The sequence below is a fragment of the Williamsoniiplasma somnilux genome, from assembly GCF_002804005.1.
Taxonomy (GTDB): Bacteria; Bacillota_I; Bacilli_A; order Mycoplasmatales; family Mycoplasmataceae; genus Williamsoniiplasma; species Williamsoniiplasma somnilux.
In genome coordinates this window covers 115,344-173,014 of the sequence record NZ_CP024965.1, presented here as the reverse complement: position 1 = coordinate 173,014, position 57,671 = coordinate 115,344, and the positions used below count along the sequence as shown (strand labels likewise).

General features: G+C 28.9%; 59 protein-coding genes (2 of these 59 cut by a window edge). 3 read left to right on the top strand and 56 right to left on the bottom strand.

Features of this window, described 5'->3' with window-relative positions; translation table 4 throughout:
* The 31 genes from ESOMN_RS00775 to ESOMN_RS00625 all read right to left on the bottom strand — a co-directional run.
* Positions 1–823, bottom strand: the 5' portion of a protein-coding gene (locus ESOMN_RS00775) for a glycoside hydrolase family 1 protein (RefSeq protein WP_024863773.1). 584 nt of this gene lie to the left of the window's left edge; only the first 823 of its 1,407 coding nucleotides appear in the window; it begins with the start codon at positions 821–823; the stop codon falls past the left edge of the window.
* Between the two features lie 16 nt (positions 824–839).
* Complete coding sequence (locus ESOMN_RS00770) at positions 840–3,491, bottom strand: PTS sugar transporter subunit IIABC (RefSeq protein WP_024863774.1); 2,652 nt, start codon at positions 3,489–3,491, stop codon at positions 840–842.
* 307 nt (positions 3,492–3,798) lie between these two features.
* Positions 3,799–4,545 carry a type I methionyl aminopeptidase gene (gene map / locus ESOMN_RS00765; RefSeq protein WP_024863775.1) on the bottom strand — a complete coding sequence of 249 codons (747 nt, stop codon included), beginning with the start codon at positions 4,543–4,545 and terminating at the stop codon, positions 3,799–3,801.
* Positions 4,545–5,186, bottom strand: a complete 642-nt coding sequence (locus ESOMN_RS00760; protein WP_024863776.1) for an adenylate kinase — start codon at positions 5,184–5,186, stop codon at positions 4,545–4,547. The genes map and ESOMN_RS00760 overlap by 1 nt, the downstream gene beginning before the upstream one ends.
* 137 nt (positions 5,187–5,323) lie before the next feature.
* A complete protein-coding gene (locus tag ESOMN_RS00755) occupies positions 5,324–7,444 on the bottom strand; it encodes a PTS fructose transporter subunit IIABC (RefSeq protein ID WP_024863777.1) in 2,121 nt (706 codons plus the stop codon).
* A 9-nt stretch (positions 7,445–7,453) separates the two neighbouring features.
* Positions 7,454–8,386, bottom strand: coding sequence for a 1-phosphofructokinase (gene pfkB, locus ESOMN_RS00750; protein ID WP_024863778.1), 933 nt, complete (start codon positions 8,384–8,386; stop codon positions 7,454–7,456).
* A gap of 8 nt (positions 8,387–8,394) precedes the next feature.
* A complete protein-coding gene (locus tag ESOMN_RS00745; RefSeq protein ID WP_024863779.1) occupies positions 8,395–9,090 on the bottom strand; it encodes a DeoR/GlpR family DNA-binding transcription regulator in 696 nt (231 codons plus the stop codon).
* A 98-nt stretch (positions 9,091–9,188) separates the two neighbouring features.
* On the bottom strand, positions 9,189–10,634 hold the full coding sequence (secY, locus tag ESOMN_RS00740) for a preprotein translocase subunit SecY (RefSeq protein ID WP_024863780.1): 1,446 nt from the start codon (positions 10,632–10,634) through the stop codon (positions 9,189–9,191).
* 3 nt (positions 10,635–10,637) lie between these two features.
* Entirely contained in the window at positions 10,638–11,075 is a 438-nt protein-coding gene (rplO, locus tag ESOMN_RS00735; protein WP_024863781.1) for a 50S ribosomal protein L15, read from the bottom strand.
* Positions 11,076–11,092: 17 nt separating this feature from the next.
* Entirely contained in the window at positions 11,093–11,722 is a 630-nt protein-coding gene (gene rpsE, locus ESOMN_RS00730; RefSeq protein WP_024863782.1) for a 30S ribosomal protein S5, read from the bottom strand.
* Positions 11,723–11,741: 19 nt separating this feature from the next.
* Positions 11,742–12,092, bottom strand: a complete 351-nt coding sequence (gene rplR / locus ESOMN_RS00725; RefSeq protein WP_024863783.1) for a 50S ribosomal protein L18 — start codon at positions 12,090–12,092, stop codon at positions 11,742–11,744.
* Between the two features lie 25 nt (positions 12,093–12,117).
* Positions 12,118–12,660, bottom strand: a complete 543-nt coding sequence (gene rplF, locus ESOMN_RS00720; protein WP_024863784.1) for a 50S ribosomal protein L6 — start codon at positions 12,658–12,660, stop codon at positions 12,118–12,120.
* A gap of 20 nt (positions 12,661–12,680) precedes the next feature.
* Positions 12,681–13,070 (bottom strand): 30S ribosomal protein S8, encoded by a 390-nt coding sequence (gene rpsH, locus ESOMN_RS00715; RefSeq protein ID WP_024863785.1) that lies wholly within the window; start codon positions 13,068–13,070, stop codon positions 12,681–12,683.
* A gap of 23 nt (positions 13,071–13,093) precedes the next feature.
* Entirely contained in the window at positions 13,094–13,279 is a 186-nt protein-coding gene (locus ESOMN_RS00710) for a type Z 30S ribosomal protein S14 (protein WP_024863786.1), read from the bottom strand.
* Positions 13,280–13,299: 20 nt separating this feature from the next.
* Positions 13,300–13,842: a 50S ribosomal protein L5 gene (gene rplE / locus ESOMN_RS00705; protein ID WP_024863787.1), complete on the bottom strand. Its 543-nt coding sequence runs from the start codon at positions 13,840–13,842 to the stop codon at positions 13,300–13,302.
* Between the two features lie 18 nt (positions 13,843–13,860).
* Entirely contained in the window at positions 13,861–14,178 is a 318-nt protein-coding gene (rplX, locus tag ESOMN_RS00700) for a 50S ribosomal protein L24 (protein WP_024863788.1), read from the bottom strand.
* A 15-nt stretch (positions 14,179–14,193) separates the two neighbouring features.
* A complete protein-coding gene (rplN, locus tag ESOMN_RS00695; RefSeq protein WP_024863789.1) occupies positions 14,194–14,562 on the bottom strand; it encodes a 50S ribosomal protein L14 in 369 nt (122 codons plus the stop codon).
* Between the two features lie 25 nt (positions 14,563–14,587).
* Entirely contained in the window at positions 14,588–14,848 is a 261-nt protein-coding gene (rpsQ, locus tag ESOMN_RS00690) for a 30S ribosomal protein S17 (RefSeq protein ID WP_024863790.1), read from the bottom strand.
* On the bottom strand, positions 14,845–15,246 hold the full coding sequence (gene rpmC / locus ESOMN_RS00685) for a 50S ribosomal protein L29 (RefSeq protein ID WP_024863791.1): 402 nt from the start codon (positions 15,244–15,246) through the stop codon (positions 14,845–14,847). Before rpmC ends, rpsQ begins: the two co-directional genes overlap by 4 nt.
* Positions 15,246–15,659 carry a 50S ribosomal protein L16 gene (rplP, locus tag ESOMN_RS00680; RefSeq protein WP_024863792.1) on the bottom strand — a complete coding sequence of 138 codons (414 nt, stop codon included), beginning with the start codon at positions 15,657–15,659 and terminating at the stop codon, positions 15,246–15,248. The genes rpmC and rplP overlap by 1 nt, the downstream gene beginning before the upstream one ends.
* Position 15,660: 1 nt before the next feature.
* On the bottom strand, positions 15,661–16,359 hold the full coding sequence (rpsC, locus tag ESOMN_RS00675) for a 30S ribosomal protein S3 (protein ID WP_024863793.1): 699 nt from the start codon (positions 16,357–16,359) through the stop codon (positions 15,661–15,663).
* 14 nt (positions 16,360–16,373) lie between these two features.
* The gene (rplV, locus tag ESOMN_RS00670) at positions 16,374–16,712 is read right to left on the bottom strand and encodes a 50S ribosomal protein L22 (protein WP_024863794.1); all 339 of its coding nucleotides are present in this window, start codon (positions 16,710–16,712) and stop codon (positions 16,374–16,376) included.
* A 19-nt stretch (positions 16,713–16,731) separates the two neighbouring features.
* The gene (gene rpsS / locus ESOMN_RS00665) at positions 16,732–16,998 is read right to left on the bottom strand and encodes a 30S ribosomal protein S19 (protein ID WP_024863795.1); all 267 of its coding nucleotides are present in this window, start codon (positions 16,996–16,998) and stop codon (positions 16,732–16,734) included.
* 15 nt (positions 16,999–17,013) lie between these two features.
* Complete coding sequence (gene rplB, locus ESOMN_RS00660) at positions 17,014–17,853, bottom strand: 50S ribosomal protein L2 (protein ID WP_024863796.1); 840 nt, start codon at positions 17,851–17,853, stop codon at positions 17,014–17,016.
* A 68-nt stretch (positions 17,854–17,921) separates the two neighbouring features.
* On the bottom strand, positions 17,922–18,206 hold the full coding sequence (gene rplW, locus ESOMN_RS00655) for a 50S ribosomal protein L23 (RefSeq protein ID WP_024863797.1): 285 nt from the start codon (positions 18,204–18,206) through the stop codon (positions 17,922–17,924).
* Complete coding sequence (rplD, locus tag ESOMN_RS00650) at positions 18,206–18,832, bottom strand: 50S ribosomal protein L4 (RefSeq protein WP_024863798.1); 627 nt, start codon at positions 18,830–18,832, stop codon at positions 18,206–18,208. Before rplD ends, rplW begins: the two co-directional genes overlap by 1 nt.
* A gap of 13 nt (positions 18,833–18,845) precedes the next feature.
* The gene (gene rplC, locus ESOMN_RS00645; protein WP_024863799.1) at positions 18,846–19,628 is read right to left on the bottom strand and encodes a 50S ribosomal protein L3; all 783 of its coding nucleotides are present in this window, start codon (positions 19,626–19,628) and stop codon (positions 18,846–18,848) included.
* A gap of 65 nt (positions 19,629–19,693) precedes the next feature.
* Positions 19,694–20,002: a 30S ribosomal protein S10 gene (gene rpsJ, locus ESOMN_RS00640; RefSeq protein WP_024863800.1), complete on the bottom strand. Its 309-nt coding sequence runs from the start codon at positions 20,000–20,002 to the stop codon at positions 19,694–19,696.
* Between the two features lie 177 nt (positions 20,003–20,179).
* Positions 20,180–21,190 (bottom strand): hypothetical protein, encoded by a 1,011-nt coding sequence (locus ESOMN_RS00635; RefSeq protein ID WP_024863801.1) that lies wholly within the window; start codon positions 21,188–21,190, stop codon positions 20,180–20,182.
* An 81-nt stretch (positions 21,191–21,271) separates the two neighbouring features.
* Positions 21,272–22,234 (bottom strand): ABC transporter permease subunit, encoded by a 963-nt coding sequence (locus tag ESOMN_RS00630; RefSeq protein ID WP_024863802.1) that lies wholly within the window; start codon positions 22,232–22,234, stop codon positions 21,272–21,274.
* A gap of 1 nt (position 22,235) precedes the next feature.
* On the bottom strand, positions 22,236–22,949 hold the full coding sequence (locus ESOMN_RS00625) for an ABC transporter ATP-binding protein (protein ID WP_034942668.1): 714 nt from the start codon (positions 22,947–22,949) through the stop codon (positions 22,236–22,238).
* A 172-nt stretch (positions 22,950–23,121) separates the two neighbouring features.
* Here ESOMN_RS00625 and ESOMN_RS00620 point away from each other — a divergent pair, with 172 nt between their 5' ends.
* A complete protein-coding gene (locus ESOMN_RS00620; protein ID WP_024863804.1) occupies positions 23,122–23,757 on the top strand; it encodes a hypothetical protein in 636 nt (211 codons plus the stop codon).
* Between the two features lie 505 nt (positions 23,758–24,262).
* On the opposite strand, the gene alaS is transcribed toward ESOMN_RS00620, so the two are convergent.
* Positions 24,263–26,956, bottom strand: a complete 2,694-nt coding sequence (gene alaS, locus ESOMN_RS00615) for an alanine--tRNA ligase (RefSeq protein WP_024863805.1) — start codon at positions 26,954–26,956, stop codon at positions 24,263–24,265.
* Between the two features lie 92 nt (positions 26,957–27,048).
* Between alaS and ESOMN_RS00610 the strand changes: the two genes are divergently transcribed.
* The gene (locus tag ESOMN_RS00610) at positions 27,049–27,930 is read left to right on the top strand and encodes an HAD-IIB family hydrolase (protein ID WP_024863806.1); all 882 of its coding nucleotides are present in this window, start codon (positions 27,049–27,051) and stop codon (positions 27,928–27,930) included.
* A gap of 14 nt (positions 27,931–27,944) precedes the next feature.
* Positions 27,945–29,783: an ABC transporter ATP-binding protein gene (locus ESOMN_RS00605; protein ID WP_051445529.1), complete on the top strand. Its 1,839-nt coding sequence runs from the start codon at positions 27,945–27,947 to the stop codon at positions 29,781–29,783.
* Between the two features lie 26 nt (positions 29,784–29,809).
* Here the strand turns inward: ESOMN_RS00605 and ESOMN_RS00600 are convergent, their stop codons facing one another.
* The 24 genes from ESOMN_RS00600 to ESOMN_RS00480 all read right to left on the bottom strand — a co-directional run.
* Positions 29,810–31,417, bottom strand: a complete 1,608-nt coding sequence (locus ESOMN_RS00600) for an ABC transporter permease (RefSeq protein WP_024863808.1) — start codon at positions 31,415–31,417, stop codon at positions 29,810–29,812.
* Complete coding sequence (locus ESOMN_RS00595) at positions 31,410–32,129, bottom strand: ATP-binding cassette domain-containing protein (protein ID WP_024863809.1); 720 nt, start codon at positions 32,127–32,129, stop codon at positions 31,410–31,412. Before ESOMN_RS00595 ends, ESOMN_RS00600 begins: the two co-directional genes overlap by 8 nt.
* Before the next feature lie 339 nt (positions 32,130–32,468).
* Positions 32,469–34,262 carry an oligoendopeptidase F gene (gene pepF, locus ESOMN_RS00585; RefSeq protein WP_024863811.1) on the bottom strand — a complete coding sequence of 598 codons (1,794 nt, stop codon included), beginning with the start codon at positions 34,260–34,262 and terminating at the stop codon, positions 32,469–32,471.
* A 4-nt stretch (positions 34,263–34,266) separates the two neighbouring features.
* A complete protein-coding gene (locus tag ESOMN_RS00580; protein ID WP_024863812.1) occupies positions 34,267–34,968 on the bottom strand; it encodes a hypothetical protein in 702 nt (233 codons plus the stop codon).
* A gap of 68 nt (positions 34,969–35,036) precedes the next feature.
* Complete coding sequence (locus tag ESOMN_RS00575; protein ID WP_024863813.1) at positions 35,037–36,389, bottom strand: M17 family metallopeptidase; 1,353 nt, start codon at positions 36,387–36,389, stop codon at positions 35,037–35,039.
* Between the two features lie 79 nt (positions 36,390–36,468).
* Complete coding sequence (locus ESOMN_RS00570; RefSeq protein WP_024863814.1) at positions 36,469–39,783, bottom strand: ABC transporter permease; 3,315 nt, start codon at positions 39,781–39,783, stop codon at positions 36,469–36,471.
* A 105-nt stretch (positions 39,784–39,888) separates the two neighbouring features.
* The gene (gene tuf / locus ESOMN_RS00565) at positions 39,889–41,076 is read right to left on the bottom strand and encodes an elongation factor Tu (protein ID WP_024863815.1); all 1,188 of its coding nucleotides are present in this window, start codon (positions 41,074–41,076) and stop codon (positions 39,889–39,891) included.
* 136 nt (positions 41,077–41,212) lie between these two features.
* The gene (gene fusA, locus ESOMN_RS00560; protein ID WP_024863816.1) at positions 41,213–43,282 is read right to left on the bottom strand and encodes an elongation factor G; all 2,070 of its coding nucleotides are present in this window, start codon (positions 43,280–43,282) and stop codon (positions 41,213–41,215) included.
* 35 nt (positions 43,283–43,317) lie between these two features.
* A complete protein-coding gene (rpsG, locus tag ESOMN_RS00555; protein ID WP_024863817.1) occupies positions 43,318–43,785 on the bottom strand; it encodes a 30S ribosomal protein S7 in 468 nt (155 codons plus the stop codon).
* A gap of 86 nt (positions 43,786–43,871) precedes the next feature.
* Positions 43,872–44,285, bottom strand: a complete 414-nt coding sequence (gene rpsL, locus ESOMN_RS00550) for a 30S ribosomal protein S12 (RefSeq protein ID WP_024863818.1) — start codon at positions 44,283–44,285, stop codon at positions 43,872–43,874.
* A gap of 149 nt (positions 44,286–44,434) precedes the next feature.
* Entirely contained in the window at positions 44,435–45,355 is a 921-nt protein-coding gene (locus tag ESOMN_RS00545) for a hypothetical protein (protein ID WP_024863819.1), read from the bottom strand.
* A 17-nt stretch (positions 45,356–45,372) separates the two neighbouring features.
* Positions 45,373–46,077, bottom strand: a complete 705-nt coding sequence (locus tag ESOMN_RS00540; RefSeq protein ID WP_024863820.1) for a hypothetical protein — start codon at positions 46,075–46,077, stop codon at positions 45,373–45,375.
* A 62-nt stretch (positions 46,078–46,139) separates the two neighbouring features.
* Positions 46,140–47,126 carry a hypothetical protein gene (locus ESOMN_RS00535; protein ID WP_024863821.1) on the bottom strand — a complete coding sequence of 329 codons (987 nt, stop codon included), beginning with the start codon at positions 47,124–47,126 and terminating at the stop codon, positions 46,140–46,142.
* A 16-nt stretch (positions 47,127–47,142) separates the two neighbouring features.
* Positions 47,143–48,684, bottom strand: a complete 1,542-nt coding sequence (cls, locus tag ESOMN_RS00530) for a cardiolipin synthase (protein WP_024863822.1) — start codon at positions 48,682–48,684, stop codon at positions 47,143–47,145.
* Positions 48,684–49,406 (bottom strand): hypothetical protein, encoded by a 723-nt coding sequence (locus ESOMN_RS00525; protein ID WP_024863823.1) that lies wholly within the window; start codon positions 49,404–49,406, stop codon positions 48,684–48,686. The genes cls and ESOMN_RS00525 overlap by 1 nt, the downstream gene beginning before the upstream one ends.
* A 55-nt stretch (positions 49,407–49,461) precedes the next feature.
* The gene (locus ESOMN_RS00520; RefSeq protein ID WP_024863824.1) at positions 49,462–50,367 is read right to left on the bottom strand and encodes a hypothetical protein; all 906 of its coding nucleotides are present in this window, start codon (positions 50,365–50,367) and stop codon (positions 49,462–49,464) included.
* A 69-nt stretch (positions 50,368–50,436) separates the two neighbouring features.
* Complete coding sequence (locus ESOMN_RS00515; protein ID WP_024863825.1) at positions 50,437–51,147, bottom strand: hypothetical protein; 711 nt, start codon at positions 51,145–51,147, stop codon at positions 50,437–50,439.
* A 2-nt stretch (positions 51,148–51,149) separates the two neighbouring features.
* Positions 51,150–51,653, bottom strand: coding sequence for an L-threonylcarbamoyladenylate synthase (locus ESOMN_RS00510; RefSeq protein WP_024863826.1), 504 nt, complete (start codon positions 51,651–51,653; stop codon positions 51,150–51,152).
* Positions 51,654–51,674: 21 nt separating this feature from the next.
* Positions 51,675–53,102, bottom strand: a complete 1,428-nt coding sequence (locus ESOMN_RS00505) for a hypothetical protein (protein WP_024863827.1) — start codon at positions 53,100–53,102, stop codon at positions 51,675–51,677.
* A 13-nt stretch (positions 53,103–53,115) separates the two neighbouring features.
* The gene (gene prmC, locus ESOMN_RS00500; RefSeq protein WP_024863828.1) at positions 53,116–53,946 is read right to left on the bottom strand and encodes a peptide chain release factor N(5)-glutamine methyltransferase; all 831 of its coding nucleotides are present in this window, start codon (positions 53,944–53,946) and stop codon (positions 53,116–53,118) included.
* Between the two features lies 1 nt (position 53,947).
* Positions 53,948–55,039, bottom strand: a complete 1,092-nt coding sequence (gene prfA, locus ESOMN_RS00495) for a peptide chain release factor 1 (RefSeq protein WP_024863829.1) — start codon at positions 55,037–55,039, stop codon at positions 53,948–53,950.
* Positions 55,040–55,075: 36 nt separating this feature from the next.
* Entirely contained in the window at positions 55,076–55,690 is a 615-nt protein-coding gene (locus ESOMN_RS00490; RefSeq protein WP_024863830.1) for a thymidine kinase, read from the bottom strand.
* Between the two features lie 16 nt (positions 55,691–55,706).
* Complete coding sequence (locus ESOMN_RS00485) at positions 55,707–56,645, bottom strand: DHH family phosphoesterase (protein ID WP_034942675.1); 939 nt, start codon at positions 56,643–56,645, stop codon at positions 55,707–55,709.
* A gap of 8 nt (positions 56,646–56,653) precedes the next feature.
* Positions 56,654–57,671 carry the 3' portion of a hypothetical protein gene (locus ESOMN_RS00480; RefSeq protein WP_024863831.1) on the bottom strand. Its footprint extends 860 nt past the window's final position, so only the last 1,018 of its 1,878 coding nucleotides appear in the window; the start codon falls outside the window, past its right edge; its stop codon occupies positions 56,654–56,656.

The following is a 57,671-nucleotide window of genomic DNA, read 5'->3' as shown; positions in this document are numbered from 1 at the left end:
TCATATCTTCTGGTTTAACATCAAACATTGAATCATTTTTATTTAGCATATCAAGTGCAAAAACATTATATTTGCCAAATACCGCAATATCTAAATAAAATCAATTACGAATATTTGAAAATGTTAAAGCTGCTAAATTGTCTTCTGGAGCACTACTATTAGGATATATTGATGATATGTTTGGCGCAGGTCCTACTTTTGCGGATGTTAATTCATGAATTAATTTAATAACTTTTGCTTGTGCTAAAAACATATTATGATTTTGCTGATAAATTTCTTTTAATGTATAATCTCTTAAACCCGATATTGCACCAGAAGCTAATGTCATCATATTTTGTTCATTAATAGTTAATCAATATTTAACTTTTTTTCCAAAATTATCAATTAATAACTTTGCATAATTAACAAATTCCTCGATTGTCTCTCTTGAATTTCAACCACCCTTTTTTTCTAAAAAATCGGGCAAATCAAAATGATACATAGTTACTATAGGTTCGATTCTATGTTTTAATAATTCATTAATTAAATCCCTATAAAATTTAATTCCTTTTTCGTTTGCTTTATTATTTTTATAACTTCATACTCTAGTCCAAGAAATTGAAAATCTATAACTTTTAAATCCCATTTCTGCCATCATTGCAACACCTTCTCTTCAATGATGATAATGATCTGATGCAAATTTGAAATCTGTTGTATTTTTTGGAATATTAGTTTTAGTATCTTGAACAGACATTTCTTTACCATCTTCATTTCAGCCACCTTCAATTTGATAAGCGCTTGTGCTTCCTCCTCAAAGGAAATTGCTATTTATAGTTTTTTTCATTTTGTCCCCTTAAATTTTAAATATTTTTTAAAATGTTTTTGTCCTGTTTAGAAAATTTATCTTTCTTTTTATCTTCGTAGCCAAAATTAATAAACACCGAATTAAGTGAATTTCAGTATTTGTTAAAAATTTTATTAGCCACTTTTACGCTTATTATTTTTTTTAAAACATTTGTAATGTTTTGTGCTTTTATAATATTGTTATTGGTAAAAATTTTAATTTCTTTTTCAATTTGTGAATTATTTACTTTTTGTTTTTCTAAATCAAGTTCATATTTTTTTATTTTGATTTCAAATTTTGAATTATTAAGCTTTTCTATAATATTTTGCATTTTCTTTTCAAGTTTAGATTTATGTTTTGATAATTCTAAACTATTTTTATATTTATTGAATTTATTTGCTAAATTGTTTTTGTTTACTTCATCTTTGTCGTGCAAAAAATTTATTCTGCTAACAATATTTTGAATTTTGGATTCATTTTTTTCAAATGTTTTAATTTTTGAAATAATTTCTTTTGTATAAAAAGAATTTAAATCTTTTGTGCTTGATAAAAGAATTTTATTTGAAATATTTTTTGATTTTACAATTTTATTAACAATTTTATTTGTTAGGTTAATACCTCTAGTTTCGCTTAAACGATCTTTTGCAAGAAATGCAACCAGCAAAGCAGGTAGTGATAAAGATATGGCAAATCCAATAATAGTAGCTATTAAAGATTTAGTGTCTCCATTAGGTCCGTTTGCATTTAATATCGAGAACAACCCACCCATACCTGTGGCAATTCCGGCATAATAAGTGGCCCCCATTGCTCCAGCTACAAATCCTGCTATTCCAGAACCTAGACATCCATATAAGAATGGTTTAAATTTAGGAAGATTTGCACCAAAAATAATTGGTTCTGTAATTCCAAATAAACCAGCTGGTATACCACCATATAAAATTTGTGAAATACTTTTATTTTTTGTAATAAATGCAAGACCAATACCAGCACCTACTTGCCCCAATGTTCCAAATGTTATTCCCGCTAAAATTTGAATTGTTTTAATTCCTAAAATGTATGGTTCAGGATCATTCATCATAGGCATTTGTAAAATTGTTATTAAGGCTCCATGAGCACCAGTTAAAACAAGTGGTTGTCATAAAAGAGCAAACAAGCCAATTGATAAGCCGAATGGGATTTTATCCATATAAGAAAATATAAATCCTATTATTGCTTCAAATGATGAAACTATTGGAGAAACAATAAAAAACGCTAAGAAAGAAGCTATAAAAATACTAAATGTTGGCGTTGATATTGATTGGCTTCAATTAGGAAAATTGTTTTTCGCAAATTTTTCTGCTTTTACAAAAATATAAGCAACAATGATTGCTGTTATTATAGAACCTGGAGATGGTCCTATTTTCATTCAAACATAATCTAAGCCATTTAATTTTGAAGTTATTAATGGCAAACTTCACGGAGTTGCCGAAATCACCCCATTACCACTAATTACAAGATTGCCTTTAAATAAAATTGGGGCCGTTAATATTAAACCCATTCCGAGTCCTAAAATTGGGTTCCCTCCAAAATATTTCACAGCATTATATGTGAAAAAAATTCCCATAAACAACAAAGCTCCACCACCAATTAAATATATTAATTGTGTTGCTATTGTATAAGACTCAAAGGGTGCTGAAGGAGCAACATTTTCAATTAAACCAGCTTGTTGAAAAATTGCAGCAAGAGCATTTAATATTCCAACTCCTATCATAAATGGTAAACCGGGCATAATTACACCTTTTATTAAAGCTAAAAATGTTTTACCTAAACTTTTGTTTTCAATTTTTTTGTTATTTAGTTCAAAATTTTGAGATTTTAAAAAATTATCCAAATATTGATCTAACCCTTCTTTCAGTTTTTCTACTTCTCCTCCAATAATTATTTGAATTTCAGAACCACTTCAAACAATTCCTTTGACTATTTTGTTTTTCTTAATTTCTTGTTCATTAACTAAAGACTTATCTTTAATAATAAACCTCAAACGTGTCACGCAATTATAATATTTCTCGTAGTTATTTTTTTCTCCTACAGCATGATAAATATTTGAAGCTATTTCTTCATACCTATTTTTAAAAGATATACCATTTTTAATTGCATCTTTAAAAGAAAACAATGGTTTTTTTTGATTGCTTATTACTTGTGATTTTGGTTTTGTATAAATTAAATAACCGATTTTATCTCCGTGTTTCACTTCTTTTGCTTTTGTTTTTCAAACAAATTTTCAACCTGGGTTTTCATTATTATCTAAAACTATTGGAGTAGCTAAACTTAATTTTTTTTCCTTAATTAATTTAAAATTTACTTTTGTAAATATTGTTTTTAAATTTAATAGGTCTCCAGTTTTCACCAAGACATTATAAGGTTTGCCTTCCAAAACAACAGTATCAAGACCAATATGAATTAAAAGATTAACTCCACTCTGATCTTCGATAAAAAAAGCATGTTTTGTATTAAAAATTTGTAACATTTTTCCGTTTTCAAAAGGTGAATAAAAATCTGAAGATTTTGGTAATATATAAAATCCTTCTCCAAGTAGACCTTCTGAAAAAAATCCATCATTTAATTCTTTTAGCTTTTTAATTTCACCATCGCACGGAGAATATACGATAACCTTTTGGGGCATATTCATAATTATGTCTCCCTTCTTTATTAAAATTAATTTACATACATTAATTATTTAAATACTTCAAGAGATTTAATAAAAGACAAAAGGCGGCTTTTTTAATTACTTAAAAAATATTTATTTAGTTATTAAAAATTTAATTAAATAAAAACAACCCAAAAATATTTTTCGGGTTGTTTTGTCATGTTTTGTAATAACGATACATTTTTTATTAATTTTTTTTTGAGTACTCAAAACCTTCAAAATAACTTTAGAATCGGAATTAATTCAAGTTGTTTTTATTTAACTAAAAACATAAATTTATCTAATTTTGTTATTTGGTTAATACTTCACATGAATCTTGAGTGATTAAAATAGTGTGTTCGAAATGAGCGGCCATGCTGCCGTCTTTTGAATAAACTGTTCACTTATCAGAAGCTACTTTTGTTGAGAAATGTCCAACTTGAACCATCGGTTCAATACAAATGATCATTCCTTCAGTTAAACGCATTCCAGTTCCGGCAGCTCCATAATTAGGAATAAACGGATCTTCATGCATTGCTGTGCCAATTCCGTGACCTGTGTATTCTCTAGGAACACTAAAACCAAATGATTCAACATAACTTTGAATTGTATGACCAATATCACCAATTCGAACACCTGATTTTAGCATTTTGATTGCTAAATTAAGTGATTCTTCAGTTACATTTAATAATTGCACTGCTTGATCATTTTTTGGATTTCCAACAATTTTAGTAAAAGCAGCATCAGCATGATAGCCTTCAAAAACACAGCCTGTATCAATAGACACAATATCCCCATCTTCAAGTACTCTATTTTGTGGAATTCCGTGGACTAATTGATCATTAATCGAAATGCAAATAGTTTTTGGAAAACCTCCGTAACCCTTAAAGTTTGAAGTGCAACCTTTTTTAGTAATAAACTCTTCAAAAGCTTTATCTAAATCTAAACAGTTAACTCCAATTTGAGTTTTCTCTTTTAACATTGCAATTGCTTCACCTAAAACTTTACCAGCAATTTTCATTTTGCTGATTTGTTCATAATTTTTAACAGTTACCATTATTCACTAATTGCCTTTTGGATAATTTTATAAACAGATTCTCCATCCATTTCTTGTGCATCGACATGGATTAAAGTTTCAATATTTTTATAATAATCAATCAATGGTGCTGTTTGAGATTCATATGCATCTAATCTCACTTGTACTTTGCTTGGTTCATCATCAGGGCGACGTTCTAGTTTGACTTGATCATAATCGCAAATGCCTGTGGTTTTTGGTGGACGAGAAGTTATGTGGTAAGAACGTTTACATTTTGGGCAAACCACTCTACCAGCAATTCTGTTTAATAAAATCTGTTTGTCAACATCAATATAAATAACATGGTCAATTGTTGAACCTAATTTAACCAACATAATTCCTAGTGCATCAGCTTGTTCAATAGTTCTTGGATATCCATCAAAAATAAATCCGTCGTGTTTTGCTTGTAAAGCATTTTCAACCATTGCATTAGTAATTGCATCAGGTACCAATTTACCTTCATTCATATATTTAGCAGCTTCAACTCCTAAAGGGGTATTTTCACTAATGTTACGACGAAAAATATCTCCTGTTGAAAATTGCGTTAAATGCATTCTTTCAACTAATTTTTCTGCTTGAGTTCCTTTTCCTGAACCCGGAGCCCCTAATAAAATAATATTCATTTATTTCACACTTTCTCTTTATATATAAGTATATTTTACCTAATTTAAAATAAATAATAAATTAATTTTTTGGGTCTGTTGTAATAAAAATTATAGGAATAAAAAAAGATAAGTTTAAACTTATCTTTTTTTATTAATTAAGCTCTAATAGCTTTTTTAGCAACTCTAACTTTTTCTTTTTTAACAATTTCTGATTCAACTAATAATTTTCCTTTTTTAATATCAGCTGTTTTTCAGAATCCTAATATTAAAGCCATAATTGCTACTCCGACAATAATTGCTAAAATGTAGAAAACAATTCCCATTGCTACACCAAGTTGTCCTTCAAATAAGAAAGATCTTAAGAGTGGGAAAACTACAACTCCCCCATGAGGTGAACCAAGTCCAATTTCTAATGCTCCAACTAAAAGCCCAGTAATTGTTCCACCAACTAATGCAGAAACTGAAATTCTTTTTGGATCACTAACCATAAATGGAATTGCTCCTTCAGTAATGAAAAACGCACCCATTAATCAGTTAGCTTTGGCGGCATCACGTTCTTTAGCGGCTCATGTCTTTTTAAAGACAACTGTACATAAGGCAATTCCCAATGGTGGAATCATTCCAGCAGCCATCGATGCTCCCATAAAGATTGAAGCATAGTTATAAGTTGTTCCATTTTGAATAAATTCGATATAGATACCTTTATTAGCAGCTGCTCCAACTGTTAAAGTTCCGATTACATATGCAATTTTATTGATTGGTCCTCCCATATCAACACACATCATTAATCCTAAAATTCCTGCTACTAAAACAATTAAGTTTTGGTATGCTAATCATTTTAATCCTTCTTGCATTCCGAACATTGCATAACCAAGTGGAATACTTAATGCAAGCATTGAAACTCCCACTCCAATTAATGATAATAAAGGAATAAAGACAATATCTCTAACTCCAGCAAATGATTTTGGCATTTTACTCATTCCTTTAGTTAAACCAAAGACAATAAAGGCTGCTACATAAGCTCCGACCATTGCTCCGATAAATCCTGAAGTGGTTGGAATGTTATTTGGTAAAATTCTTGATCATAATGCCGCTCACATGTTGTCATTACTAAATTTTCCTCACAAGAAACCACCTGATCCATCAGCAATCATCCCAGCAATAATTCCTGGCATTAATCCTTGCGGACCTACGATTGAGTAAGCAATATATCCACCAAGGATTGGAACCATCATGAACATTGCAGTTTTACCTAATCCTGATAAAATTCCTGCAAATTCGTTTGTTACTCCCAGATTACCTCCAGTTGTTCCTGTTAATGAATCGATTAAGAATCCTAATCCTAAAATGATTCCCCCAGCAACAACGAAGGGCAACATTCTTGATACCCCCCCCAGCAGGTTACCTTTAATATCTTTAAATTTCTTTAATGAGAAATCACTATTATCATCATCTTTAGATTTAGCTGCTTTAATAACAACTTTTTTAGGATTGTCTTTAAAGTTTTCAATTAATTTTTTACCATTGTAAATAGCATCTTTAGAAGTTGTGTCAATAACTTCTTTACCGTTAAAACGGTCTAAACCTGCAATTGCTTTATCGTGGGCTAAAATAATTACTTTAGCATTATCAATATCTTCTTTAGTTAATCTGTCTTCTGTTCCGCGGCGACCTTGTGTTTCGATTTTGGCAGTCAAACCTAACTCATGAGCTGATTCTAAGAGTTTTTCTTGAGCCATGTAAGTATGAGCGATTCCAGTCGGACAAGCTGTAATTCCAATAACATCAAAATGTTTATTTGTTGCAACTAGTTTTACTTCAGTTTTCTTCTCTTCAGCAAAAATTGCTTTAAACTCTGTAAATGTTTTAGTTTTACGTAATTGTGCTTGTTTTTCTGACTTCATTAAATGAGTTGATAATTGTGACAACGCTACTAAATGTTCTTCACCATCTGTTCCGTTTGTAGCAATCATAAAAATTAAGTCCACTGGTTTATTATCTAAACTACCTCATTCAATTGGTTTTTTTAAACTAACAAAAGCAACAGTAGCGTCTAAAACAGTTTTGTTTAAAGCGTGGGGAATAGCAATTCCATCACCAATTCCTGTAGAATCTTGTTTTTCACGAGCTAAAATTGCTTTAGTAAATTCAGCTTTTGACTTAATTATTTTTTGATTTAATAAATTATCTGCTAAAAAATCAATCACTTCTTTTTTTGACTTTAAGTCTTTGTTAAAGAATGATGATTTACTTTTAAATAAATCAATTAATTTCATATATCCTCCTTAAATTTTTTTAACTATAATTTTATTTACTAGATTTTCGATCTCAGCTTTTGTACCAAGCCACTGCGTAAATGCAGTGGCGCCTCCAGCAGCTGATCCATATTGTAAAGTTTTTATAATATCCATTTTTTTATATACACCATAGGCAAATCCTGCGATCATAGAATCTCCAGAACCTACAGAATTAACAAGCTTACCTTCAGCAATTCCAACTTGATATATATCTCCATTTTTATCAAAGTACAAACTTCCTTTTGAACCCATTGATAATAAGATATTTTGAGCACCTAAATTTTTTAATTCTTGAATCATTATCTTAATTTCAGGTAAATCGTATTTTTTAAATGGTTTGTCCAAAATTTCACAAATTTCTTCAATGTTAGGTTTAATTAAATAGGGATGTGATTTAAGACCTTCAAGCATTTGTTTTTTAGAAGTATCTAAAATAAAAATCGCTTTTTTTTGGTTCGCAAGTTGACCAATTTTAAAATAAATATCTGTGCTTACTGATTTAGGTATTGAACCCGCCGCAATTACTATGTCATCTTGTTCAATATTTTGATCTAAATACGTAAGTAAATTGTTAACAATGTCTTCAGGGATTTCTTCACCTAGACCATTAAGTTCGGTTTCTTCTCCTGCTGCCAAATTTTTAATTTTAAAATTGGTTCTCGTTTTGCCATTAAATGTAAAAAAATTATTTTTAACATTTAACTCAGTGAATTTTTTAACAAATTCATTTTTGTTATGTTCACCCATAACCCCAGTTGATAAAACATTAGCTTTTAAATTATTTAAAACAACTGAAACATTAATCCCTTTACCACCAATAACAACATAATCATTGTTATAGTAATTAGTTTCATTGATGTTAAATCCAGTGGTCTCGATAATGTGATCAAGGGCCGGGTTTAAAGTAATTGTATAAAGCATATTTCCTCCTAACTTATAATTTCAAGATCTTTTATAGTTGTAAATTTGTAAAATGATTTTGAATGTAATTTGCTGCTGTCTGCTAATCCAAATGCTTTAGATGAATGTTTAATTATTTCAATTTTAATTTGCGCATGATCTGAACTAGTTGTATAAACATTACCTTGATCATCAACAGCATTAACTCCAACAAAACTTAAATCAAAGGCATAATTTTTAAGTGCTTCAATTGCTTCATAACCAAGAATTGCTCCTGTAACATCTGTAAATTTACCTCCTAAAAGATAAATTTTTTGATGACCATTTTTAACTAGTTCTTGAACATTAATAATTGAGTTAGTTACGATTGTTAAGTTAAGTGATGGATCAATAATTTTAGCCAAAAAATAAGGATTAGACCCAGCGTCTAAAAAAAGAGTAGTATTTGCTTTGATTTTTCTATTAGCAATTTGTGCTAATTGTTTTTTTTCTTCAACATTAGTTTGCAATTTATTTTCTAAAAAATCTTCAGAAATAAGTTTTTCCTTAACTAATTTAGCTCCACCATGCAACTTTACGATTTTATTTTCAATTTCTAATTCTGATAAATCTCTACGTAAAGTTGTTAAAGAAATTTTTAGATCTTTAGACATTTTTTCAATTTCAGCAATATCATTATTTTTTAAATAATTTAAAATATTTTCAAATCTTATTTCCTTAAGCATAAAGTTTCCCCATTTTGATTATATGGTATTTTTTCCAAAAAAACCAAAAAAAACCAAAAAAAACCAACAAGAAAAGAAAAAAAATACCCGTAGGTATTTTATCAAATGTGTGAAGAACGTTCTTCGTTGTTAATGTCTGTAAATTTTTCTTTCTTCTTATCAATTAAATTTTGTTGTGTAATACGTCCTTTTAATTGTTGAGTAGTTTGAATAGCTACAGAAATAATAATGATTAATCCGGTTCCCCCGATTGCTAAATTAGAAGGTAGATCCGTTAATTTAGAAATAATGTACGGTAACACCGCAATTAAAGCTAAGAAAACAGAACCTAAAACAGATAATCTTGTAATCGTTCCTTGCAAGAAACGTTTCGTATCATTTCCTGGTTTAACTCCAGGAATAAACGTTCCTGATTTTTGAAAGTTTTCAGCAACCTTTTCTGGGTTAATTTGAACTTGAGCATACAAGAATGTAAACAGAATAGTTAAGACCGCATAAACCCCAATTCCTCACCAAGTTCCAAAGGACAGATACACATTTGTAAACGCAACAAATCCTGAGCTAGGGTTTGTTACTGCCACAATTTGGGAAATTGTAACTGGTGTTGAAATAATTGCAGAAGCAAAGATAACCGGAATAACTCCTGCATTGTTTATTTTCAATGGTAAATATGGAGTATGATCTTTTGAATCAACCAATCCTGATCCCGTTTGTTGAATCGGAATTTTTCGTTCTGCTTCGTTCATTAACACAACAAAGAAAATTATTAACAAGAACACCACTACATAGATGATGAATTTAATAACTCCATCAAAGAAAATGTTTGCTTGTTCATTGTTTGATACTCAAAATTGGAATGTTGCTTTAAAGTTATTAGGCATTGTTGTAATAATCCCTAAGAAAATAATTATTGAAACTCCGTTTCCAACTCCCTTAATAGTGATTTGATCAGAGATTCATAACATTAAATAACTTCCAGCTAACATGATCACTGGCACTAAAATGTAATAGAATGCAGCAGGTCCAATTCCAGGAGTGTCTAAACTCCATTTTGGTGTAATTAAACCTTGAGAAATTAACGTAAAGACAGTTGCTTCTCCTTGCATAATCGCAAAAGGAATCATTAAAACTTTCGTTAATTTATCAATTTTTTTACGTCCTCGTTCACCAGATTTAGATCATCTAGTTAGGACTGGAATAACATCGGTTGAAAGTAATTGCACAATTATCGAAGCGGTAATATAAGGCGATACACCCAATGCTAAGATTGAGAACTTACCTATACTCCCTCCTCCAAGCGTTGCCAATAATTGAAAAAATTGGATATCACTAACTTTTTGTGAATAATCATCAGAGATTGAAATACCAGGAACGGTTAAATACATTCCTGCTCTTATTATTACCAAGATTAATAAAGTAAAAACGATTCTAAAAACCAAATCTTTATTCTTAACAAAGAAATTGGACTTCTCAAAATCGTTTTTATTTTTAGAAGTCTTAACGAAATTGGTCTTACGTTTAATGGTAAGTTTTTTCGCTTTCATCTCCTATATTACCTCAACACTTCCTCCTGCTGCTTCAATAGCTTTTTTAGCTGCAACAGATATTTTATTAATTTTAACATTAATTTTCTTTGAGATTGACCCATTTGCTAAAATTTTAACTAATTGGTCTTCGCGTTTAATAACTTTGGCTTCAATTAAAGTTTTGTGATCAACAGTAGTTAATCCTAAAGCTTCAAGTTGAGTTAAGTTTAATAAAGTGAATTCTTTTTGGTTTCTTGAAGTAAATCCAACTTTTGGAAGTCTTCTGAATAAAGGTGTTTGACCCCCTTCAAAACCAGGACGAACCCCTCCACCAGAACGTGAATTTTGTCCTTTATGACCTCTTGTAGAAGTTTTACCTTTTCCAGAAGCCATTCCTCTACCAACACGAGTAGCTTCTTTTTTGCTACCTTCAGTATATTTTAATTCATGTAATTTCATAAACCCAGGCTCCTTTCTTAAGCTTTAACAGCTTCTTTATCAGCTGTTTTATTTTCTACAACTTTACCAAATCTTAATTCTTGGACTCTTTTTGCAGTTTGCATTTTTTGCAAACCGTCTAAAGTTGCTCTAATCATATTGATTGGTGTATTACGTCCTAATGATTTAGTGTAAATATCAGATATTCCTGCTAATTCCATAACAGCACGTGAAGGTCCTCCGGCAATAACTCCAGTTCCTGGTTTTGCTGGTTTAATTAATACTTGTCCAGCTCCAAATTGTCCTAGAATTTCGTGAGGAACAGTTGTTCCTTTTAATTTAACAGATACTAAGTTTTTACGAGCTTCTTTGATTGCTTTTTTAATTGCATCAGGCACTTCGTTTGCTTTTCCTGTTCCTAGACCAACTTGACCTTTTTTATTTCCTACAACAACAACTGCTGCAAATCTAAAGTGACGTCCACCTTTAGTAACTTTAGTAACACGTCTAATTGTTACAACTCTTTCTTCAAAATCGTCTTTTGGTTTTTCAAAACGTCTTGGTCCGTTTGATCTTTTTTCGAATTTTCTTTCACCGTTTCTAGCAGGAGCTTTTTGTTCAGCTTTTGCTTCTACGACTACTTCTACGTTTGTGTTTTCGTTTGCCATATTTTTCTTCCTGCCTTTCTTAGAATTTCAATCCGTTTTCTCTTGCAGCTTCTGCAAAAGCTTTTACTTTACCGTGGTATTGGTATCCACCACGATCGAATACTACTTCAGTAATTTTAGCTGCTTTCGCTTTTTGGGCAATTTCTTGGCCACAAGCAATTGCTGCTTCGATATTTGATTTTGATTTAAAATCAGTTTTTAATGTTGAAGCTGATACTAAAGTTGTTCCTGTAGTATCATCGATAATTTGAGCATAAAAGTTAGTGTTTGATTTGTATACGTTTAATCTTGGGCGTTCTGTTGTTCCAGTAATTTTCGAACGGACACGGAAATGTCTACGTTTTCTTGCTTCATGTTTAGTAAATTTCATTTTAATTACCTCTATTTAGCGTTGGCTATTTACCAGCAGCTTTCCCTTCTTTTCTAATAATAAACTCATCAACATATTTAACTCCTTTACCTTTGTAAGGTTCAGGTTTTCTGTATGCTCTAATATTTGCTGCAACTTCTCCAACTAATTGTTTGTTAATTCCACTAATAATTACTTGAGTAGGTTTTGGTACTTCAACAACAATTCCTTCAGGAATGATGTATTCAATTGGGTGTGAATAACCTAAAGCTAAGTTTAGTTTATTTCCAGCCAAAGCAGCTTTATACCCAACCCCGATAATAGTTAGTTCTTTTTTAAATCCTTCACTTGCTCCCACTAACATTCCTTGTAATAGTGAGTTAGTAGTTCCGTGTAATTGTTTTGTGTGTTTAATTTCGTTAGCACGAACAGTTGAAAGCACACCTTCTTTTACTTCAATTTTAATTACTGAAGCAAATTTTTGTACTAAAGTTCCTTTTGGTCCTTTAACAGTAACTGTGTTGTCATCAGCAATGCTTACTTCAACTCCAGCTGGGATCGTTAATAATCTATTCCCAATACGTGACATATCTTATTTCCTCTCCCTTTCTATCAGATGAAAGCAAGTACTTCTCCACCAACTTTATTGGCACGAGCTTGCTTATCTGTCATGATTCCTTGTGATGTTGATACAACTGCGATTCCTAAACCATTCAATACTTGTGGAATTTCGTTTGCTGGTGCATATACTCTTAATCCTGGTTTTGAGATTTTTTTAAGCCCTTGAATTACTCTTGTTTTACCTTTGTATTTTAATTCAATAGTAATGTTCTTTTTAAAGTTTTCAGCAACTGTGAAGTTCGCAATGAATCCTTCGTCTTTTAAGATTTTTGCAATTTCTAGTTTCGTTTTGCTGCCAGGGATTTCTACAGTTTTTAGATATCTTTGGTTAGCATTACGAATTCTAGTAAGCATATCTGCAATTACGTCTGTTGTCATATTCTATTTCCTTTCAATACTTTCTATCAAGATGCTTTTCTAACACCAGGGATTTGCCCTTCGTATGCAAATTTTCTAAAGCATAGACGGCAAATTCCGAATTTTTTTAGCACAGCGTGCGGTCTTCCACAGTGATTACAACGTGTGTAAGCTCTAACAGCGAATTTTTGTTGTTTTTGTTGTTTTACTTTTAATGATTTCTTTGCCATATTTTTCTTACCCTCCGTTATTATTTACTGAATGGCATTCCCATTTTTTCTAATAATGTGAACGCTTCTTTGTTTGATTTTGCAGTTGTTACAATTGTGATATCCATTCCACGAACTCTTTGAACTTTATCATAATCAATTTCTGGGAAAATGATTTGTTCTTTGATCCCTAGTGTATAGTTACCAAAACCATCAAATGCTGTTTTTGATACCCCTCTAAAGTCACGAACACGTGGTAATGCTACGTTTAATAATTTGTCAAGGAAATCGTACATTTTTTTACCTCTTAAAGTAACTTTTGTTCCGATTGGCATTCCTTCACGTAATTTAAATACTGCCAATGATTTTTTTGCTTTAGTAACTAATGGTTTTTGACCAGTAATTAATTGTAATTCAGCAACAGCATTGTCTAATTTCTTAGGATCTGTTGTTGCATCTCCAATTCCCATGTTAATTACAATTTTTGTAATTTTAGGAACTTGCATGATTGATTTGTACCCTTGTTCTTTGAATATAGCTGGAGCAACTTGTTCAGTATATTTAATTTCTAATCTAGATTTCATATTTCTTCGTTCTCCCTACTACTTAACTTGAGAGTTAGATTTTTTAGCAATTCTAACTTTCTTACCATTTTCAATTGAGTAACCAACACGAGTTGTTGATTCTTTTTGTTTTGGGTCTAACAATCCTACGTTTGATGCATTTAATTTAGCTGGAACTTTTTTAATTCCACCCTCTGTATCAGTTTGTGAAGGTTTTACATGTTTAATAACATCAATTCCTTGAACTGTTACAAATTTTTTGTCTTTTGATAATGAAGTAATTGGTCCTGATTCACCTTTACGAGAACCAGAAATAACTTTAACAATATCACCTTTTAATAATTTTGATTTAGCCATTATTTTGGTTCCCTCCTATAATACTTCTGGTGCAAGAGATGCAATTTTTACAAATCCTGCGTCTTTTACTTCACGTGCGATTGGCCCGAAGATACGAGTCCCACGTGGGTTTTTGTCATCTTTTACTAAGACAACAGCGTTTTCAGAAAATTTGATGTAAGTTCCATCTTCTCTTCTTAATTCTCTTTTTGTTCTAACAATAACAGCTTTAACTACTGTTCCTTTTTTAACAGTTCCACCTGGAGCTGCTGAGATAACTGAGCAAACAATAATATCACCAATACCAGTGAATTTTCTAACCGAACCACCTAAATTACGAATAACACGAACTTCTTTAGCACCTGAGTTGTCAGCTACTTTTAATACCGATAAGTTTTGGATCATCTTTTTTTACCTATACTTTCTTATATTAAAGAACTGATTTTTCTACAACTCTAACTAATCTAAAGTTTTTAGTTGCTGATAAAGGACGTGTTTCCATAATTTCAACTTTGTCACCAATTTTAGCAACTTGTTGTTCATCGTGTGCTTTGTATTTTTTTGAATACTTAACACGTTTTTTGTAAATAGGGTGGTTTTTGTATGTTTCAACTAGTACAGTAATAGTTTTGTCCATTTTGTCAGACACAACTTTACCAACTAATACTTTACGAGTATTTCTTTCCATTATTTGTTTTCTCCTTCGATTGCGTTATCTCCGTTTGCCATAGCAGCTGCCATAGCATCAGCATCAACTCCACCGAATTGTTCAGCTTGCATTTCTTCGATCATTTTTCTATGCTTTTCACGAACTGCTTTTCCTGATTGTTCAGCGTTAGCTACTGCTTCATTGTAGTTTGCCTTAATTGTTTTGTTAGTGTTTTCTCCAGCTCTACGTTTTTCACCTAGAACTAGTTCAATTCTTGCAATTTCTTTTCTAATTGTAGGGATATGGTGAGTTTTTTCTAAGCTTCCTACAGCCGCTTGGAATTTAAGAGCGAATAATTCAGCTCTTTTAGTTTCACCTAATTGAATTAATTCATCAACTGATTTAGCTTTTAAATCAGTGATTGGATTTTTTTTAGGCATTATTCTTCACCTCTCTTAACAAATTTGCAACGAATTGGTAATTTATGCATAGCCAATCTTAAAGCTTCTCTTGCGATTTCTTCAGATACGCCAGCAATTTCGAACATTACTGTCCCTTGTTTTACAACTGCTACTCAAAACTCAGGGTTACCTTTTCCAGATCCCATACGTACTTCAGCAGGTTTTTTTGTCATTGACATGTGAGGGAAAATTCTTACTCAAACTTTTCCATCACGTTTCATGTAACGTGTTAAAGCAACACGGGCTGCTTCGATTTGATGATCATTAATTCATGCACCATCTAATGCCATTAATCCGAATTCACCAAAGTCAACTTTTTTAGCTCCTTTAGCTTTTCCTTCATAACTAACACGGTGAGGTTTACGATATTTTGTTCTCTTTGGGATTAACATATTATCTTTGACCTCCTTTTGGTTTAGTTTCCATTACTTTTCCATCTTTTTTGTTTTTAGCTTGGAAAACTTCACCGTGGTTAATTCAAACTTTAACCCCGATTTGACCATAAGTAGTTTTTGCTTCATATAATGCATAATCAATATCTGATCTTAAAGTTGTCAATGGTACTGAACCTTCTAAGTAACCTTCAGTACGAGCCATTTCAACCCCTCCTAAACGTCCACTTACAGATGTTTTAATACCTTTAACTCCTGGTGATTTTAATGCTTTTCTAATTGCTAATTTTTGAACTGTTCTAAATGAAGCACGGTTTGAAATTTGTTCTCCAATTCAACGAGCAACTAAAGTAGCATCTGCATCTGGATTAGAAATTTCAACAACTTTAATTTGTACATCTAAATTTTTATTTTTAACAGTTTTTCTTACAGCTAAAGTGATATCTTCAAAACGTTTGTTGTTATCACCTTTAACAATAGCTGGACGAGCAGTTTTGATAACTAAAGTTAAATCTCTTGAAGTTCTTTCGATATCAATTTTAGAAACTGCTGCATCTTTTAATAATTTTTTCAATACATCACGAATTTTAATATCTTGAGCTAATCAAGTTACATATTGACCTTTTTCAGCATATCATCTGTTTTCTCAGTCTCTAACTATTCCTAAACGTAATGCATTTGGTGATACTTTTTGTCCCATATTACTGCCCCTTCCTATTTAACTTCATCACTTACAATGATTGTAATATGACTTGTTCTTTTTAAAATTTCGTATGCTCTTCCGTGAGCTCTTGGTCTGAAACGTTTTAATGTTGGACCTTCGTTCACAAAAACAGTTTTAACAAATAATTTATCAGCTTCCATTCCGTTATTATTAACAGCATTTGCAATAGCTGAATTTAATAATTTTAAAATTGGTTCAGTTGATACTTTATCTAAGTTATTTAAAGTAGCGATTGCGTGAGCTACAGGTTTATTTCTAATTGCATCCACAACCAATCTTACTTTTCTAGGTGAGATACGAATCATATTTAATTTTGCGATAGCTTCCATATATATTCTTCTCTCCTACCTATTTCTTCCCTTTGTCGTCACCATGACCACCGAATTTACGAGTTGGAGCAAATTCACCTAATTTGTGTCCAACCATATCTTCAGTCACGTAAACTGGGATAAATTCTTTTCCATTATAAACACCGAATGTATGCCCGATGAATTCAGGGAAAATTGTTGATCTGCGTGATCAAGTTTTAATTACTTCTTTTTTCTCACCCAATGCTTCTACTTTTTTAAATAAGTATTCATCAATGAATGGTCCTTTTTTTAATGATCTAGACATCTTAATTCTCCCTTCCTATTTATTTCTTCTTCTTACGATCAATTTTTGAGATGCTTTTTTCTTATTACGAGTTTGCACTCCTAAAGCAGCTTTCCCCCATGGAGTAACAGGTTTCTTACGACCAATTGGTGTACGTCCTTCTCCCCCTCCGTGTGGGTGATCGTTAGGGTTCATAACTGAACCACGAACTGTTGGACGAATTCCTTTTCAACGGTTACGTCCGGCTTTTCCTCAGTTAACTAAGTTGTATTCTTCGTTTCCTACTTCGCCGATTGTTGCGAAACATTCAGCCAATACTTTTCTTACTTCTCCTGAAGCTAAACGAAGAGTTACATATTTACCATCTTCGTCTTTTCCTAAAATTTGAACAGATGCACCAGCTGATCTAGCCATTTGTCCACCTTTTCCAGGACGTAATTCAACGTTGTGAACCAATGTCCCTTCTGGAATATTTTTTAAAGGTGCAGCATTTCCGATTTTAATATCAGCATGCTCTGATGCCACAACTTTCATTCCTACTTCCATCCCTTTTGCAAATAAGATATAACGTTTTTCTCCGTCAATATAATTTACTAAACAAATGAATGCGTTTCTATTTGGATCGTATTCAACAGTTGCAATAGTTCCTACGATATCTAATTTATTTCTTTTGAAATCAATAACACGGTATTTACGTTTATGTCCCGAACCTTTGTGGCGAGTTGTAATTCTACCTTGGTTATTTCTCCCGGCTTTAGCATTTAATGATGTCACTAATGATTTTTCAGGTGTTCCAGTTGTTAAAACTTGGCTGTAATCAATAGTTGTCATATTTCTGCGACCATTCGTGGTCGCTTTATATTTTTTAATTGCCATAATTATCCCTTTCTATATAGCGTAATGTTTTGGTGATTTACAATAATTTATCTTTGGGCAAGATTTTTCTATAAATCGTTTAATACGTCTAATTTTTCACCATCTTTTAAAACGATGATTGCTTTTTTATAAGCGTTTGTTTTTCCAACAAATTTACCCATTCTTTTATCTTTTCCTGAGTAGTTCATTGTTCTAACTGTTTCAACTTTTACTTCAAAAATTTCTTCAAAAGTTTTTTTGATTTGAGTTTTATTAGCTTTTTTGTCCACTAAGAAAGTGTAAACATTGCCAGCATGACCTAAGTATGATTTTTCAGTTAACACTGGTTTTTTAATAACTTCAGTTAAATGCATTATGCGTACACTCCTTCCACAGCCATAGCAGCTTCTTCAGTCATAACCAATTTAGTTGCATTTAATAAATCAAATACATTTAATTGGTTAGCTGGTAAAGTTTTAACTCCGCAAATGTTGTTTGCTGATTTAATAACTAATTGTTCTTTTTCTTTTGTAATTATTAATGTTTTTTGATCATCAATATTTAAGTTTTTCATAACTCCGACCATTTCTTTAGTTGATGGTTTAGAAAAATCGAATTTGTCAACGATTATTAAGTTGTTTTCATTAGCTTTAATTGATAATGCTGATTTGAAAGCTAATGCTCTAACTTTTTTATTTATAGATTTTTTGTAGTTAATGTCTGGTGTTGGACCAAAAGTAACTCCCCCACCTCTTCATTGAGGTGCTCTAATAGATCCTTGACGAGCACGTCCTGTTCCTTTTTGTCTTCAAGGTTTACGTCCTCCTCCTGAAACTTCAGCACGAGTTTTAACCTTTTTTGTTCCTTGTCTTATTGCAGCTTGTTGAGATATAACAGTGTCATAAATAGCTTGAGCATGAGGTTCGATTCCTCAAACATTATCGTTTAAAGTAATATCTTTTACTTTAGAACCTTTAACATCTAATACTTGTAATTTCATATTATGCTCCTCCCTATTCCGCTACTTCAGTTGTTGATTCTTCAACAACTGGTTTTTCTTCAACATTTGAAGTTTCTTCTACAATTGGTGCTTCAACAACTGGTGCTGCTTCAACAACTGGTGTTTCTTCAACAATAGTTGCTTTTCTTGATAATAATTTAGCTGCTTCTAAAGCTTTTAAACCTTTAACATTTTGTTTAACTTGAACAAATTGGTTTTTTGGTCCAGGAATTGATCCTTTAATTAACATTAAGTTATTTGCAGCATCAACTAAAATTACTTCCAAGTTTTGGATTGTAGTTTTAGCATGTCCCATGTGTCCTGGCATTTTTTTAGATTTAAAAATACGGTTAATGATTGCTCCCATTGATCCAACTCCACGGTGGTAACCTGACCCATGACCCATTGGTCCTCTTGAGTAGTTATGTCTTACGATTGATCCTTGGAAACCTTTTCCTTTTGATATTCCTGTAACGTCAACGAATTCTCCAGAAACAAAGATTTGATCAGCAGTAACTTGAGTACCGAATTCAAAACCTTCCATGTTTCTGATTTCTTTTACGTAGCGCTTAGGTGCAGAAGTAGCTTTTTTAAAGTGACCTGTTTCTGGTTTGTTTACTAAATTAGCTCTTTTATCTTGAACTCCTAATTGAGTTGCAACATATCCGTCTTTTTCAAGAGTCTTAACTTGTAAAACTGTATTTGGTAGAACTTCAACAACAGTAACTGGAACTAATCTTCCATCTTCTGTAAAAATTTGAGTCATTTCTACCTTACGTCCTAAGATTCCTTTCATTTTTTTATCCTCCTAAATATTGATAATCATGTATACTTTGTTATTTGTCTTTATCTTTTTAAAGACTAAAGTTTAATTTCAATTTCAACACCTGATGGTAATTTAACTCTTTTTAAAGTGTCAATTGTTGTAGGTGTTGGATTGATAATTTCTAGTAATCTTTTGTGTGTTCTCATTTCGAATTGTTCACGTGATGACTTGTATTTGTGAACAGCACGAAGAATTGTAACGATTTCTTTGTCCGTTGGTAATGGGATAGGTCCTCTTACTTTAGCACCTGTTCCTTCAGCAGCTTCAATGATCTTTGCAATGCTTTGATCAATGATTGCGTGGTCATAACCCTTAAGTTTAATTCTCATTTTTTGGTCTGCCATAGGTAAATCCTCCTTTTTTTAGTTGTTTTGTCGACAACTCACTCCTGTGTGTTGTCTTTGCGCACACAAAATATACATGCAAATAAAATTATAGCACTAATAATAAGGGTTTTTTACAAAAAAAGAATTATTTTTATTTAGAAAAAACATTCTTAAAAACATTTATGGAAATTGTTTTTAAGAATGTTTTAAGCTGTTTTTGTCTAAAGTTGTAAAAACGGAATAGCGATTAATTTCTGTAATTAATGTTGTTTTCTCTTCTGGTGTTTTAGCAGTTAAAGCGAGAGCATTTTTAACTTCTTGATTTTGGTACAACGATGAATAAAAATTAATTCTCATTTCATTAAATAAAGCTTTTAAATAATTATTAATAACATCGAAATTGTTCGTGCTCAAAAATGCTATTTCATCTACTAAATATTTAGGATCATAAGTTGCATTAAATAAATGCCAGTTTTTGAATTTAACATCTGTATGTTCTACAATGTTGTTCACAAGTAAAGTTTTTAAATCATTTATAAGAATTTTATCTTCATAGACCAAGTCTAGATTTAAATTATATTTTCAAGAAAACTGTCCCTTAATATAAATTTTGTTAGTCTTGAAATCAATCAATGTTAAATTTGAATCGCTAAAGGGTAGCGTGTAAATTGTTTGGCTTAGTTCGTTTTGTTCAATTTTAAATTTAGTTCCCATTTTAAATAAAACTTTGAATTTATTATTCTTAGTTTCAAAATCATCATTAATTAAACATCTATTTAAATCTAAATTAATTTCATTAATTACTTCAACAAAATTTTTATCAAAGAAATTTTGTTGAAGAGTCTTAGTTTGGTAATTTTGTTTGTTTCTATTTCTAAAATCAAAAACAGTTTGCAAAAAATCATTCTTAAACAAATTTTGTTCTAAAACTTTTTGGTGAAATTGATTTTTGGATATTGTTACGATTTTTGAATTAGCATAATCGTAATAAACTTCAAATTTAATAATGAAAAATCCATTTTTTAAAATTTTGGTAGTAGTTTCAATAGTTTTAAATTTTAAAGCTCGGTTTCAATTAGACAAATTAAAAGCATCGTCAATTAATGATTGTGGTAGATTATCATAAATAGTATCTCCAATTAGAAAATGATTTTTTTCCAATTCTTTTATTTCAACTAAAATATTTTGATTATAAATAAATAACATTTTGCACTGCCTCTTAAAAAAATTATAAACAAAAAATACTCAAACATGAGTACTTTAAAATTTGGATATATATATAAATAATTAAATACTTAAGTCTTTGTTTTTAAACATAGAGATTGCTAAAAAAGTAAATACACTAGATATGAAAATATTAATAATTGGGGATAAAACGCTTCAAACAATATTTGTAGAAACACGATTTCCATATATTGTTATTTGCTCTCCTGGCGCAAGTGTTTCTTTAATTTTTTCTAAATCCGGATCACTAATAGAAACATAATTAATTCAATTTGCAATTAACGACTCAGGAGTAAAATATTGAACATATTTTAAAACTTGGGTTATCGAATTTAAATCTGGATTCTCTTTAAACAAAGCATATACTAAAGTCAAAACTCACATCACTAATGCATAAAACAAAATTGCTGAACAAATTATTACTCAAAGATATCCTTTTTCGCTTAAACTAACTGCTATAAAAGTAAACAAAGAGGACATTAATAAAGTAAAAATAAAAAAGTAAAGCATTTGTAAAAATACATAAACAAGATTTGTAGTAGCATCATTTGATATTCCCGAAAAAATTAAAATGAATATAAAACTTGGTGATTGAATAATTAATAAAGATATCCAAATATAAATGTTCTTAGAAAATAAAATTTGATTTCTTGATAATTGACTAGTCATTCATAAGTTTATTTGTCCAGATTTTAATTCCTTAATTATTGCGACTGAAACTAATGAAATTGTCACTATCCCAAAGAAAACAATTCCCGGAGTAGATGCAATTACATTATGCAATCCTCATGAAATGCCATAACCTGAAGTCGTAGTTCATCCACCTCAATGCGCATCCTGGTCTCTTTTTATCATTGCAAAGGAAGCGATTGTTGTTTGTCCCGATAACATAACCAAAGTTACTAAAACAATAACTGAAACAATCAATCAAAAAACTGCATAAAATGTTATCAATTTTCAATTAACTCCTAGATGAGTGGAAAGCAATTTTTTGTCTAGTAAAAATTGTTTTTTAACTTTTAACATTTTACAGAACTCCTTCTTCTTCAAAAATTTTCTTAAATTTTTTGTTTAATTCTTTAATTCCTGTTTTTCCAACATTATATTCATCAATCAAGACACCTTTTTTTAATATTCCAACTCTATCAGAAAAATTAATCACTTCTTCAAATATATGTGAACAAATAATAATTGTTGTGCTAAATTCCTTTTTTAATTTATTGATTAATTCTTTAAATTTTTGTTGCATAATCGGGTCTAGTCCTGAAGTTGGTTCGTCTAAAACTAAAAATGCAGGTTTATTCATAGTTGCGGCAATAATAGCTATTTTTTGTTTCATTCCTTTAGACATTTTTTTAATTTTACGTGAAGCATCCAAATCAAAATGTTTGATTAATTTTTCAACGAATTGCCAATCAGAATCTTTTTTCATTTTTGAAACAAGTTTTAAAAATTTTATTCCTGTAAAATCATCATACAAACTAATTTCTCCAGCAACATAACCAGTAAATTTCATAATTTCTTCTCGATTAATTCAAGAATTAAAATTATTTATAGCGACAGTTCCTTCGTCACTTTTTATAAAACCTAATATTTGCCTAATCAAAGTAGTTTTCCCAGCACCGTTAGGTCCAACAATAGCAAAAGTCTCTCCCTTTTTAATGTTAATGTTTATATTAAAATTCCCAATGTGATCTCCGTATTTTTTAGTTGCATTATCAATAACTATAAAGTTTTGCATGTGTTCTCCTTTTAGGCAATTTTTATAAAATAATTATACCATTGCGATAATGTAAACGAGTTTATTTGAATTATATGGAAAAAAATCGATATAAATTAAAAGAATTTAGAAATAATTCTATATTTTAAATAAAATTTAAAGTAAAGTAATTTTATAGGAGGCAATAAAATATATGAAACAATTATTAATTTTACTAAGCACTATTGCACTAGCGGTTCCAGCAGTTGGAACAGCTGCATTTATTGGAAGAAACACAACAAATGAAAATGCTGAAATTGAAGTATATAAAGCAAATAATGAAAATAGAAACGATATTAAAAAAACAAAAATTAATCAACAAAATAATCAATGAAACGATATTAATTTAATTTCGGAATGTTCAGTTCCTGCTGCAGGAACACACAAAGATGATGATGTAAAAACAGCTCAAAAAGCAACAGCAAAAATTTCTTGGGAAAACACAATTAGCAATTCACGTTTTGTAGATGTTTCCGGACAGTTTGATTTAAACACATATAAAGAGCCAGTTAATACCAAAAATTTTATGCTTAAAAAAATTGATTCAGAATCGAGCATCTCAAGAATTGTTTTCGAAGAAGAAAAAGTAAATGATAAATGATCTGGTTGAGGACATCAAACATCAAAAATCAAAATTCGCTTAATAGCCGAATACAACACCGATGAAGGAATAACTTCCTTAATGTTATCAAACTACACATACATTAGAACAGCTGGATCAGTACATAAATCATCAACTTATTCTAAAATTAATAACTTATCGTTTTTAGTAGGTTATAAAAACAAATAATAAGATGAAAATAATTTTAAGGTAAGCAAAAAAAATTATAACTATTTGCAATTGAATATAATTTTGCAAGTATATAAAAATTTTTTAATGAGGTTAAACATGTATTTGTTTGGCCTTTTATTTAATTAAAATAAAAATGAATGATTATTAGAAATATTAATAGCTAATTAATTTATAGGTATTTATTAAGTTTTTTAACTATTTTTTAAATCTATAAAAATAAAGAATTCGATTAGTTTAATATTTATATGACTTTATATTCAAAAAATTATAATAATTTAAATGTCATTTTCTAACTTTTAAATAATTACTACTATATTCTTTAATTTTTTAGATTTTTTTGAAATTTTTTTTCTTTTAACTAAGTTGCTAAAATATTTTTCAAATACACCAATTGTAAAAAATTTTCTTTATATACATTAATGATGTTTGTTTTTTGTTTTTTATATACTTAGAAAATATAGTTAGTTCACAAATACTTAATTATTGTTTGTTTTTTGTATATTTATTGTTTATAAAAATATTTTCCTTGAGCCAGGTTGGCGTTACCCCCACCTTTGGTTGTGAATTCTTTTAAATTATTAAAAATATCAATTGCTCGGTATTTATTTTGTAAAGAACGCGAAACAGCTACAACAATAAAATTATCATTTTCAGTTTCGCTACCCAAAATTAGAATTAAATCTGCAAATTTATTTCTAAGCTCGTCGGCTAATTGTTTTAAATCTGCAATATTTAAACCTTTAGTAAATAATTTTATTTCATTAACACCATGACTATTTAATGTTGGTTTTAAATCCTTGAATTGATTTAATTTTTGCGCCATTAATATATCATTAATTTTTTTATCATAACTTTTGTAAAGATCTTTAAATTCACTAATCAATTTTTTAACTATATCAAGATTATTTTTAGAAATTTCTAAAGACTTAATTTTATCAAAATGTTGTTCAATTTGTTTATCAACTAAATGATTTTTAGCAATGTTGTATTTATCAATTAAGATTTCAACTTCTTCAAAATAATGCTTAAATTGATTTCTTAAATATTCGTTGACTGTTTCAAAAGATGTTAAACATTTAATTCTAAATAATCCTGATCCTTTAGACTCAATACCGGTAATAATAAAGTCCTCAATATCTTTAGTATTTTCAACATGAGTTCCTCCACAAAGTTCAGAAGAGAAATCACCAAACTTAACAACACGTACAATATCATCATATTTGTCTGCAAAAAAAGCTAAAGCATGGTATTTATTAATTGCGTCGTTCATTGAACAAAAATGAACTTCACGATTAATGCTTTCATGAATCTTTTTAATAACTAAGTTTTCAACTGCTTTTAGTTCTTGTTCTGTGGCATTACGATTAAAAGTAAAATCCATTCTTAAACCGTTTTCGTCGTTGAATGAACCTGCTTGCATAACTGTTGAACCCAATACTTCTCTTAATGCTGAGTGAACCATATGAGTTCCTGAATGGTTTTTCATTGTGTAGATTCTTTTATCTTCATCAACTTTAGCTGTGATATGATCACCAACTTTTAATGTTCCATTAACTTTTATTTGATGAATGTGTTGATGATTAGGTCCTTGTTGAGTGTCCAAAACAATAGCGTTAGCAGTATCATTACTCATTGTTCCCGTGTCTGCTGCTTGACCACCTTTTTCTGCATAAAATGGAGTTTTATCTAAAATTACAAAAGTAGTATCATTAGTTACAGTTTGAATTTCTTGTTGTCCGGAAAACATAAAGACAATTTGAGAATTTTCATGTTCTGTTTCTTCTCACCCAGTAAATTTTGATTCAACAGTTAATTTTGTAAATAATTCATTTTGTTTATCTCAAGCTTTTAAATCTTTTCGAGCATTACGTGTTGATTCTTTGGTTTCTGCCAACAATTTTTCAAAACCTACTAGATCAACATCAACATTTCTTTTTTCAGCAATTTCCAAAGTTTGTTCAATTGGAAAACCAAATGATTCAAATAATAAAAGTGCATTTTTTGCCGAAACCTTATTGTCTTCGTTAATTATTTTTTCTAATAACTCATAACCTTTTGCTAGAGTTTTTAAAAACTTTTCTTCTTCAGTTCTAATTGCTTCTTCAATCAAAGTTTGTTTAGTTTTTAAATATGGATAAAATTCACCCATAGCATTAATAACTTCAATAACTAATTTATATAAAAAGGCTGTTCGAATTCCTAATTCTTTACCATAAACAGACGAACGACGAATTAATCTTCTAATGATATACCCACGATCTTTGTTACCTGGGAAAACACCATCAGCAATCGCAAAAGATGTTGCTCTAACGTGATCGGCAATAACTTTAAAAGCAGTATTAATTTTAGTTTGTTCAGGAGTTGGATTCATATAATTATCGATTGAATAAGTATATTGAGGGTCACACAATGTTTCTACTTTTTTAATTGTTGGAAAGAAAATATCAGTTTCAAAGTTAGTTGGTGTATCTTGAAAAATTGAAGCAATTCTTTCTAAACCAGCACCTGTATCAATATTTTTTCTTGGCAACTCAGTATAGTTGTTAGTTCCGTCATTATTAAATTGTGAGAATACAATATTTCAAATTTCAATAAAGCGATCATTTTCAATATCATCAGCAATTAATCTAGGTCCAATTTTTTTAGGATCTCATTTTTCACCACGATCAAAAAACATTTCTGTATTAGGCCCGCAAGGTCCTTGACCAACATCTCAAAAGTTAGTTTCTCTTCCAAGAGAAAAAATATGATCAGGGGCGATACCAATTACTTCTGTTCAAATTTTATATGCTTCTTTATCTTCGCTAAAAACAGTAATATAAAGTTTATCTACCGGAATGGCAAATCATTTAGAAGAAGTTAACAATTCTCAAGCAAATTCAATAGCCTCTTTTTTAAAATATTCTCCAATTGAAAAATTACCCAACATTTCAAACATTGTCTGGTGACGTGCAGTTACTCCGACATTTTCAATATCGTTAGTTCTGATTGCTTTTTGAGAATTAGTCAATCTTGGTGCAGGAGGAGTTTTGCGGCCATCGAAATAAGGTTTTAATGTGGCAACACCAGAGTTAATCCAAAGTAAAGAAGGATCATCAACCGGAATTAATGATACTGGCGCTAAAAAATGATGTTTTTTTTCTTTAAAAAAATCTAATCACATTTTTCTAATTTGATTTGTTGTTAATTTTTTCATTTTCTACCTCTTAATAAATAATTAATCTGATAAAATTATACATTTTTTATGTTTGATAGTTGTTGTAAAATAAGAATGTAAAGGCGTATTTTATGAAACTTAAAGATTTAGATAAAAAAAGATTAATATTAGTTGATTTAGATGGGACTACATTAAAAAATGATGGAGAGTCGATTCATCCCAAAACTAAAAAAGCTTTACTAAAAGCGAAAGATGCAGGACATATTGTTTGCATCGTGACAGGGCGACCTTTCAGAGCGATGGCTAATATCTATAGAGAGTTAAAATTAGACACCATTTTAGCTAATTTTGATGGTGCTCATATTTCTGATCCAAGTAAAAGAGAATTTAAAAGAATCGTTCTTTCAGTAAACTATGATATTATTCGTGAAATAATTAATGAACCAACAATCAAAGACTCGGTTGAAAATATTGTGTTTGAATATTACGATAAAGTTTTAATTTGAAAAGAAGATGCAAAGTTAGATGCTTTTTTTCATATTAGTGATATTAAACAAAGTGTTTATGATCAACTTATTGTTGGTGATCCATGAACACTTTGAAATGGGCCTTCAACTAACATCGTTTTAAAACTTAAAGGTGATAAATATACTAACCGTGTTATTCGTGCTTTAGCTAAATTCCAAGATGCTGTACAAATTCAAAGTGATATTCTATATGGGGTTAAAAATAGTGATGAAAAACCGGTAATCACATTAACTAACAAAATTGCCTCTAAGGGTTTTGCAGCAGACATTATTGCTCAATATTACAACAAAGATATTCGTGATGTAATTGCTTTTGGTGATCAATTAAATGATTTTGCAATGTTGCAAAAAGTTGGAATTGGAATAGCCATGCGAAACGGTAACGAATCATTAAAATTTGTATCAAATGGTATTACTCACCATACCAATGATGAAGGCGGAGTTGGAGAATATTTAGATGCTTTATTAAGCGGAAAAGAAATTTAGAAAGTAGGGATTTAATGTTTAAAAAAAATAAAGAAACAAAAAAAGTTCCTAAAGCATTAGGAAAAACTATTTTTTACTATTATTTAAAAGAATGAAAATTATCAACTGTTATGTTGATCTTAGTTTTAATAACGGTTGGCTGCTCAATTATGTTGCCGCTATTGACAGAACAAATGACAATTGCTGTGAAAAAATCACTTGCTGAAAATGCAAATCAAAGTTTTTTAACCCCAAATAATTTTTGGGGTTTAACTTGAGATAAATTAGTTTACATTGCGATCGGTATTATTGCTACCTATTGTAGTGTTTCTTATTTTTATGATTATTTCGCTTATTTAATTGGTCGTAGAATTGAAATAGATTTGCGTAACCGTTCATTAGAATCATTGGTTAGGCAAGATATTTCTTATTATTCTGATAAAAAAATTGGAGAAATTTTAACTAAGGTTGTTTCTGATACTCAAATTGTTGGTGATCAAGCAGTTCAAATCCCATTACAATTGGGAATTTCATTCTTTGAAATAACGGCATCAATAGTAATGATGTTGGTTTTAGCATGACAATTGGCTTTAATTGTGATTGTTGTATTCTTTATGATAATTGTTGCAATGGCTTTATCATTTTTAACAACTAGAAAAAGATTCAATAAAGTTCGTGAAGTTATTACTGATATTAACGGAAATGTAACAGACAGAATTAGCACTGTAAGATTGATTAAATCTAGTGGAACTGAAAACTATGAAACTGAACGTTTTAAAGAAGTTCATAAAGAATATTATAAACGCTCAGAAACAGTTGGGAGAATTCAAGCTTTAATGTTAACTACAATGTGAGGTGGAGTCTTTATTTTGCAGTTCTCTTCAATTATTGGGGCAATGGTTATTTTTGGTTCTAATCCTGATCCGCTTGTAGGAATTAATTATTTTGATTTCACATTTGCAGCTTTCAACTTAGCGCAAGCTATTATGATCGGACCTATTTATCAAATTATGAATGCTACATTTGGAATGGCACAAGCATCTGTTGCTGCTAGTCGAGTTGATGAATCAATTGAAGCTCCTTCCATTTTAAATCCTCATTACTTTGATGGCATGTTAATCGATAAAATTAATGGTGATATTAGATTCGAAAATATAGAATTTGCTTATCCAGAAAAGCCAGAAAAAATTGTTTTACCCGAATTTGATTTCACTTTTAAAGAAGGAAAATCATATGCCTTTGTTGGAGAAACTGGATCAGGAAAATCGACAATTGCTAAATTATTGTTAAGATTTTATGACCCAACTAAAGGTAAAATAATCATTAATGACGGAATTGATCTTCAAGAAGTGAACTTAGCATCTTATTTAAACCACGTTGGATACGTTGAGCAAGATCCGCAAATTTTATTTGGTGATGTTTTGGAAAACGTTCGTTATGGCTCTTTTAAAACTAGTGATGAAGAAGTTATTGAAGCTTGTAAAAAAGCCGAATTACACAATTTAGTAATGACTTGACCAGATGCTTATAAAACCATCCTTGGAGAGCGTGGATTTATGTTATCTGGTGGACAAAAACAAAGATTAGTAATTGCGAGAATGTTTTTAAAAGACCCTAAATTATTAATCTTAGACGAAGCTACTTCAGCATTAGACAATATTGTTGAAAAAGAAATTCAAGAAAAATTAGAAAGTTTAATGATTGGTAGAACAACTATTTCAATAGCCCATCGTTTATCCACGATTCAAAACGTTGACGAAATAATTGTACTTGGTGCTAATGGTAAAGGAATAGTCCAAAGGGGAACATTTGAAGAACTAAAAAAAATGCCAGGACATTTCAAAAAACTTTATGAAGCTGGCTTAATGGATTAAAAAATCGGATTTAATTAATCCGATTTTTATTTATTTTTTAAAATATTATTTCTAAATTTAAAATATGATCCAAAAATTATTAACATAAATATAAATGAATATTCAAAATATATAATTTCAAGTTGTGGTGTTCTAATTAATTTAATATTTTCGCTATTAATATCGCTGGGTTTTTGATTTAAGAAGTATGTGTTTTTTGAAATAAATAAATCTGATCTTTCAATCAATATTTGTGAAAGAATTGGATTTGAATAGTTTGTCGAATTAAACATGGCACCAATTTGTGTAATAGGATTTCATCATTTTTCATTAATTGCCTCTTTTGCGCGAACATCATATTCTTTTACATTATTATTCATTATAAAAGAATCATTTAAGATTGATCCCAAATTTTTTTGACTGTATTTAATATTTTTATGTAATTCTTGTTTTGTGTGTATTGAAGATGCATCCTTTAATGAAAAGCTTAGAATTTTAAAAAATAAATATTCATCATTTTCTATTCCTAAAAACTTGATATGTTTCTTGAATTGTTCTCCAGAATGAAATGGAGCACTATCTCTATCAAATTGTACTTGTAAATTCAAATAATACAAAGCTTCGGGATTATTGTAAAATTTGTACATTGTAGCTACAAGATCGCGATACTCATATTTAACTTCGCTTAAAATATTTTTTATTAATTGCTTTGTTGGTTCAATTGGATAACTACTTTGGTAGTTAAATCCATATATTTGGTCATCATTTATACTTAAAACTTTTTTAGAGAAAATTTCTTTATCAAAATATTTATACATTTTTATTAAATCATCATATTTTGGATCAATTTCCCATTTCTCTCAATTTTTTGGCCCAAATGTTAAATTAATAAAGTTGCTATTGCTAGATGTTGTCGGCGCGTCTGATGGACCATCTTTATATATAATGCTATTTGCAAATTCTTCTATTAAAAATAAATTTGGCGATATTTTTTTGGCAGCATTATAAATTTCTGCATTTTTCATATCTTGATACATTTGGATAGATGATGATCTATCACTTAAATAAGTGGGGGTGTAACTTGTCCCAAATGCAGCAATTGCCATAAAGAAAATATAAATAATTAATGAAAAGGATGTTGCAATTGCTTCTTTAAAAAAAGATGAAAAAAAGATACCAACACAAATTGCTAAAGCTAGTGAAAACGAATATCAACCAACGGAACTTACAAATAATTTGTAAACAAAAACATTTTCTAAGCCTTCATAAGAAAAAGCAATAACTAAATTAACCAATAATGAAACAATTATTATAGAACCAAAAATCATTAATGTTGTAATAAATCTTGACCAAAAAACTTTTGAGACAGAAATTCCGTATCTAGTTTCTAAATTAACTAATTTATCAGCAAGATCAGTTCTAAATAACTTAATAGTTATTAATGTCATAAATACAAAAAATGTTAAAGAATTAATGGAAATAAAAAGATTGATTAATGTTAAAACATTTCGTCTGTTAAAATTTATTATTTGAAATAATCCCGTTATGTTAAAAATCAATGTGATTGCAAAAACAATTAACAAAGATAAAAGATATCCCTTTATTTTGAACAAAGAAAAATATTTATGTGAAGATAATTTTAATAAGTTAATCATTTAAATATTCCTCCATTTTTTTATTTGTAACATTATTAGATGATGTAGTGAGTGAATTAAAAATATTTTGTACATCATCTTTTTTATTTCTTGGTTTGTTATAAACAATTTTAGAAGAATCTAAAATAACTACATCAGTTAAAATGTTTTCAACTTCTTTGATTAAGTGTGTTACCACCACAACTATTCTATTTTCGTTTTTTAAATTAGCAATAATTTTTATAATAATTTCTTTGTTTTGCGGATCTAAATTAGCTGTTGGTTCATCGAAAAATACAACATCAGGTTTTACCGTTAACAAAACTAACAAACTTAATAATTTTTGTTGTCCTGAAGATAAAGTTTTAATCTTCCTATTTTTTTTAAATTTAATTTCTAAAATTTCTTCAGATTTTTTTAAATTGTCATTAAATGTTTTTTTATCAATTTTTGCTAAAAATCTAACTTCACTTAAATAATTTTGAATTGAAATATTTTTTGGCAAATCAATATTATCCACAAAATAAAATCAATTATTTTTAGAATCATAAGAACTTATAATATCTCCTGAATCACATTTTATTTCAGAAAATATTAGTTTAATTAAAGTGGTTTTACCAGCCCCATTATTTCCTAACAAACCATAAATGTGATTTTTTTCAAATTTTAAATTAACATTTTCTAAAACCTTTTTATCATTAAAAGATTTATAAAGATTTTTTATTTCAATCATTTTTTTATCCTTTCAAATATATTTAATAATTATTTTTTATAGTGACTTGATAAACTCAACTTAGAACCATTTAATTCTAAATTTGATGGCAATTTTAAAAAATCGCCTATATTTTGAAAAATTGAAACATTTCCTGTTATAGATTTATATTCAATACTTGTAAAAGGTTTGGAATTATTAAAAAATAATTCACCTTTTAGATTTATTCCTGAATTTATTATTAATGTTAAATCTAAAGAAAGATCGCTATTTATGTTAGAAATACATGTTATTGTATAAAAAGTGTTTTTGTAAAAACCACTTCAAAAAAATTGCTTAAACAAAGATAACAAATTAATTTTATTTTTGTAATAAAGTCTTTAATTCTTTTAAATATTCTTTAATTCCATTAATTAAAGGCATGTAAGTTTCTTCTTTAGTGAAATCAATTCCAGCATCCAGCATAACATCTAAAGGATCTTTATGTCCTCCAGCTTTTAAGAAATTAAGAGTTGATTGCACATTCCCGTTTTTAATATCGTTATAAAGTTTAAAAGATGCGGTTACATCAATTGCATATTTATAAACATAAAATGGAGAATGAAAAAAATGAGAAATTCTTGGTCAGCCATAAATTGCATCTTTATCATCTTCATTTTTATCAAAAATTTCATAGCCGTAATCTATTTGTGTTTCGTTAAACAAATTAGCTAAAATATCTGCAGTTAATGGTTCATCTTTTTCAACTAATTGGTGAGCGCGATACTCAAAATCAGCAAACTGAATTTGACGATAAAAAGTAGACATTAGATCAGAAATTCTTTGTTGCAATAAGTAGATTTTTTCTTGTTTATCATTTGCTTTATTGTATAAATATTCAAATAGTAAGTGTTCGTTAATTGTAGAAGCAACTTCAGCTAAGATTATTGGGTATTGGCTTAAAGGATAAGGTTGATTTTGGTCAGCGAATAAAGTGTGAACAGAATGTCCTGATTCGTGGGCCAAAGTATTAACTGAGTTTAATTTATCATCTCAGTTCATTAAAATAATTGGATCAACCCCAGCCCCACCAGTTGAATATGCTCCATCGCGTTTATTTGTGTCTTCATAATAATCAATTTTGTTATCGCCTCAAGCAATCTCTAAATTATCCAAATATTCTTTTCCTAAAATTTGTAAAGCATCTTTAATTAAAATTTGTGCTTCTTCAACTGTGAATTTTTTATTATATTTATGTACTAATTTTAATTGTCTATCGGTTGCGTAGAATTTATCCATTTTAAAAGTATCTTTAATTAATAAATTATACTCTTTAAATGGATCAATAAATTTTTTACCAATTTCTAAAAGTTTTAAATAGATAGATAACGGAATGTTATCCCCATTTAAACTAGCTTCAATTGCGGTTGCATAATTTCTAATTCTAATTGAATCAGTTGAATTTTGTAAAATTCCTTCATATATGGAAGCAAAAGAATGTTTTTTATCCGAAAAGTTTTTACGATATATTTTTGCTGCTTGAATTCTTAATTCTTGGTCATTAATTGGATCAGAATCTTCAGAAATTTCCATCATTAAACTAGTTGTTAAAACTTGATCTTTACCTTTATAATGAATATTTTCATCATGGCGATCAGCATAAGCTAAAGTATCATACATTCCCCCAATAGCACCAAGACTACGGGCAACTTTGCTTAATAATTCTTCGTCATGTTCACTTAGAATGTGTTTAGCTTCTTCAAAAAATTTCTTCATTCCTTTTAGATAAACTTTATATTCAGATTTCTCAGTTAATCAAGTTGTAATTGTTTGTTCACCCACACTTTTAATTTCTGGAGAAACAAACGCTGTAGCAACATTGATTTTTCTAAATTCATTCATCAAAAGACCTTCTAGAATTTGATACCTTTGGTCTGATGTATCAGTATCTCCGTAATGTAAATAAATAGCTAATTTATTGACGATTTTATCAATTTTATTATCCAAATCTAAATATTTATAAAATACTTCTTTTTGATTTAACTTACCTTTCATTGCTTGAAAATTTTCAGCTAAACTAACAAGATTAGCTAAGTCATTTTTTCATTCTTGATCACTTTTATACAAATGAGAAAAATCTCATTTGTATTTTGCTTGAGCTTCACTTCTTTTCATTTTTTTATTCTCCTTTATTTTTTTTAAAATTTGCTAATTCCTGTCTTAAATTTTCAAGTTCTTTGGCTTGATTTTTAATGATTTCGTCAAAACGTTTTAGTGTTTCGTCAAAAAAGACAATCAAATTACTTTGTAAGTTAGAAACATTTAAAACTTTTAAAACTTTAGCTTCTTCATCAGTTTCTTGTTTAATTAATGTCATTTTGTCGTTGTAATCTTGAAGACCTGCTCCAAGTGTATTTAATAATTGAGGCAACGGCATCGTTTCTAAATTCACATCACTAAACAAATCGGGTTGTTGACGAATTTTTTCAATTGTAGAATAATCATCAGATTCAAAAGTTATTACTTCTTTTTTAATAAAAATATTATAAACGTCTACAAGAATTTGAATATTTTCTTGACGAATTGAATTTTGAGAAATGTTCTCGCTTCCTAAATGGTATTCACTTATATCAGCGATATCAACTAATCCTAATTTATCTTTAAAAATATCATAAATATGATCACTGCTTAAAATTCGGTTTTGCAAATCTAAAATTGATGTATTCGCATATTCACCGTTTATAACTATACCTAGAACACGATTTTCTTTATTTAAATCTGGTCTCAATAAAACAAAAGGAAATTCCTTTTCTACTAAAGTTTGTCCTTCTAAATTTTTTAATTTTTTTCCTTTATAAATGCTTCATGTTTGTAATTTCATTTTTTATCTCCATTTATTTAATTTTAACCAATTAAGTTTAAAAAAAGAACCTTTCGGTTCTTTTGAAACTATTTATTCAATAATTCAAATAAAGTTTTAACTAAAACACCTGTTCCACGTTTACCTTCATCTGCTGTTGCAGCAATATCTAAATGTAAATAAGGTTTTTCTTCAGCAAAAACATTTAAGAAAGCGGCAGCTGTTGAACTACCAGCCGCTCTTCCTGATTCAGAATTAGTTAAATCAGCAATTTTTGACTCTTGCATTTTTTCTAAATGTTCAGCTAAAATAGGCATTCTTCAAGCTAATTCACCAGTGTATTCAGTTGCCTTATGGAATTCTTCAAATAATTTATCATTAGTTGTAAATGCTCCTATGAATCATGGTCCTAAGGCAACTGCGATTGCCCCTGTTAATGTTGAAGCTTCAATAATTCTCTCTGCTTTCATTTCTCTAATTGCATAAGTCATTCCATCAGCCAATACTAAACGACCTTCTGCATCAGTGTTATTAATTTCAACAGTTTTACCATTCATTGATTTCAACACTGATTCTGGCATTGTTGCAGTTCCACCAATTCTGTTATCAGTAAACATTCCAATTCCAACCACATTTGCTTTTGCCCCAGCCTTAGCTAAAGCAATAATAGTTGACAACATAATTGCAGCTCCTGACATATCAAATTTCATTCCATCCATAAATTGTGAAGGTTTTAAATTATATCCTCCTGAATCGAATGTAATTCCTTTACCAACCAAAGCAGTACGCGGAAGTTTTGCATCACTTACATATTCAATAACAACAGCTTGAGGTTCTACGTTTGATCCAGCATTAACTCCTAAAAATAGTCCCATACCAAATTTTTCTGCTTCTTTTTTACCTAAAACTTTAATTTTTAATCCTTTTACTTTTTTAGCTTCTTCAACAATTTTTTCTGCTAAATAAACTGAAGTAGCAATATTTGGAGGAGTGTCTTGTAAAACTCTTGCAAAATTTGTTGCTTCAATTTTAATCATTTCTTTTTCAAAGTGTTTGTCCATTTTTTCACTTGTTATTAAGTTATAAATAGCATCATTATTTTTTTGTTTTTCTTTCATTGAAAAAGCTTTAAAAGAAACTTGACCAATAGTTTCAATGATTGTGTTAAAGATAATTTCTTTATCTAAATCTTTACCTATTACTTTAATGAAAGAATCAACATCGATATTAATATTATGTTTGTTTCCTCCAACAAAACTTGTTAATGCTTTTTTCAATTGTTTTCTTTTGTCGGGCGCTGCTTTTTTAAGCACCATGTAAACAACTTTTTCTTCTGATATTAATGTTGTTGCAAGATCTGCATCAGATACAAATTTAGGAACTTTAACTCCATCAATTGCGATTAATGTTAAATCTTGTTTTTTGCCTTTTAATGTAATCATTTTTTATACCTCTCTCGTTAATAATAGTAGTTAAATTATAACACTGTTTAGAATTTATAAAACATTCATATAAAGTGTTTTATAATGTTGCAAAAGCATTCTTCGGTTTTTGCAGTCTTGTGAAGTACAGCACTGAAGATGAAACAATTAAACAAAATGTTGCAGCAAGTCCAAATGCAATCAAAAATATTTTTACATTTCAAATAAAATTAATCGAAACATTAAAACTATCATAAAATAACGGTGAACAAACTTTTAACAAATAGTAAGCAATTAGTGCTGAGGCAACAATTGATAAAATCGCTGACAACAAATAACCAGTAATTAAATACCAATTAACTTCAGAAGTTTTATATCCCATAGATTTCATTAATAAAATGATTTCTTTATTTTCTAAAAGAATTAAGGCAGTTAAAATTAATGAAACAGCAAAAGCTATTACAATACATATAAAAATAAAGTTTTTCATAACACCAAGAAGTGGAGCAGATTTAAGCAAAACTTTTTTAGCAAAATAGTTAAATGGAATTATTGAGTTTTTTATTTCTAAATAATAATCTTCTGCTTTTGGTGATACATAATCCATTATGCTATTACCGCGATTATCTTCTGATGAATTTTCACTATTTTTGTAATAAGGTGCAGTTAGATTTTGTAAACCAAACGGAACTTCATCATATGAATAAACAGTGTTATCAAAAGTATAATCCGAAGATTGATTTAAAATTTCTAATACCTTTAAGTACATTTCTGTTGTTTCGATATTTTCATCTGCTTCAGATTCCTTGATTACATAATTAAAGAGATCTTCTTTTGTTGTATAAATTTCTCTTAATAATGATTGTTCTTTAATAATCGCATTAACTTTAACAAGTATTTTTAATGGAACATCATTTGAATTTGTAATTTGCTTTATTCTTAATTCGATTTCATCTCCCTTTTTAGCATAAAAATAATTTGCAAAAGCTTGAGAAACATTAACATTAATTGCATATTTGTAACTATTGTTTTTAATATTGTCAGTAATAGAATTGTTAGAACTAATTTCATTTAATTGATAATGTTTTTTAGTATTTAAATCTTTATTAGAAACTGCAATTGTTTTGATGACATTATTATCACCATTGAAATTATAATTTGTAGACATACTCAAATAAGAACGAACTCCCTTGGGTTTTAGCATCGTTCCCATTAAAATATTAAATCCATCATCATAACCAAAATCTGCAATCAATAAATCATTATAGGTTCTTAAACTATCAAGCATTTGATGAACTTTTTCTCGGTCGTTTTCGCTTATAGTATTTGGTCTATTTTGATTTATTTCGTTCATCTTTTGATCAATATATTCTTTTCCCTCAATTGTTAATAAAAATTTTGTAAAACTTTTTTCAATATAAGTATGTTTAAAACCATTAGGTAAATTTGCAATTTCAATATCATTTTTGCTTATTGGTTTAAGGTCAGTGTCCTCGACACTATTTGTTTCTATAATTTGAAAATTTTCAACTAGTTGCTGATTTTCAAAGTGAAATGATTCTAATTCTGAATTATCATAAACAGATTTATATGGTTCATTCCATTTTGCGAAAGTAGCTGCACTAGTTTCGACTGACTTGTTAAATTGAAAGGCGAATATAATAACCGAAAAACAAATAGATAAAACAACTAATGATATTAAGTTTTTATAAATATTTTTAAAAGCAAACGAAATTCCAATATTTAATTTGCTTGGAATTTTTCTTAAAACTGTTCTTTTAAACTTAATAACTACTTTTCCAGGTGCTTTACCAACCCCAATGCCTTGTATAGTTAATTTTTTAGATTGAATTATAATCATATTTATTAAAAAGAAGGAAATAAACATAATGATTATTGATGCTAGTAACGCTAATCAAAAAAATCAGTTGAGGTTTCAGAAAGACGAAACAATAGATAATTCGGCTTTAATAGCATTAAACATCATGTTTTGGATAAAAGCACCGCCAAAAATAGCAAAAACTGCTGAAATAATAATTGGTGTAATAATAGCTAATGTAGTTAATAATGTTAATACAAAATTAGACTCTCCCATTGCTTTTAAAAAAAACAATGTTCTTCTTTGTAGAATAATAATTTGTTGAGTAATGAAATAAAAAACTACAAATAATAAAAACAACATCATAAGCGCTATGATATAAACCAAAATATTGTATGTTTCAACAACTTTAATAATTTTGGTTTCAGGATAATTATTTTCATTATAAGTATCTGGCAAAATTTTTGAAGGTTCATTAACTGAGGGACTGAAATATTTTGTTGCTAAATTTTCTAATATTGATTGTGCTTTGCTCTTGTTATTTTTAGCTGAATCAACACGAACTAAAATTCTATTGCTATAAAAACTAGATTTTCCAAAATTATCATTACCTAGTGAGTCATGACCGAAAGAATTTTGATAAGTTACAAAATATTTTAAATCAGAAACTCCTTGAAAAAAAGTTGACGGATTATTTGCGGTACCCATAATTAAATATTCATCTTCTGTTGGGGAAATTAAAGCAATGTCTCCTATTTTATGATTTTGTGAAACTAAAGTTTTGGGTGTTGCAAAAGCAAACTTTCCTTTCTCAAATAAATCTTTCTGCTTCACATTCATTGCATTCAAATTAAGATGATCATAAATATAAGTTTTATACACTTGCGATTTTTGAATTTGTAATGGTGCTTCTTTATAATAATTGGCCATTCATTTTTCGGGAGAAATCCAATTAAATTTACCACGACTATTACTTGTTAAAGAAATGCCAGATTTATTTAACAATTTTGATTGAAAATAATTTAAAAATAAATTATTAGCATTTTGTCCCAAAGTTAAATTTGTTTCCAAATAATTTGGTATGTTTAAAATAGCATCTATTAATGTATTATATTCTTGATACGGATCAGCATCATTTCTTGTGATATTTACAACTTTTATGTGTTTATCAATTATAGGATGTGTTCCATGATTAATTGAGTCTAAATGAAATAATTTACCAGCAAAAACTCCTGAAACAGCAATTAAATCTTTGGCGCTAATTGAAGTTGTTAGTCCACTTTGTTTAATTAAATTTTCTGTATATTTTATTAAATCTAAATCATCATCACTATTAGTTTCTTTAACAATTAAATAATCATCAGTGTCACCGATACCTTCGTCTTCTTGTAAACGATACTGAATTGTTGAAATTGAAGAATTAATGTGTTTATTCGAATTAATATTACTTGCTTCATTGCTAAAATTTCAAGAAAAAGAAAAGAGTCCAACAACCATTGATAAAACAATGATTAAAAAAACTGTAAAAGTTAAATAAATAATAATTTTGGATCTAAAATCTCGAAATGATTGCTTAATTAATATTTTAAATTTCATTTTAGCATCCAACCTTTAATAGTTTAATTTTACCAAATATATTTATATCAAAAAAATAAAAAAAGAACTTTAAAAGTTCTTTTTGATTTTTAATTAAATCAATGATTAAGCTTCAACAGCAATAACTGTTCCAGCACCAATAGTTCTTCCACCTTCACGGATTGAGAATTTTGTTCCTTGCTCAATAGCAACTGGTTTAATTAATGAAATTTCAATTTCTACATTATCTCCAGGCATAACCATGTCTGTTCCGGCTGGTAAAGTCACTTCTCCAGTAACGTCAGTTGTACGGAAGTAGAATTGAGGACGGTAATTGTTAAAGAATGGTTTATGACGTCCACCTTCTTCACTAGTTAAAGCATAAACTGATGCTTTTAATTTAGTGTGAGGTTTAATTGTTCCTGGTTTTGCTAAAACTTGTCCACGTTCGATTGATTCACGATCAACTCCACGTAGTAATGCTCCAACATTATCCCCTGCTTCAGCAAAGTCTAATAATTTTCTAAACATTTCTAATCCAGTAACAACTGATTTTGTTGCTGCTTCATGTAAACCAACGATTTCAATTTCTTCGTTAACTTTTACAGTTCCACGTTCAACACGTCCAGTAGCAACAGTTCCACGTCCTGTGATTGTAAATACGTCTTCAACAGGCATTAAGAATGGTTTTGCTGAATCTCTTTCAGGAGTTGGGATGTATGTATCAACTGCATCCATTAATTCTTTAACTGAATTAACTCATTTTTCTTCTCCGTTTAATGCTCCTAAAGCTGATCCACGGATAACTGGTGCATTATCTCCGTCAAATTCGTAAGCTGTTAATAAGTCACGAACTTCCATTTCAACTAAATCAATTAATTCTTCATCTTGAACCATATCACATTTGTTCAAGAAAACTACCATACGAGGTACTCCAACTTGACGTGATAACAAGATGTGTTCACGTGTTTGTGGCATTGGTCCGTCAGTTGCAGCAACAACTAAGATTGCTCCATCCATTTGTGCAGCACCAGTAATCATGTTTTTAACATAATCGGCGTGTCCTGGACAATCTACGTGTGCGTAGTGTCTGCTTTTAGTTTTATATTCAACGTGAGAAGTGTTAATTGTAATTCCACGTTCTCTTTCTTCTGGTGCGTTATCGATGTTTGCATAATCTTTAAATTCTGCTCCACCTTCTGCTGCCAAAACTTTAGTAATTGCAGCTGTTAAAGTAGTTTTACCGTGGTCAACGTGTCCAATTGTTCCAATGTTAACGTGAGGTAAACTACGATCAAATGCTTCTTTTGCCATTTTGTAATTTCTCCTTAAAAAATCTTTTTATATAGCGATATTAGATTTACTTTCTAGTATCTTAACCGCCCCCGTAGGGGCGGACATATTCACATATTATTTTAATATAATATTTGAAATAAACTATAAATTAATACTATTTACCTGCTTTTTTGATAATTGCTTCAGCAACTGATTTTGGTGCTTCTGCATAGTGACTGAAAATCATTGTGTAATTTCCACGTCCTTGAGTAAATGATCTTAATTCTGTTGCGTAACCAAACATTTCTGTTAATGGAACTTTTGCTTTAACAGTTTGAGCATTTCCTCTTTGTTCTGAACCTTCAATTAGTCCACGTTTTGAAGAAATATTACCCATTACATCTCCGTAGTATTCATCAGGAATTGTAACTTCAACATTCATAATTGGTTCTAATAGAACAGCGTTCATTTTTTTAGCTGCTTCTTTTAGTGCCATTGAAGCAGCAATTTTGTAAGCCATTTCATTTGAATCGACATCATGCATTGACCCATCAACGATAGTTGCTTTAACATCGATCATTGGGAATCCGGCTACAATACCATTTTGTAAAGCGCTTTCTAAACCAGCACGGGCAGCATTAATGTATTCTTTTGAAACACGTCCCCCAGTGATTTTATCAATTCATTCAAATCCTTTATCAGGGTTTGGTTCAAATTCAATAACAACGTGACCATATGATCCACGCCCTCCTGATTGTTTAATGTATTTACCTTCTGATTTACCTGGCAATTTAACTGTTTCACGGTATGAAACTTGTGGTGCTCCAACATTTGTTTCAACATTAAATTCACGACGCATACGGTCAACAATAATGTCTAAGTGTAATTCACCCATTCCGGCAATAATTGTTTGTCCAGTTTCTTCATCTGTGTATGTTCTAAAAGTTGGATCTTCTTCTGCTAATTTATTTAAAGCAATTCCCATTTTTTCTTGATCAGCTTTAGTTTTTGGTTCTAATGCTAATTGAATAACTGGTTCTGGGAAAACCATAGATTCTAAAATAATTTGGTGCTTTTCATCTGAAAGAGTATCTCCGGTTGTTGTATTTTTTAAACCAACAGCAGCAGCAATATCTCCAGCATAAACAACATCAATTTCAGTACGATTATTGGCATGCATTTGTAAAATACGTCCAACACGTTCTTTTTGTTCTTTTGTTGAGTTTAAAACATAACTTCCTTTTTCAAGAATTCCTGAATAAACACGGAAGAATGTCAATTTACCAACAAATGGATCTGTCATAACTTTAAAAGCTAATGCTGAAAATGGTTCAACATCTGATGAATGTCTTTCAGCTTCTTCTCCATTTGGTAAAATTCCTTTAATTGAAGGAACATCAATTGGTGAAGGTAAGTAATCAATAACTGCATCAAGCAATAATTTAACACCTTTATTTTTAAATGCTGATCCTGCTAAAACAGGGAAGAAGTCAGCACTGTTAACTCCCTTGCGAATTGCTGATTTCAATTCAGGAATGGTAATTTCTTCTCCATCTAAGAATTTCATCATTAATTCTTCATCGTATTCTACAGCTGTTTCAACTAATTGAGATCTTAATTGTTTTGCTTTTTCTAATAAATCTTCTGGAATTTCAATTTCTTTAGCGATTTCTTCAGCAGCACCATCAAAGTGGTACGCTTTCATTTCTACTAAATCAATAATTCCAGTAAAGTTTTCTTCAGCTCCGATTGGTAATTGAATTGGTGCTGCTTTTGCTCCTAAACGGTCACCAATTGATTTAACTGAGTAATCAAAATCAGCTCCTGTTTTATCCATTTTGTTAACAAAAACAATGCGGGGAACTCTATAAGTTGTTGCTTGTCTTCAAACAGTTTCTGTTTGAGGTTCAACTCCTGATTGACCATCAAGAACGGCTACTGCACCATCAAGAACTCTTAATGAACGTTCAACTTCAACTGTGAAGTCTACGTGTCCAGGAGTATCAATGATATTAAAACGATTACCTTTTCAAAATGCAGTTGTTGCAGCTGAAGTAATAGTAATTCCACGTTCTTGTTCTTGAGCCATTCAGTCCATTTGTGATTCACCTTCATGAGTTTCCCCAATTTTGTGAATTTTTCCTGTATGCAATAAGATACGCTCTGTAGTTGTGGTTTTACCAGCATCAATATGAGCCATAATTCCAAAGTTACGCGTATCTTTTAAACTAAATTCTCTTGCCATACTATATCCTTTCTATAAATAGTGAACATTGATTATTATCAACGGTAGTGTGCGAAGGCTTTATTTGCTTCTGCCATTTTGTGAGTATCTTCACGTTTTTTAACTGATCCCCCAATATTGTTTGAGGCATCAATAATTTCGTTTGCTAATTTAACTGTCATTACTTTTTCATTTCTTAGTCTTGAATAGTTAATTAATCAACGTAATGCTAAAGTAACTTTTCTTTCTTCTGATACTTCAACAGGAACTTGATAGTTAGCTCCTCCAATACGACGAACTTTTAATTCTAAGTGCGGCTCAATGTTGTTGATTGCTTTGTTAAAGATATCAATTGGATTTTCTCCAGTTTTTTCTTTAATAATTGCAAAAGCATCATAAATAATTGTTTGAGCAGTTCCTCTCTTACCATCTAACATAATTTTGTTAATAGCACGAGTAACTAATTTTGAGTTATAGACAGGATCTGGTAAAACGTCTCTTTTTTCGGCTTGATTTTTACGCATGGGTTTTGCTCCTTTCATTTTAAATATTTTGTTTAATTTCGATCAATTGTGGTTCGTATTCCACGGATTATTTTATTTAAAAATAATTAAGATTTAGGTCTTTTTGTTCCATATAAAGAACGGCTTTGACGACGTTTATCAACAGATTGAGTATCAAGTGTTCCACGAATAATGTGGTAACGTACCCCAGGTAAGTCTTTTACACGTCCACCACGGATTAAAACAACTGAGTGTTCTTGTAGGTTATGTCCTTCACCAGGGATGTAGGCATTAACTTCCATTCCATTTGTTAATCTAACACGAGCATATTTACGTAATGCTGAGTTGGGTTTTTTAGGTGTCATAGTAGCCACACGAGTACATACTCCTCTTTTTTGTGGAGATGAAACTCTGGTAACTTTTTTTTGTAAAGAGTTAATCCCTCTATTTAAAGCAGGAGCTTTAGTTTTTCAAGTTTTGGCTTTACGTCTAGTTTTAACTAATTGGTTAATTGTTGGCATTGCAATTTCCTCCTTTCACATTTCCGTGTGTATCGAACTCACACATATAAAATTATACCAACAATACAAGAAAAAAGAAGACAAATTTATTTTTTTGAAGCAGAACAATAAAACACCAAAAGTCTAATTAACTTTTGATGTTTTTAATATTATCTAGTTCTTAAAAATTCAAATAAAGTTTTGTAATTTTTGTTCATAAGAATGATTCCAGGTCTAAACCCGATTTTTCTTAAATGTTTTTTGATAAAACAACGGTATTGTTCTTCAATATCGTTGTTTCAAACTTCATTAACTAAAACAAGGCGTTTCTCGCTTCTCATTGCTCTAATAGTATTTTTTTCGATTTCTTTATTTGGCAATTCATCTGCAAATTTATCAATATTAACAAATTGCGTTCTTTTAAATTCAATAACAGTTTTATTGTAATTCATTAAATCAATCAAGATAGTCATTTTATCTTTTGAAGTAGATTTTGAATGATTTTCAACAAAATCAGTAACAAATTCATCAACAATCATATTTTGTAAAAGATGAAGTTTATCAATTAGAGAAACTTGTTTTGCATCTAGATGTTTTATTGGTTTTGTATTTCCTTTTTCATCAATATAAGTCGTGAATGCTCCAGCATCTAAAAGATTGGAATACTTTTCTTGATTCAAAATTTTAGTTTCTTTCAAAATTGTTAAATCTTCATAAATATGAGAAATTTCTTCTTCTATATTAACGGCTTCATCTTTTTTTTCTTCAACAGTATTAAGGGGAATCCATTCTCTTCCGGAATTGGTAATGAATTTATCAAAAAATTTAATTGTTAGTTCTAATCATTCTTCTTCATTTAAGTCAAAAAATGCTTCACATAACAAATTTAAATCTCCATATAATTTTTTAGGTAATAATTTTAAAACTTTATTAATAGATAAGGTAAAAACTTTATTAGCATATAATGTTTCCATTATTTTATTTTTGTAAATGTTTATATCTTTAATTTGAGTTCGTGGATGAATATCTTTTTTATCAACATATTTGATTATTATTTTTTCAAATTTAGTTTTTTGATTTTCATTTAACATAAAAATATCTCCTTTCCTTATTTGATATATATGTAAGCGATGTTTTTATTAATTTCTGGGTAATTAAATTCTATTAGTATTTTATATGTCAATGATAATAAAATTGCGCATAAATTTTTAAAATGATAAAGTTTCGAAAGAAATTCATTTTTAATATTGTCATCGCTAATTTGAGCATTTTTTAAACTTAAAATTATTTTCTGTAACAAATCAGATTCTAAAGATAGTAATTGGTTTAAATTTAAAATCTCTAAATTATTTTCATCAAAAACTTGAACAATTTTAGATGTTATAACTTCTAAATCCATTTTTAAAAAATCAAGATGATATTCACCATACATTTTAACAACAAAATTGTTAAACAAAAATTCATTAATACTTTTTAATTTGATAAAGGTATTGTCTTCTTTATTAACAATTAGATTGACAAAATGCTCATGAAATTTGTTTAAAACTATAATGCAACATTCATAATCGCTAACTCATTTTTTGCTAGCAAGTTTAAATTCATTTGAATAAATAAGCTGATTGTTGTTTAGTAAAATTTTTAGTGGTTTTAAAACTAAATTATTAAATTCTACAGATTGAGCAAAATTAGTGATCCGATGATTTTTTTTAAAAAATGAAGTTGCTTCTTCTGACAAATCAAAGTTAACATTCATTTTTATTTGTTTAAATGTATCATCAATTATTTTTATAAAATATTTTTGTAAGTTAAACATAATCACAAAGACCTCTTTAAGATATATTTTATATTAAAAGAAAAACGGACAAGCCGTTTTCATTATTTATTATTTCTTTCAATAAAATCTTTAGCGAAAATAATTCCTGTTGTAGAGGACATTATTAAGGAAGTAAAAATTCCAATATATGTCATATTAATTGATGATAACGAAACTGTAATTTGTAAAATAGAAAGAACAAATAAAAATATAAAACCTATTGAAACTATTAAAGCTAAAATTACATTAATTTCAAGTTTATCTTTTTTTCAAATGTTAATAATGTAATATATGGAAACAATCAATCCTAAAATTGTTCAAACTAAACTAAAAATTCCGGTTCCTCTGATTGTTACACTAGCAACAAAACCATCTTTATCAAAGGTTGCTGAAACAACAGATTCAACAATCAGTCATACAAATGAACAAGCGAATAATAAAATTTGCATTGCTGGATTTGATTTAATTAGCGAAGGGTGATCGAAAATATAATTTGCAAATACATGTTCACGATTTTGTTTTTTAGATTTAGTTTTGTGAGTGAGTTCAATTTTTTGCAAATTTTTCAAATTATCTGATTTTGGATAAGTCATTGTATGAGCATGATTTAATTTAAAATTTTTAATAGCCTTTTCTGTTCAATCCACAAAATGTTTTGAAGATTTTTCGTCAATTGACTCTAAAGCATAACCAACACCATTAGCAATGAAATTAATTCTTATAGAACCCACTCTAATATTAGAGTTTTCCATTTCTAAAAATTTTATTTCGTCAATATCAAATCATTTTTGACGAATTTCTGAATCATCTACAATAGAGTTTTTAGATAATGCTAAAATACGCTTTTCTGTTAAAACTAATAAAACATATGTTGCTGTTAATTCGCCTTTTTCGTTAGTTTTTCTAGTTCATGCCAATGATTCCACCTTCTCTTTTTCATTTAAATATAAATAAAGTTGTGGAAGAATATTGTCTTTAATAAACGGATCTTTTTTTAAAATGCTTCATCCAGATTTTGCTAAATCCTTTTCAATTGTGCTTGTTTCCATAAATACCTCCTAATTATTATAACAACGGTGAAATAATGTTGTATATATTAACAATAAGTCTTGTAAATCATTTATGTTCTCTTGAAGGTTTGAAATTATATAAGAAAGATGTTTTGAAATCATCTATAAAACGATTTTCTAACTGAGAATTAAACTCTTTGGACTTGACCAATAACATTGTTTGTTGGTCTGTAAATAAAGCTCTAAAATCCATATTAGTTGTTCCTGTGAAACAAATCTCGTCGTCGAACAAAAATGCTTTAGTGTGATTAAAAATATTATTCATCGAATAAACTTTAACACCAGATTCATAAAGTTCATCTGTTCATTTTTTAGATACATCCAACAACATGAATTTATCACTCATTCCAGGCAACACCAACCTAACATCAATACCAGATTTGGCAGCAGAAGATATGGCCTTAATTAATTCTATTGGTGGAACAAAGTATGGTGTAGATAATCATATACGCTTTTGAGCAGAACCTATCAAGTTTAGTAAAAGATCTAAATGCAAAGGTGAGGCATGATTTGGACCAGAAGAAACAATTTGGATTAAATCTTTGTTATTATTTTTTTTAGGATGTAATTTCCCTACTTCTGGTTCTCAATCAGTGATTTTTTCCTTACCTTTTTTAATAAATTTTCAATCTGATGCAAATATTTTTTCTATACCCTGAACAGCTTCCCCGACAACCCTAACCATACTATCATTTCAATAACCGTATTTTTTGCTCATGTTAATATATTCGTCAGATAAATTAATTCCTCCAGTATAACCAATTCTTCCATCTATTGAAAAATCTTTTCTGTGGTCTCTATAGTTAGCCTTTCAATCTACAAAAGGCATAACAATTGGAGAAAAAGGAACTAAGTGTGCACCCATCATTTTTAATTCCTTTTGAACTTTTAAATCAAATTTTGCATATGACCCAGCAAAATCATAAATTATGTAAACTCTAACTCCTTCTTCGATTTTATTTTTTAAAGCTTGAACAAAATTTCTACAAAGTTCTCCGTCTTCGATTATGTACAAATTAATTAATATATAATTTTTAGCTGAACTAATATCATTAAAAATAGAAACTCAAGCATCAGTTCCGTTTGGTAAAAAAGACACAGAAGTGTTTTTATAAATTAAATCAGATTGCTCGTTTAACCCCATCATAAATGCTCGTTTATATTCAGGAATATCTTCATTCATTACCGGTAAAACATGATCGAACATTTGATCTTTGGTTTTATTACCAAAATCACTAAAATTTTTATACTTATAATCTTTCACCGTGTCATAATGGTACATACGTCCGAAATATACATATGAACCAATACCAAGAATTGGAAAAAACACAATAAAGATTGATCATCTAATTCGAGTTTCCATTCTTCTTTTTTTATTAATCATTACGTAAAAAGCAAAAAATATTGATAAAATTTCAACGCCTAATAAAATTCATAAAAACTGAGTTGATAAAAAATATGCTAACAACGAGACAGCTATCACATAAAAAGAAAACATGAATAATAATGAACCAAATGATGCAACTTGTCTTCTCATTATTTTGATACCCCCTTATTAAGTTTTTTGAAATTGATTTTACTAATTCAAGTGTTTGTTCTTAAAATAAATGTATTAAATTCTTCTGGAGTAATAGTTCTGATGGCATCAATCATTTTGTTTTGAATTTTTAATTTTGCTAAAAATAAAGAATTTTTTTCAAGAACCAATTCTTTATTTGCAAAATAATGTAAATTTAAAAACATTGATAAATAATATCCATAAACATAGTAACTATAAAAATGAGAACTTTGAATAAAAGGAGCTGAAAAAGTTGTGGCAATATTCGAATAAACTTTGTTATAGTCGAAATATTGAAGACGTTCTTCGGGGGTAAATTTTAAATCTCTAATAATCTCAGCTTCTAAATTTTCTGAAACAGAAATTAAATTTAAATTATTTAAAATATCTGCGACAGTTTCATCTAATTGAATCGCAACTTCAGCATCAATATTATTCGTTGATAAGTAAAAAAGTTCGCTCGATAATAAGCGAATGACATTCATGTGATCAATGTATTCATCCTCTTTTTGACCGTTTAAACGAATTAAAAAATTAAAATTTTTTAAAAGAATATTTTTCTTATCAACTTCTGAAGCGTAATTAAATTGCTTTGTTTCAAGCATATAACTTCCTAAAAAAGTTTTATAAGCACGACGACGTTTTTTGACGTAATTAGTTTTAAAATAAATTAAATTAAATTTTTGCAAAATTGTTTTCATCTTTAAATAACCCTTTCTCTTTTTTTCCTAAAATAGCAAAAAATAAGCAAAAAGCTTATTTTATTCTTGACAACATTGGAAATAAAACCGATTCAAAATCAATTGGTGCAGAAATAGCATTTATAGCTAATCTATGAATTTTAGGCATATGACCTGTATTGTATTTCAATGGTTGTTTTTGTAAATCACTAACATAAGGAATAAATCCAAATTCAATTTTATTAATTCCTAATGGAACAATAACTCTTAATAGTTCATCAATTTCAATATTATTTTTAGAATATACACCAGCTAATTGAAATAATCCATCAGTAAAAGAAAATACTGCTATAGCTTCAAAAGAAGGTATATAATAAACGTTTTTTCTAAAATATTTTAAAATATTAAATAACTTAATTTGCGAATCACCACTAGTTGCAATTTTTTTGCTCATTCTGGTTGAATGTTTAATTTCGGTTTGAATATAGGCTAATTCTTTTGAACCATCTGTATCAATTTTTTTTATAATATTTCCCGATGGTTCTAAATTGGGATCTCAATCTTTAAAGTATTTGTATTCGTGAGCGTCCATAAAACCATGATTTTTAATAAGATAAGGAGAAATTTCTGGATCATAAGAAAAAATAACATCAACTATATTTTCATATTTAGAAACAATTAGAGCAATAAGTTCTTCTTCAAGGTTTTGATCTTTATGACTATCTTTAATAATTACTTGTCCCAATTGAACGGCATTATATCTGACACCTTCAATAAATAAAGAAAATTTAATAGCACCAATATTAGCTACAATTTCGCCCTTATTATTAATCAATGCAAAAGGTACATAATTTTCATCTCAATGACCCTTTGTCATTCAATCTTCTAAACAAGATTTTCCAGATTTTTTAATCAAATTTAAAAAATCATTATTATGGTGTTTATTATCTCTGTAATCAAAAATTAATTCGTAGGCACTCATGAATACCTCCTTCTTTTAAAAAACTCTTTACAATAATGATTTTAACTTAAAGATGCTTAAAAAAGCAAATTAATTATTTGCCCAGAATTTTATAAAATCTTTCATTTTATAAAATTCTCCTTTAGAAATATTATGAGCTTTAATGATTACACGTTCTTCACGAGGATTAAATATAAAAGAATCAGCAATTTTATAATTTAAATTGGATTCAACCAATTCTTTTTGCAAGGCTAGTTCTGCCAAATATTTTTGATTAAAGCCACTTCGACTTATTTTAAAAGTTGCAATGTAAATATTATTTTTAGATTGTGCAATTAAATCAACAGTGCCAATGTAAAATGAATTGATATCATTGTTCAAAAAAGTTTTATTAGCATAAAGATTGCCAATTTCGTATTTGTAGATAAATTTGTTCAAATCATGAACAATTGATTTTGCTAAATTTATTATAAATTTATCTTTTTCATCTAATGGTTCAAAATTTAATTCAATATCTTTACGTTTTTCAATGGCATTAAAAATTAATCTTTTAATTCTTTTATTTCTCGAAATTAATGTGTTAATTAATTCGTTACTTCTTTTTTCAATGAATGGATAAATATTTGTACAAATTTCATTAATTGTCGGTAGTAAAATTTCATTGTTTTTTCCAATTTTATTTTTTAATAAAACTTTTTGATGTTCTGCTAAAGTGGTTAACGGTTTTTCGAATTTATATGAATAAGTTTCTTCATCATAACTAATTAAATTTGTTATGTCACCAAGTTTTGAGTTATTCATAATTATCTTATTCACTCTTTTGTTAAGGAGTTATAAATTTTAGAAGGCTGGGAGTTTAGCTCTCCATCTCAAAAAAGTTCTATATCGAAAACAAATTCACTCAATTTTTTTTGATCACCAATTTGATGTTGACTATGTAAATTGACTGAAGAAGAAAATATTGGTCCTACCTTTTTTATGATTTTTGCAATATCTTTACGTTTGACAATTCTAATAGCTATAGTTTCTTTTTGATCTAAAAGAATAACTGTTGTTGGATTAGTGCTTTTTAAGATATTTATAATTTCGTCTGTTAAATATAAGCCATATTGTTGTGCTTGTTTTATCGAACTAAACAAAACGATGTTTTTTTTATCCAGTGGGGCTTGTTTAACAACATTAATTCGCTTTTCATTTTCAAGATTAAAAAGAGCTGAAAGCCCATAAATTGTGTCACTTGGTAAAATAACAATTTTGTTCTTTTTCAATTTTTCAATAGCTGATTTTATAGCTTTATTTTTTAACATTATTGAGAATCACCTTTTCATTTAATTGATTAATTTATTATTTTTTATTTTAAAAGATTCATAACCCACAATAGCAAAAGTAGCGATAATAAATGATAATTCAATAATTGTTTCTGCAATTGTTGAGTTAGTTGACAATCATTCTAATTTAAATTTACCTTGAATTCCATTTAAAGGATATAACGTGATTATACTTTTTCAATCATCTTTGATACCTTCTTGGATAACATTTAAATAGTTAGACCAAGATGATGCTGTATTGTCGCTATTTCAGAGTTCAGCAATTTTATTTATTTCAATTTTAGTGTAAGCACTGAACGAAGTTAAAGTTATTAATCCCAAAAACAATACAAAGTATTGAGCAGCAAATATAGAATCAGAAGAATTATTACCTCTAATCAAAGCTGAAACAAAAAAGAAAGTTGAGGAAATAGTTACACCCGTCATGATTATCGGTAGTGAATTTACGATAAAAAATGACCCATTATTCGTTCCATTCATTAAATTATTATAAGCTTCATTAATTGCTGGACTAGTAGAATAATCTTGAAGTAAATAATTAATTTTATAAGTTCAATTTAAAACCGAGTTTATGTTAGTTGTTGGAACTGTTAACAAAATAGTAAAAATTAATTGTGGCAAAATCGCAAAGATTGCAACTATAATAAGTCATCCGGACATTGTTTTTTCGCTAACTCTAAAAATCCTTAAAAAACTTTTTAAAGTTTTATTAGCTGAAATATTTTTTGAGCGCAAAGTGTATGTAATGTATCTTTCAATTCCTTGGTTATCTTTTTTAGAGAAAATTTTATTTTGTACAGTAATAGTAATTCCAAAAACAACCATTAATTGCATAAACATAGATCATCAAACAATTGTATTAGATTGTCAATTATATATATCAATTTTATCGTTTCAGTTTTTAGTAAAATAACTAGAAATAAATTTAATTCATTCTACTTTAGTATCAGCGGTTGTTAGTGCTTCGTATTTAAAAAATTCTTCAAATTGCGAATAATTATATTGACTCAATGCACCCAAAAGCAAAGAAAGTGTAAATGAACCAGTTAAAGTCATTACATAAATTAAACGCATATTTTCAGTTCTGTTTTTCATAGTTACAAACGGCTTTAAAAATAATATTAAGATTAAACTTAAAACGATAAATCCAACCGACATTCAAAGTAAACCGATGATTTGGAAGTTATTAGGAACATTTAAATGTTCACTTAAAATGTTAATATTTTGAAGATAAAAATCTAAGTTTATATTATTTTGAGTTATGTAAATAAAAACATAAAAAGGAGATAAAACTACTAAAAAAATTAGCGCAGAAAAAAACGAAACCTTATATAAAGCTCAGTTTTTTCTTTGAATTTCAAGATTTGCATCTTTAATTTTTCAATTAAGATTATTTTTAAAATTAAAGTTAAATTTTAATTTATTCATTTTACTCCTTTCTTTATCTATTTTCTATAATTATACATCTTCAATTATTTGAATAATCTTTCAAAAAATTAAAACTTGTGGTTTCTAAATCTAAAAATTTATGGGCCATAAGTTCTAATTCTTCTTTTTGATTTCATCCAAATTCCATAACTATTTTAAATTTAGAAAGATTATTAATTAATTTTTTGTAGTTTACAAAGAGATGTTTATAAAAAATTAAACCATTATTTTCAGCATACAAAGCAAGGTTTGGCTCATACTTAAATACAGACTCCTTAACTTCTAAATCATTTTTATTGATATAAGGTGGATTGACCAAAATCAAATCTGATTTAATATTTTGTTCAATTAAAGCTCAAATATAATCTCCTTGAAAAATATTAACTTTAGTTTTTAAACTATTAATTTGAGCAACTTCTAAAGCTTCACGAGAAATATCAATTAAATTTATTGAAATATTTTTTATTTTGCTAATTGAAATTCCGATATTACCAGAACCACAACAGACATCACTAACAACTGCTTGCGGATTTTCTTCTAAAAATTTCAATCCTTCTGAAACCAACAATTCTGTTTCAGGTCTAGGAATGAGAACTCTGCTATCGACATAAAATTTAAATCCAAAAAAATATTTTTCCTTCAAAATATAAGCTAACGGCTTACCGCTTTGTAATTCTTCAATTATCATCTCCAAATTTTCTTTTTGGTTAAACGGCTTATCAAAATTATTAATAAGTCATTGACGATCTCTTTTAGTAATTTTCTCTAAAACATGATAAACATCAGCCTTTGGGAGGCTGATGTTTAAATTAGTCAAAATTCTAAAAGCATCTAATAAAATCATGTTAAATATTTTCCTCTAATTGAGCTGCAACTTTAAGTCTTTGTTCTTCATTCATTAAAGCAACGACAAATTCATCGATATTACCTTCCATTACTTGGTCCAACTTGTTTAAAGTTAGACCAATTCTATGATCGGTTACGCGATTTTGAGGATAATTGTATGTGCGAATTTTTTCTGAACGAGATCCTGTCCCGACAGCAGATTTTCGTGCAGCACCAGCTTCTGCTTGCTGTTTTTCAACGGCAGCTTCATACACTTTGGCTCTTAACATTGCCATCGCAATATCTTTATTATCGTATTGTGAACGACCATCTTGAGAAGCGGCCACAACCCCTGAAGGAATATGGGTGATACGAACTGCTGAGTCGGTAGTATTAACATGTTGTCCACCAGCTCCTGATGCACGATAAGTATCAATTCTTAAATCTGATGCTTTAATATCAACTTCAACATCACTCATTTCTGGTAAAACAGCAACTGTTGCTGTTGAAGTTTGAATTCTTCCTTTGGCTTCAGTTTTAGGAACACGTTGAACACGGTGGGCACCTGATTCAAATTTAAGTTTTGAATAAACTTTATCACCTTTAACCATAAAAACTATTTGTGAATAACCACCAGCTTCTGAAAGAGAGGCTTCCATTATATTGATTTTTCAGTTTTCCTTTTCAGCATATAATTTATACATTTTATATAAATCACCTGCAAAAATGTTAGCTTCATCGCCACCGGCTGCACCTCTAATTTCAATAATTACGTTTTTGTCATCGTTCGGATCTTTTGGAATTAACATTTCTTCAATTAAAGTTGCTAATGGGGATAATTTACTTTCGCAATCTTCAAGTTCAAATTTAGCTAAATCAATCATTTCTTTATCTTTTTCAGTTGTCAAAATGGTTTTAGCTTCTGCGATTGAAGATAAAATTTGTTTATATTCAATAAATTTATTAACTATATCTTCTAGTGAGGCACGTTCTTTATTTAAATCTGTTAGCTTTTTGATATTGGATGCAACATCTTCTTTTTGTAAATCTGAATCAATTTGATTCAAGCGTTTTTCCATTGTTTCTAAAGCTTCTAAAGTTTTTGGATTCATAATAAGTTAATACCTCTCTTTTTTTTGAAATTCAAATTATTCTTTTGGCGGACTAATATAACAATTTCGACATCTTGCCTCATAGCTTTCAGCAGCTGACACTAAAATTAATGGGTCATTTCATTTAGCTGGAATTCCATCAACAATTCTTTGTGTTCTGTTAGCTAAATTACCACAACTATGGCATATTGCAGTTAATTTATCAACATATTCAGCCATTGGCAATAAGCGATCAACGTTTTGGAATGGTTGAGATTTAAAATCTTTATCCAAACCTGTCACAATAACAATAATACCATTATCGGCTAATTCATTGATATAATCAACAATTTTTTCGTCTAGAAACTGTACTTCATCAATTCCCACAACATCTATTTTACGTTTTTTATTTTCACGTTCAAAAATTATCTTAATTTCTTCTGTTGATTGAATCGGAAAAGAAGGAAGCATTGAACCAGAATGCGATGAAATAGAATTAATATTGTATCTTGAATCAATACTTGGCTTAAAAGCAATTACATTATGTTTAGCATAACCATGTCTTCTCAATCTACGAATAAACTCTTCCGTTTTACCGGCAAACATACAACCTGTAATCAACTCAATTCAACCTAATTTTTTTTCATTATTATTTGTAAAAATATTTATCATTTAACCCCTTATTTTTTTACTTGATTAATTTATCAAGATCTTTAACTAAATTTTTATAATCTGATATTTTATCAAGTTCAGCACCTGATGCTAATTTATGACCTCCACCGTTATATTTAACAGCAACAGTATTAACATCATATTTACGCGATCGTAATGAAACTTTGTTAACCCCTTTTCAAACGATTACAGTTGATCAAATTTTAATCTCATCAATTCCCGCCATTGTAGATAGCGCCAATTTAACTTCGTCGTAAGTTAATTTATATGGTTTATAATCTTTTTCTTCAATTACTATAATTGCTACACCTTTTTTTGATATTTCAACTTTTGAAAATGCATAATTAGTTCACTTTCTAAGATTTAAATTTCCAACATAAAGATAATTATGAATTTCTTCTAAATCAATTCCAGAGTTAATTAGTTCAATCGCTGCTTCAAATGTGTGAACATTTGTTGCGGGAAATAAAAAACGATTAGAATCAGTCAATAAACCTTTATACAAATTTGTTGCAGCTTTACGATTGACTTTTAATTTCATATCTTTTGCCCACAAAGTTACTACTTGTGCACAAGCAATTGCAGAAACATCAACTAAGTTTTCATTTCCGTAATTATCTACAGGGATATGGTGATCAACTTTAAAAATTTCTTTAGCTAAACTAAATTTTTCGAAATCTATTCTTGATGATGTACCTGTATCGACAGTGATTACTAAAGCGCTTTTAATAAATTTATCAGTTAAATCTTTTGAGTCAATTCAAAAATCTTTATCATCATTTAATCGATCGCCCACAACAACTATCTTTTTACCTTTAAAATTTTCTTTAATAATGTGAGCCATACCCATCGCAGATCCTTGAGCATCTCAATCTGGCAATATATGTTTGGCAACAATAATATTTTTATATTCATTAATTTTTTCTACTAATTTTTTTTCAATTTTTTTATCCATAAATCTCCTTAAAATTTTTGTGTTATTGAAGTATTTTGTAAATAAATAACATATTCATTATTGACATCGAATTTACTTTTTGAATAAAAATAAATTCGATTTCCGTGCTCGGTAATTCCAAGGTGCATATTTTTATCAACAAATTTATTTGTCAACTTAATTTTAACAATTAAAGGTAACTGTTCTTTAACGTTAGGGTTTTCTTTTGTTTTAATTTCGAAAGGATTGATAAAAATTGTTCCTGCATCTTCAAATGTATGTTCGTTAAGACTTCAAAATTTCTTTTCAATTTCAATTCCGTTATCAACTTTTTTATAGGCAAATATGTTATAGTTTGTAAATCATTTATTTCTAATAACCCCTGAATTTAAATCGTATAACTTTGAAGGACTCACACTTATTAAATTACCTTTTTTATCAGGAGTATATATTTCTTTTGAAAAATCTGAAATTTCATAAAAATTGTCAGATAAGCCAATGAATGTTAATTCAGGATAATGTTCAATAATTTTTTTAAAAGTTTTGTTCAAACTATTTAAATCGTTCTTAGAAAACAAGGCAATATTTTTAGTTAAGATGATATTATCTTTTTTTAAATTAATTGCTTGAATAATTTTTAAATAAATTTCATTTAGAGACGAAATTTTAAATCCATTTTTCAAATATCAATCAAATTTAATGTCTAGTTTATTAATGATTTCATTGATTCAATCATGAGCTTGCTCAAATATTGATTCAATTTGCTTTTTATAATGACGTTTTAAAATTTTGAATTCGTTTTGTTTACCCATTTCTTCGGTGCTTGATAAAACTTTTGTGTGATATTCATGAATTAAATAAATAATTTTTTTACCAACCATAATATTTTCATGACTTAATAAATCAAAAAAGATTTCTTTTTGTTTAATTTCAAACTCTTGTCTTAAGTCACCATTAAAATTTTTTCAATTATTTAATTCATTTGTGATTTCTAATTGTTTTTGTTTATCAATTTGATTAAAAGTATGATATTTTGTAATTTCAAGA